The following is a 42894-nucleotide window of genomic DNA, read 5'->3' on the forward strand; positions in this document are numbered from 1 at the left end:
ATCAAGGGGTTTGGCAACAAAGGTTTCAACCCCTATTTCTTTTGCCCTCATGACTGTATCGGTTTCTTTTGTACCTGATAAAATAACCACCGCACAGTGTGGTTGCAATCCCCCCAACAATTCAGCCACATCTAAACCACTCCCATCTGGCAGAACAATATCTATAAAGGCCAGATCAAAATTAGTGGTGTTTATAATTTCCCTTGCACTTGATATGTTGTTTGCATATTTCGTACTGTTCTTAATGCGTGAATTGCTAAACAACTTTTTAATTAAAAGCGTGTCATGCTTGTTATCTTCAACAACTAGAATATTTGCCTTAGTCATAGCCCCAACCTTTCTGCTATTGCATCAAGGTTGATGATGCCGTAATAAGCCGCAACTGCCCCTAGAATCCATGTAATAATCATTTTAAAGGACATACCAACAAGCATATCTACAAACTCATCTATGCGACCCGAAACACACGCAGCAAAGCGAATCGCACGGCTTACTTTTTTTGCTTCGCCTACAGGTATGCCATTTTCTCTTAATACATCTTCCATTTCACGCCTTAAATTATCTGGTGATTGAATGTAAGAGGTTTGTATTTCGCCACCCTTACGTTGTAAAAATCGCACATCACACCCCTATCGCCATTAAGATTGAACCGTATAAAAGAGCCTCGCCATATTGACTGCCAGCCATCCATTTATTGTATTTGCTGTGAATCCAGTATCCAGTCAGATAAGCAGGCACGAATAATGCACCTGCAACCACACCATAAAAGCCGTTAGGCACGTCATAAGCCGCTGCTATAACTGCCGCTGGAAAGGCAATGAACATGCCGCGTAATGTTAGCCATGCGTAGTTTCTAGGGTTGCGGTTTTCTTTTAATGCAAGGTTGAACTTACCACCCCAATAACTCGGTATCACACCGCCCATGGCAGCGGCTAACATAAGCAATGGCACGACTACGTGATCGCGCGGGAATAGTCCGAATTGAATCTGGCTTAATAAGACAAAATAAACAGCTATAGCCCACGGCAAACGGGCATAGTTATTTTCTAATTCCCAACCATTAGGGAATCCCAAATAGTTGCGGATGGTTTCATTCAAAGCACCGCCACGAAAACGGCCCAAGCAAGCACCTATGATAAATGTTATGGGTTCCAAAACGTACCCTCCGTGATATTGGTAGCAGTACCGTCATTGCCGTTTGCTGTGCTGTCACCAACTGTCGTGCCAGTGCCTTCATCAAATTTCCAATGCCCCTCCAGATCGGTTGTTGTTGGGTCTGTGCCGGAAGCACCAAGAGAATTAAGATAAGTTACTTCATCAGCGGTGAGGACATCGCCATAATATCTTACCTCCGCAATCCCGCCGGTGAAGGGTTGGCTACCAGCCCCAAACACCCCTATTTCAAAAGCAGTTGTTGAATCGGGGATGGATGAGAATGTGCCGGAGAATCCATCCCTGACCATAGTTTCTAGTGTTCCATTGATGTATATCTGAATTTTATTAGTGATACCTGATTCACTGTTATCAAACGTAACAACCACATGCGACCATTCCGAGGTGTTTATGGTATTGGTGCTTCTAGCGGAATCATAATTACTGGATGATGTGTCATATACACCCAAGATCAATTTTCCCGCGTTGCTTCCGTCTAGGGTTCTAAATAGAAACTCTCTAGCATTATCTGCTCCACCATTGGCATATTTACTTACTATGGCACTCTTAGTTGTGAAGTTGCTAGGGTTGATCCAAGCAGCTATAGACATAGTGCCACTAGCACCTGCTTGTGATTGTAAGGTGGAATCATCTGGTACGGTTACATAATCATTTGAACCATCAAATTCCCCATAGGTGTCTGTAGGGTCTTCAGCCGATGCTGCACTACCAATAAAGGTTGTAGGAAAAGTAAACATTACCAGCCCTCATTCACGTTATAATCAACCACCTTCTTTGCATCGGTAAGGCGCATGACTTCAGAGCGTTTTTTTCTCAGTGTCTTTTCGGCTTGTAATTGGTCTATATTCGTTAGAGGTGGCGTTTCATTTGCTAATGCCGTAATAAACGCATCTTCTAGCTCATACAGTTTTGCTTTTTTAAGTTCTGCAATGGGAATGTCTTTAGCTTCGTATTGGCGTGTTACTTTATCTTTACCAACAACTTCTGTTTTAAGGTTTATTGTTTGAATCGCTGCATCATATTTTGGCTTCTTTTCTTCAACAGGGCAAAAGCCTTCTTTTAAATGAACACTGGAGGGCATTTTGTCAAAATTGCCTGTGGTCTTACCATCAGCGAGCTTATGCTGCTTTGGTAAGCGACTCATGGTCTTTACGACTGCATTATTTTCTACTTTTGCGTACATGATAATTCCTAACTAAAGTCCAGTTGTGCTGTGCCGTATAAATTGGTTCCGTCTGAAACAAAGGTGATAAGGTCAATGTCATTCGCACCTGTTGAAAGTGTCGGGGCTGTGCCAGAAGGCCATTTAAACACACTGTTCCATGTGATGGTGCGTGAGCCAGTTGCATCTTGAATGACTCTTAGAATATACGTTGCACCGTCTTTAAGATTCGTGGGTGCTGCCATTGTGCGATTACCACCTAACGTCACACTGGTTACTTGATTATCCTCAAGGTTCCAGTTAATCGTTGCAGCATCAGTTAAGGTCGTAGCGTCAAAGTTCTGAGTCTTGGTATATTCATTGGCTTCATCTAGCTTAATGCCACCAGTTGAAACACCATCATTAATCCCAATCAGTGTAAACTTGCCACTAGTAATCGTGCCTGTGCTTGGGATAATCTGCACATCCGTTACTGCTGATGTGGAATCGTTGTTACCCGCACCCGTCACCCTGCGCCAACGGCTCGTGCCATTGACTTTGTAATTACCCTCAATGTTAGACCATGTGCGATTAGATGCAGAGGGGTTGACCACTTCAATCTTGAAGTTATTGCTATTGCTACTGGTGCTGTCGATTAAATCGTTACCAGAAAGCGATATACCATCATTGTTTGATGCGTTACCCTCAATGGGGTTGCCATCACTATCGCGACCATCTTCTGACTGCTGATAGGTGCTAGTAGAAATAAAACCGCTGCCGGTATCATAACGCAATAAGACTTCTTGTGCAGTAGAAGGAACGTAATCCTCAATTTCAATAATGTAGCGTCTGTAAGATCCTACAAGCTCAAAATCAATGCTGGAGCTACTGCTTGCATCCTGCACTTCCAGCACCTTGCCTAAGCCTGCTGCCGATTCCCATTTCATTCCTGTAGCCTCTGAGCTATCAGCAACCAGAACTTGTCCATCACTGCCAACTGCTAAACGTGACGCTGTGTTACTGCCCGTACCGCCAGCGAGATCACCTTTGGCATCCCAAATATCATCCGTAGCTACATCGCCACCACCTAAATCTGCAATGGATTGTGCTGTAACTGTTTTAGTGTTGTCAGAGTCCGATGCATCCTGAATTAATACCTTATCCGTTCCAGCTACCGTTACGGCAGTCAGGGTTGCGCCACTTAAAGCAGCAATAACATTCGTTTCATCAGTCACATCGGCTGCGGTTTCTATACCATCCAGTTTGGTTTCGTCTGCTGTGGTGAAGGAGGCTGTAGTAGCATCCAGCACCGCACTATGTCCTTGAACATCTACACCAATCTCAACACCTAAATTAGCACGTGCTGTTGTTGTGTTTGCTAAATCAGATAAATCATTGGAAGCAAGTAATGCACCTGTCACACCTACTGATGTTGAGAAGCTTCCGTTATCCTGTACAAAACGAGCCTCAGAAGTATCGGTTAAGTCGGTGGCGTTCTTCTTTACCAATATCCAACCTAAGCGCGTACCGTTAGCCAGTGCAGCGTTTTCCACAAACGTTCTGGTTGAAATAGCTGCCTGTGCTTCATCTAATGATGAATATTGATCTTGGCTTTCTTGTACAACGTGATTGCCAGAGTTAAACTTATAAACCACCATGATCTTAAAGCGGTTATTGGTCATGTTGGTGAGCGTACCACCATCATCATACTGTGTTACGTTGATGCTGGTTTGAGCTGTCGCAATCGTTGCATCTTGCTTCAGATAAAAGAATGTGGTCGGGTCTTGTGCAGAAAATGACAGTTCATTGGGATTCGTGTAGCTTCCCGCATTATTTGTCCCTAGCTCAAAGATTGAACCAGCCGCCACTTGGAATGTTAAGCTTGCATTACCACTTAATGCCAAACCCTTCTTAGGGGATGACACATAAGAGAGATAATCTCTAAACGTATTGGTGTATTGACCAGACGGATTAGCAATTTGTTCCTGTGCCGCTAATGTACTGCCACTAAAGGCAAGACGAGTTAGAAATAGCTTCTCTCTAAATTCTTCTCGTGTAGGCTCTGTAGTTTGCTGCTGCAATGCCCCAGCGGCATCAATGTAAACATAAATACTAGGTGATGATGTTGAGATAACAGAAACGCCAGTAGCACCTGCATAGTCAATGTTATAATAAGCACTGCCATCACGTATCTGACCCTTGGTTGCAGCCACATCAAACGTAGTGGCTCCTATGGTGAAGCTTACTGCACCAGTACCGCCCCTTACTTCCGTACCCCTAGCGTGAAATGCTGCTGTGTCACCCGCTGCTGCAACGGCCTGCATATTACCAGCACCACCAAGAACTTTAAAGCCTGTGGTGTCTACGGTTACATATTCTGCTGCCAATGCACCACTGTCAAAATCAGTACCATCACCCACTAGAACATTACCTAGTGTTGGGGTGGTTGTTCCTACATCACTTAAATCTGATAACTGGCTTGCGCCACCGCCAAATTCTGAGAAGTCAGCATATTTAAGGTTATTGGAATCACTGGCATCTTGTAACAATATGCGGTCTGTTGATGCGGGCGTTCCTACATCTGTCAATGTCGCATTATCTAATGCAGCTTTTACATTGGTTTCATCCGTAACATCTGCACTTGTTTCAATTCCACTAAGCTTGGTTTGCTCAGCGTCAGTAAAGGCATTGGTGTCTGCATTGTTCTCATATGCTGTTTTAATTTCGGAGTCTGATTGGTCAGCAGTTGCACCCGCCTCAATGCCATCTAATTTGGTTTCATCGGCTGTAGTAAAGCTTGCCGTGGTATTTGTTAGTACAGCAGCTAATGGCTGGTAGGTGCCAAAGTCACTAATTTGTGATTCTGTAATGGTAAGGGCTGCTTGGTGCGCTGTAACGTCACCTTCCGTAACGGTGTAGTCGGTTATATAGCCCTCATCATTAGTCCATTGGCTATTGCTACCTGATTTATTTGTAAGCGTGTCAGTAGATGAAGCGGTAATGAAGTTTGCAATATCTGCCGGTTGTGTTGCGGAATCAGCAAGATCAAGTGAAGCATTCGTGCTACTATCTAATTTTGTTTCATCAATAGAACCAGCCTTAATCGATGCTGTAATGCTGGGTGTTGCATCATCATAGGTAAAGTCTATTTCGCTCGAATCCGTTAATATTCCACCAACAGCATCCTGTGCTGCTTCATCATTATATCCGCCCGCACCCGTTATTTCATCATCAACATACTTCTTAGTTGCTGGATGGTAATCTGATGTAGGTGTGAATGCGGTAGTATTGGTTTTGCCAGATAAAGACGTGCTATAATCACTAATCTGTGAAGATGTAATCGTAAGCGCTGCTTCGTGCGCGGTGACATCACCCTCCGTAACAGTATAACTTTGTAATGCCGTATCAGCCAATGCGCCTTGCGCGGCTGTTGCAACCGATATATCACCACTGCCAAGAATCGCAGTGCTGTTTATGGTTTTGATATTCGTGCCAGATACAAGCGTTGCCTGTTTTGCATCCAAGGCAGCCTGTAAATCCGTCTGATCTGATAGAGTGCCTGTAATAGAACCCCATGAACCACCACCTGCCGAGCTGATATTGTAAGGACTTGCAGCCGTACCCGAGCCTGTGATTGTTACATTCGTACCCGCTTCAATGCGTCCGTTAATCGTGGTGACAGTTCCAGCATTGCCAGTGATATTTGTCTGGTCGCCTGTATTCGTACCAGATAAATTAGTAGCACTGATTGTGCCTGTAAATGTTGCACCCGATAAAAGGGCATAGGGTGTAAGAGCCGATGAAGTAAGAAAGCTATTAAGCGTGGATTGCAAGGGGATAACATAGCCAGTATCAAGAGATATGCTGAGTGTCCCAGCCGTGGTGATTGGTGAACCAGATGCGACTAAACCAGTCGGCACGTTAAGCGCAACACTGGTAACTGTACCAGTGCCACCAACACTTAACCATTCTGTATCATAATCTGTATTACCTGCTTTCGCTAATACTTGTCCTGTTGCCCCGCCCACTGGCACACCAATGCCATTTGCACCTGTTGCACCCTGCATCCCAACGGTAACAACCTTAGTTATGTTGTCTCCGATGCTGGCTACTTTCGTTTGCTTTATGGCCAATGTGCTCATGTCGTCACCATCTCCATTACGGTTATTTTACCAGAAAGAAGGAAAATAACATCGCCCGATGGCATGGTAACCCTTAGATCATAAACGGCCTTTCCTGCGGTGAGGGCAGCGGTCTGAACCTCAGTAAGAAGAAGGTTTATTTTCCCATCTCCCCCAGTAATAACAATGCTGCTATCTGATGTATTAAGCGTTAAAAATGGCGAAGCGTCAGTTATTTTGTATTTGCAGTCCATCTGGGCTGTAGCCCCTGTGAGATCTATTTTGTCACCACAGTCATCTGACCACAATATCACCTCATCAAAGGTTGCGCCTTTGTAGATTATAAACTTGTCCCACTTTCCAGCCTGTATCGTCATAACATTCCCCTGCTAGGCTTGGACGCTGCCCATGATTCCAGCTTTATATTCGCCCTCTGTTCCGTACCAAGTGGTTGTGCCGCTTGCTTCTGAGTGTTCTAGCCACACATATTTGTGGTAGCCTGCAGCCGGTGTTCCTGAGTAGTTTGCCTCAACGGCCTCGATGCCATCAGCGTTACGGCTATCGGTACCACATACGAGCGCACTGTTTACGGTCGTTGAATCAATACCGATGCCAGAAGTTAGAGCAACAGGTACGCTGCTGTTCTTTGCCAGAGCGTAGAGCGAAATGGAAACCTCGTCTTCTGCTACACCTTGCACGGCCTCGACCTGATTACTTGCCGATGCATTTGCCTGACGGAATGTTGCCGTGGTGTAGTTCCAGTTTCCGGTCGTGCCTTTGAACATATAACGCTTGATTCTATTGTTGTAGTTGTAAAGGAAACGCTTGGTTGAGCTATCTTCTGTGGTCGTGGTTGATGTTGTTCTAAATGTGCCAAGATAGCGTCTGGTTGCATCACCTGATTTAATGAGCACACCGTCCTGATAAGCAAGAGCCGTGGCGCGTGTTGTATCGTTTGTCCACACAAGCATTTCAAGCGTTGCGGTGCCGGAATCATCATAACAAAAGACATCGTAATTCTTGCCGGAAGTAATCGTCCCCAAGGCAAGAGAGAATTGTGCCGAGGTAATCATGTTCCAGTTGGTACCATCATAAAGCGCGATGTTGTTTCCTCGGTATGGCGTGCAATAAATAGTTGTCGCACCGGTTACATCCGAGGTGGTTACTGGCGTGTTGGAAGTGAGGGTTAAGCGAAACTCGTTAGTAAAGCTCTGCGCGGTACCTGATCCGGCAAGATTCTCCAGCGTGCCTAGATATTGCCAGTTTGTATTATCTGCCTGACTTGGTAGAGCGTTGCCGGTGTTGGTATTTGTCTTTGATCCATAGATCTCGTAGGTGCCGGTCTTTTTAACGATGCTGTTTTGATGGTACTCGGTGTCGGTGTTATATTCAGCAATCCCACCCTCTTGGAACAAGTACGCAATCTGACGAGAGAGCACATTATAAAGACCATTCATTTCTTCAAGAACAGGGAGCTGCTTAGTGCCAGCAATTACACTGGCCGCAAGACCTTCTTCGAAGCCAGTGTTCTGTATGTCGTCTGGGTCGGTAGTAAATACCGGTGTGCCATCGGCCGTGCTGCCGAATTCTGCAACACCAGACCCGCCTGCGTTGCTTGCAAATATCTTCGCTAGTTTTCTTGTAATCTTCGCCATTTTAAACCCCTAAGTGATCAAGTTTTCATTACCTAAATATTCTCCTTCTTTGGTGGTAAAATCGGCGGTTGAAGCGTAGCCTGTTACATCGGCAGGCTCTATTTCATTGGTGTTAGAAAAACCAAAATAAGTTTCATCCTCTATAAGGTGATTGATTCTTACACCCATCGGGGTGGGCAACAAATTCTTTGCTAATGCCACCTGTACTATAAGTGATAAGTCGGATGATGTAAAGTATTCTAGGCTCATGTCGTAATTGTCAACGGCATATATGTCGCCTTCAAATATCTCTTCGAGGTCGTCATCGATGCGCTTGTCTGAAAAATTTGAGCTGTTTATCAGTATCTTTAGCTTGATCAAAACACGGTAATTATCATCGGAAAGCTTGAAGCCGGAGCCTATAATGTCGAAGATAGAAAGCAGTTCACCGGCCTTGGAGTTGAAGTCCGAGGTGTTGGCGTAACCGGTAACATCCGTTGGTTCGATCGAATTTGTATCTGAGTAACCGAAATAGAGGCCATCAATATCCTGACTGAAGTAAAAGCGATCAACACCGACATATTTCCCAATAACATCGAGCTGGTCGCCAACAGCGGTGTCTATATCGTAACCGTTGAGTACATCAAAAGCGATTCCATCAGCGATGACTTCATCAACGAGAGATTCGATTGTTGCCTTTGCCTTTGTTTTATCCTGATACTGAACAATCAGAAGGTTTGTGTAGTAGCTAATCAGGCTTTGTACTGTTGCGCTATCTGCCATCCTTAAAGCTCCGTTATGGTGATTCTGGCCGTTGCCACAGCCCATTGCTCGTCTAGCGTATCGACAGCCAGATAATCCACCCATGTAGACCCATCATCCGAAACCTCAACATTCACCGGAACACCGCCACCGCTAGAGGCTACAATCCCAGCAAGTGCCACGGCCGTCACTGCCGAAGTTTCCGCAAAATCACCGATGCCATAAACAAGGTTTTCCTCGATGTAGGTTTTAATGCTCGGCTGATCAAATAACGTGCCGGAAACCGTTGTTTGAATATCGAAGCGGATATGTAGGTTTTTAGCTGCAGGCCGGTCAAACTTTGCCGTAAATATCTGGTTGCTTGCGGTCGTAATATCTACTGTGGTGTCACCCAGCATCCCTGAGCCATAAGATTTGCGGCCGTAGATTTCATTGGCAATATCATCGCTGCTCCCACCGGCCACGATTAGCCAAATGCTGTGGGGTGGTATTCCATTTGCATCCGTGGTGTTGGTGCTGTTTTCGTATAGTACCGCGCTCGTTACGCCATCAAGGGCTAGAATTGCCCCAAGCAGGCCGTTTAAGTACCCAGTGGTGGCGTTGGCTACACTTTGCTGTCTTCTGGTGCGTAGCTGCGCGTCTGTTTCCTGATTTTGGCCAAGCGTGATCTCGGCCGATGCGTTGTTTACTGCCGTCACGCCATTAACGATTGTTTTTGGTGTGGTGATGGTTCCTGTCGGTACCGAAACCTCGCCAATGGTTTTTGCTCTAAAGTTTTTACTTACGGTACCGGCACCCAGCACCGTGCTGTCAATCAATATAAACTCATTGCCGGAATCATCCTGAACGGTATAGCCAGCACCATCGGGGTCGTTAAAATCACCATCAAGACCGGCAAGGCTCACCGTTCGATCCGTGGTGATGCTTATGGGCTGAATTGTATAGGTACCACCAAGTCGGGTGATGTTATTAATGGCCACACGAGAATCAAGGATGCTGCCCTGCGCGTGGTCGGGATCAAAGCTTGTGTTTATGCTCGCTAAAAATTCCAGTGTATCAATTACCGCCTGCGCCATGATTCCAATTATCTGTCCATCGGGGCTGTTCTGATCTACGTTTATTTGATCCCCATAAATCGATTTGAAATCGGCAACCAGATCATTGGTAACCTCGTTCACGTCTTTAATTACTAGGCCGTTTCTGTCTAATGTGTTGGGCATGGTTAAATCCTTTGAGTAATGCTGTCTTGGTATTCTTTGGAGTAAATCGTATTTACTGAATAATTGGCGGTAAAGTTGCGTCCGGTTAATGTGCTATCGAAGCTTACTATTCCGGTTACGCCCTCGCTTTGCAATATGATGCGTCTGAGGTCTGCCTCTAAGATTGCGCGGGTATCTTTGCGACCGAGGCGGTTGATCCAATCAATACCGGCATCCAGATCAAAGAAGCAATCGTTGACCCAGCTTAGGATTCTGGTTTTAATGTTAAGGCCAATGGCGGTGTTGTCAGCAACATAGTTTCCTTTGCCAATACCGAAAGTCCAATCCCCATCGCTGTCTAGGTTTCTAAATATCATCCGACCGGCTCCCCTGTATTGCTTGCTCCTGATTCTACACCATCATGCACATGGTTAACAAGTGATATGCTAGTGTTGTCCGCATCGCCAATCACATCACCGTTGGCAGAAATATCCCCATCGATAGTGCAGGCATTGGCCACGCTGTTCTCGTTTTGAATGTCGATGATTCCTGTGACTTCGAGGAGCGGTGTGTCAAGAAGAACTTTGGTGTCCGCTTTCACTTTCACAATATCGTTACCCGCAACCTCAACATATGTGTTGCCGTCATCGCTTCGTAGCTGCGTGGTGGTGGTCGAAACGCTGGAAAGCGCATTGGGATTGCTGCGGATGCCAACAAAGGCAATGCCATCGTTTATGTCGTGGATCCGGCCGGTCGCAGGCGGGAGGCTGTCACCGGTATTGAGCCAATCATCGATCTGACGGTCGTTAAACAATACCACACATTCATCGCCTGCAGATATTGGAAAGGTCAGCGTAAACCCGCCACCGGAGGGGTAATAAACAGGCACCCGCAAAAGCAATGGGTAATCGGCAAGGGTGCGCGCACCATCCGGCTTTATGCTGGTTACAACCTTGTGGGTAATTTGAACGCTGACTTCTTGCTTGGCTGCATCGTAGCTTTCAATCGTTCCAATCTTGGCAACGTTGATTTCTTTTTTAAGCTGCTTTCGTAGCTCATCGAGCAGCGACATCATATCCGGCTCGGCCGGTGCTCTTAGTGTTGGTATGTTGTACATTAAGCCCCGCTCTCTCTTTCTACGACCGTGAAGCCCTTAAATTTATCAGGAGCCTGAAGCCCGAATCGTGTGATGGTCTGCTCGGATACTGCGGCCGAAATACCACCGCTATGCGTAATTGATATGACCTTGTAAACTCCATCATATTCTTTTTGTATCGTGTTTCGAAGATCGATTTGCTCACCGACACCGACCGCAGGCTCCAATAGCGTTGTGATTTCAAGTATTGCCTCTGCACGCCTTGGGGTTTCAAGCAGACCGCTTGCTGCATCGATTATTTGAACGTTGGTTAAAACCTCGTCATCCTTCAGGACAAAGACAAATCCATTATCAACATAAACCTTTGAGTCGGTGTTTTGTTTTAGCAGCTCCCATGTGTTTCCACTTAGCGCAACCGGCCGTGTGAATATCTGCTCTGCGCTACCAACAGCTCCTGCTTTCATTCCGGTTTCGTTATAGTCCTCAATCAAAGAGTTGATCAAGTCGCGTGCGGTACTGCCCTCGGCCAATGTTCGATAGGTTTGCGTTCCTGCGATACTAAGCATCCCATCCATGGCTTGAATTTGCGTGATGATGTTTGTTCCCTCGCGCGTGGATCCAGCATAAGTCATCCGGCCGTCATATACCTTGTAAAGCGTATCATAGCCCATCTCGATTATGATGTTGTGAAAAGCCCGAACACGCCCCTCGTTATTTAGTATGGGATCACCGTTTGCATCTTCGGCCGGTGCGATGTCGTTCCAATCCTGAAATATACGATTGCGGCTTTCTTCATTCAGATTATAGATTTCCAAAACCAGTGGATTCGTGCTGCTGTTAATGCTGCGCGTCATAGAGAATTTTATGGTGAACGGAAGCTCAACAATAATGGGGTCACCACCATCAAACGGATATATCGTAACTCTGTATTGTCTGCCAAATTTTCTAGTCATCACTCAAACCAATCAACCTCGACTTGTTCAACATCGCTTTCGTCAAGAAGGAATAATGAGCTTCTTGTCGTCTTAAAATCGTCAATGCGGAATGGGTCTATTCCGTCAATGCTTATGCACGAAATACCGAATGGGATCTGGTCACGGTACTGGCGCAACATATTAAGAGAGTTGCACACCGGCACCCCTTTTATGCAAACATCGTTGTAAATCACATCAAGCATCCATCTGCGGATGCGCGGCATGAAACGAAGGCGTGCCTCGATGCGTATTCCGTCAATGCCGGTAAGTATAAATCGTTGGTTAGAGTTCTCGGTGATCCGGTTTATATATCTCATTGCCCATAACTCCATACATCCGTGATCTTGCTTAAATCGGTGACGCTTCCAATATTACCAATGCGTGCAGGCAAGCTTTTGTCCGGAAGCGTTTTACCTTGAATGGATCCGTTCTGTGTTTCGCTCTCGCCCTGCACGGAAGCGTCGCCCTGTTGACTTGCCCCTCTTGGGCTTGATGTAGCCAGCGTGCTTTCGGCAATGCGGATTTGCTTAAAGGTAACAATGAAGTCACTTACCAGATCACTGTTTTCTGCTTGAACGGCTGTGATGCCCTCGATGGCCATATTCGTTAGAAATTCCCATGGGGTTTGAACGCCCATTAAAACGCCTTGCTCCTGAAGGGCGACAAAGTATCGGTAAACATTTTGCTGTTGCGCGGCCTTGCCGGATCCGGACAGAGAGTTTTGAACCAGACCGAATATATCAGAGGCCGATTCCAGCGTCACCGATTCGATTGATCCTGACTGTATAACGTCCTGCACTTGCTGCGCGGCACTTGATAGCGCGGGGAGGTAGCTCGTAACATTCACCAGCTTTTTTGTCAGCGTTTGAGCCACGCCCTCTTCGTTTCCTTCAGGCCTGAATACCACCTCACCGGTGAAGCCTCTTAGTGATATTCTCTTCGGCTTAATTCCGATGTGGTCTTGTACGGCAACATTGGCCTCGGTGTAATGGTCGGTAATGTCGCTTCGTATATCCGCAATGGTTTCGTTTGCAACATCGAAAACATAGCCGCCAATTCCAAAGGCAGACAATGGCGATACAAGATACTTCTGCAAGCCGTCATTTAAATCATTCAGGTTAGTGATCGTCATATTAGTACGCTGCCCCTATATTTGTCTGTTGGGTTGCGCGAACCACCTCGTCAGCAACGGCTTTTGCATCACCGCGTGCGTGGATATTCTGGATGATTTGTTGTGGTGCGCGATGCTCTGCGGCCGGACGCTCATATTTATTTGTAAATACTGCGTAAGCCTCGTCCGCGTTTACGGTCTTTTTAAGTAGTGATCCAGCACTTCGCTCTTGTCCCTTGGTCAGCTCGTAATTAACAAAGCGCAGCTGCTCTTCAAAGGATGAATTTCTTATGTCTTTTCCTGACCATTTAGCAAAGTTTCTTTGCCGGTCGGGGTGCCATTGTGCGATTCCATAAGCAAGCCCACCATCGCCAACGGCCTGATGATCTAAGTGTGAGTAGCTTTCTATGGCCAGACGCTTAACCATGCCTGCGGCCTGTGCATCCGTCCACCCCATGCTTTTGAAAAACCGTCTTGCGTAATCTTGCCGCTGATGCGGCTTAACATTCTTTGGCATCTTGCCGGTCACGTTATCGGTCTTTGGCATATCAGACCCGCTATCGCCCCCCAGACCGTAAGGATTCCATTCGCCAATGCGGTCAGTCATTGCGCCTACAGATGAAAGAAAGCCCTTAAGACCGCCCCCGCGCTCTACTTCATCGTTCCATTCCTTCAGGAACTTTGCGAATATACCAGCCGGTGTTGATAGAAGATTGCCCTTCAGAGCCGTGAACTTGTTATCGATCACATTTAGCTCACGCGCATATGCCTCTAAATTCTGCAAAGCCTCCGGAGAGAACATTCCGTTTTTTGATGCGTCATTGATCTCTTTGTTGGTAGCAAGCAGCATATTAAGTGCCTGATCGGTACCCATGATCTCTTTTACGGCATCAACGGCAAAAACACGGCCATATTGAGCCTCTACGCGGTCAAAGTTCTTGCGTAGCTTGGCCATGACCTTTTCTGCCGAATTATCGCCTGCATCAATGCCAAAGAAAGCACCCTTGCCAGCACCATTATATGGCAACATTCCAGCATAGCGTGCCGTGTTCTCGTAAATGGATAAGGCGTTCTCAATGCTAAGATTGGGGTTTAATGTGTTCGCTACTGATGCAAACTTCTGTGCTCGATCCGTGGCCACCCCAAGGCGGGTCGATATGTTGTTGATGTTTACAGCAGCCTTTGCAGAGGCATCCGTCATGCGTTTGAGAAACCCAACGCCTCCGACCACTGCGGTGAACTTTAGGGCTGTACGCAGGCCATCACGAAGCTCCGAGTTGAACTCCTTAAGATTTCGATTATCTGACTTTACGCCAAGCCTTACAAAAAAATCACCTACATTCATTTTTCTATTCCTCTACAGACCTCTTGTTTAAAGTAAAATATTCCTCCTTGTAATCGGCCTCAAATTCCTCGTATTCCAGTATGGATTTAACCTCGTCTACTGGTGCCCTCATTATAGCATCTGGCGACCCTCCGTAATAACCTAACCTTGCTAACTTGATGGCGACAAAAAGCGCATCGTCATCAATATCTATTTTTGGGTGTCGTCTTGAGCCTGCTCCACCGCTTGCTGTTCGCCTAACACGGAAAACAGGCCTTCTGCTAAAGGGAGGTAATTAACCTTGATGCATTCAAAAACGATTTCGTAGTAATCAGCGCGGACGGCAACGTCATCAAACATGGCTTCGTTGATTCCCTCTTTATCGCGTGTGCAACGCGCCAAGCAAGGCCACAAAGCGGCCTCTAACTCTGGGCTGCTATCTACTTCAAACACGAGATCAAGCGTAGAAAGCAGGTTTGCGCTAAAGCTGAGTCCGGCAAGCTTATTGCTGCGAGAGAGAACGCTGTGGATAGCGGCCTTTAATCGCTTTGCATCAGCCCAAGGGGCAGGGTTAATAACAACCTCTGCCCCAGACTTTGTGGTTATCTTTTTGCTACTCATTACTGATGGCTCCGAATCACGTTAGCAAACACCATGGTATAGATAGCAACGGCCTGCTCGGTGTCGCCCGATACATTTTCCTTGCTATCAACTCTCCGAGTGAATGTTCCACCCTGCATGGTGTAGACATCACGGATAACGTTGCCTTGACCGTCACCCAGACGCTTTACGAACTCACCGGTCGCAAGTGATGTTGCAACAAAATCCTTCTGCATTTCAACCAGCTTGCTATTCATGAACTGATCGTCAGATGATCCGCGAATCAATCGAATAGTTAGCGTGGCGTTGTTGCCCATTTCGTTTTTAGCGTAGATAGAGTTTTTGTTCTTGCCGGTTTTCACCGCAACCAAATCATTGTTGAACGACAGGGATGAAACATCATCATCGGCCAAATCAACAATCACTCGATCATAGAGCGTTAGCGTGTCTTCTGCTGTCAATGTACTTACTGGCATATCATATCTCCTTATGTTTTTTTAATTAGTCATTCACCAATGCAATCACATCACTAGAGTGAATTGCGCCAGCGCGTTTAATTGCGATTTGAACAAGCGGTGCTTTACGAGCCTCGCGCTCAACAGCGGACTGCTCTGTGATTGGCAGGCTGTAAATGTAATACCCACGATCAAGAATGTTTTGTTTGAAAATCTCGGGATCACCAAACGTTTCTGAAGATGTCCAAGAGCCTGCAGCAATCGACAGGTTACGAACAAAGCGTTCACACACTTGCGCGTATGCGTTCTTCAATCCATTCATGCCAGCTTCGGTTTGCGGTACCTTAGTGTTGGTCTGGCGCAGGAAGTTAAAGCCTGCGGTTTCCAAAGCAAATTTGATCGCAAGGTTAGCATAAATATTGTCAAAGAAATCATTGCCACCGGTAGAGTAAATTGATGGCACGCCTTGGTAGCTAACATAAAGATCGATTCCGGCCGTTTCTGCTGCAGCGTAAAGCGTCTGCGAGATGTTTGCGTCCGGAGTAATTGTAGTTAGCTGCTTCAGATTCAATGTTTGCGATGTGTTGGAACCGCTAAAGTTCACACTAAATGCACGCCCAGCATATGCTGCCTTGAACAGGTTAGCCTCCTCCAAACCATCCGTGTAGAGTAAGGAGCGTGTCTTAGTGTTTCCAGATTGCTGTAGCGTTGTGGCAATCCCCGCAATATCGGTGGTGCTCGCAAAGTGATGTAGGAAAATGCGATCCTGTGACTGGATGCCATCAGAAACGGCCTCAACCACATCATCTTCCATGTTCAGGTTAGTGATAACACCGGCAAAAGAAACCGTGCCACCCATGCGTGCGATAGCCTCTAGGATTGTTTCACCGCTTGCGTCTGCGCCACTCGTTGCCGTTGCTGCAGATGCGTTCAGGCGTGCGGCCGTAGAAAGGTCGGTACCGGATCCACTTGGTAGCTGGGCAATCGTCACATCAGCATCGTCACCAACTTTTTTGCTGGTAATTTTGATCGTTGTGGCTGTTGCTGTTACGGTACCATTTACAAGCTTTGCCTGAATAACTGCCGCGATGTCTTCGAGGTCATCTGAGTTCGTGAAATCAAGGGCTGTAAGATCATAGTTAACGCCATCGATTGTTACGCGAATATCACCATCGCTGATCGCCTTTAGTGCCGTAACGTTGGCAGAAATATCAGCCGTGGTTACATCACCGCTGGTTGCGCTAACTGAGGCCACTAGGGGAATGATTACCAATCGGCCGGTACCGGTGCGGATATTAGGCGTTTGCGCGAATATGGCGTTTGCCATGGCCGCTGTGTCGCTGTTGGTTCCGTATTGCTCGGCAACCTGTGAAGGTGAAATATACACTCCAAAAGCTTCTGCATTGCTTGGCGTATCGGTAGTAAATAGCGCGAGGCTGTTTACATTACGCTCGGACAATCCAGAGGGTGTGTTGGTGATAGTAACGTTAATGATGTTTGAGATTGGTAATACGCTTGTCATGCTAGACCTCCTAAGTCAGTGTTTTCATCAATAGTAAATTCAATAAGGCCGTCTGCCTCATCAATTGTTTCCTTGTCATCCACGCGAGTGTCAAAGTCGTTATAGAAATCTCCGGAAGCAAGCTCGATCTCTTTTCTATACCACACATGGGCTGTTACTGTCACCGAAAAACGATTTATCCGGCTACCGCCCTCCGCTTCACTCGCGTTTAAAAAGGCGGTTGGCATTTTGAATATCTTGAAGTTTCCGGCTTCCATTTTCTGCACCGCATAAGTGGAGTTAAGCGCGGTCAGTATTTCGTAGCGTCTTGTAATCGCATCAGTGTTTCTGGAGATAATATCTATTTGAATTTGTTCCTGAGCAATCACGGTTTGGATTTCTTTTAGTCCGGTATCGTCATCGGTTGGCGTGCTGTATTTGTTCACCGAGAACGGCTTGCTGGAGATCATCCCCACAATTACAAACAGGCCATCACCCTGTGGTATCTTTTTATTTTGATCGCGGATCCAGACACGCTGGCTGTCGAGATCCATTTGATTGCCGAGTATATCAACAATGGTTTGCTCTGCTAAGGTTTCCATCATTCCTCCTCATAATCTGCAACGAGGTGGTATTCGATGTAATTGTTCAGGCTGTAATCTTTCAACGCCATGACCTTGTATATTTTTTCATTGTAGCAAATGCGGTCGTTGGTGGTTAGGTTCAGGCTACCGGAGAGGCAATGAATTTGCAGCCATTCCCAAGAACGCTGACCTTCCGGCTTCAGGCGCAACTCTTCTTTCGAAAGGGGCTGTATGGTTCCCTTAAACGTAACGCTCTCCATATCATCGGTGACAAATCCTTCGTCTATCGTCTGGGTCACTACCTGAAGTGTCAGGCTTTTAAACCATCCGGCAAATGCGGCTTTCATTTTTGGCATTCCGGATATGTTGTTTAATGTCTTGGCCATCATTCGACCTCGCTAGATATTGATCTGCGGAGCTGGCCGGTGTCGATCAGTGGTGCGCTCGATCCTTTGGCCTTTACTGTGGAAGATTGCAACGCTGGCCACTGACCGAATCCCGATGTTTCAAATGCTCTTTGCACAAGTGTTTCTGCAAACAAACCAAGGCGTGCGAGCAGGGTCTTTGTATCACCCTCTGCGATTAGCTCTTTGCTCTTTTCTGATTTAAGGAACGTTCCAAATTCATCTTGCCCATGGAGAAATGCGGCGCGCAAAAAGCTGCGCGGTGGTATGTTTCTGCTGTAAGAGCCTAATTCGTGGATGGCCGCCAGCTCACTATTTTTGATGCCGCCATCGCCACGCTGTGCATCCGATCCAAGCACACCGATCTTAACGCTTCCCCCTTCAGCAACCGAAGAGATCAGCTTGTTAAGCTTCGTCATATCGTATTCAACGTTTTCGTTTTTGAATGTATCCGTCATGGGTTAGTCGCCCCGCAGACACTTCCCACATTTCCAGCCAGAGCCGGTAAAATAAGGCTCAAATACTTCATGCCATAGCCGGTGTTAGTGAAGAACGAAAGCTGGGGGTCATCTAGGTACCGTTGAGGGATAGAGTAACTTTCCGACACGCTGCCAACGCTTCTTGAAGAAACAGGGTTGTTACCTGTACTCTCCACGCCCTGCAGGCCGGTGTTAATATCATGCACCAAATAATGTGCGGTAAGGTATTGATAAGCGATTGTTATGCCATCATCGCTAGAAAAAAGGGCTTGGTTCAGCATCATCTTTGCCTCCCCAAACGCCTTAGTTATATCTTCATCGAATATGTAGGTATCTGAATTGCTACAAAAGTTTGCATCATCTGGGGCATATGGGAAGTCCCTGCGAAAATAGGTTTTGAAATCGGAAACCGTTATCGTATCTAAATCCACAGGAACCCCCCTTTTCCAACCGCCAAGAAGGAAACTTTGTTATTCGTTATTGCCCTCGGCTGCAGCTTCAGCGATCTCGATAAGATCAGCCTTTACTGCGTCCGATGGGTACTCAATGCCAGCAGCATCAAGGTGTTCTTTAAGCTCGGCCACCTTCATGTCTTTGATGCTGACAGTTTCTTCGCCACCTGATTCCTCGCCTGAGAAATCCTTGATGACATCGTTTACGTCAACCACTTCATTTGGATAAAGCTTGCGTAAATACTTAGCCGCATCTTCCGTGAAGTTTGCAGTCGAACCAGCATCAAAGTTGTTGCCTTTGTACTCGATGGTGCGCTTGCCTTTGTTGTGTAATTTAACAGCCATTTTGCTATCCTTTCAATTATTATGTGAAGTCAAAATAGATCACTTCGCGAGGACGATATGCCTTCACGCCAGTGAACTGACCATAACCCACATTCTCAAAGTTGAAACCGTTAATTGTGTTTTGCAACGTTGCTGTGTAATCAACAGGAATATCCATGCGGATAGTGTCCTCGTCATAGTTAAGCAGCGTGTAACGGTTTTTATTCAAGCCAGTGATGTCTGCATTGTTCGCCTGATCCGCGTAAGCAACCGGTAGAATCTTAAAGTTAGGATTCATCGTTACCATTTGGAAAGCGCGAGTTAGATACTCAAGCTTAGTAACGTTCGGGTATGTAGCAGAAACAGGGGCAGCCAAGCCAACATAATCCGTTTCCGGAATAATGAAGTGCGTTGGATATGCCGTGTTAACCGCGTTGGTGCGGTATGCACTCACAACGTTCTGAACAAAAGTGTCAAATTCAGCAGCAGTCATCGATTTGATGTACTTTGTGATAACACTTGTGTTTGCAGTCACATCGCTCTGCGTTAGCAGGCCATTGGTTTCTGCATAGCCTTCCATGCCAAGAAACGCGATCTTTTGAATACCAAGATCCCAGTTCTTTTTACGGCTTTTTTCTTTGCTTGTCACAATGTCCCAGTTACCTGAGCGTGAAGCAATCTGAAGATCCATGAACGTCCAGTTAATTTGCTTTGCCCAGTTTAGGATTGGCACTTTAATAGAATTGATCGCGCTGTCTACTTCAGCAAGACGACTCTTCGCGTTACCGGTGTTAACCACACCAGTTCCAAAGTCGCCACCGATAGCGTAATCACGGTAAGTGAGAATCTCACTAGCCCACGCACCTTCACCAACGCGCACTGGCATATAATCAGCAAATGGGATCGTGAAGAACTTTTGCTCTACAACGCGCTTACTGATTGTTGTTAGCGTAGTGATGTCAACTTCGTAGCCGAGCGTGTTGCGTAGCTCGTTATTGTATTGAGCCTGCAGCACGTTTGCACGAGAACGCTCTTGTGCGTTCAGTACCACTGGCTCACCCTTGTCATTTAAAATTTGTGTCTTTTCCATGGTTAAAATATCCTTTCAGGTGTTAGTCAGATTATACCGAAGCAACAAGTTTCGGAGTGATTAGAATAACGCGGATAAGGTCACCGTCAGCGGCCGCCTTATCATATGCATAACCACAAATTGGGTTAGTGCCTGCGCTGGTGATTACCTTGTCGGCCGATACGTCATACTCAACGTTGGCACCGCGTGCGATAGCTGCGCCAGCCTCTAGGTAGATGGCAGTTCCCTGCATCGCTACTTCACAACGCTTTTCTGCTGCGTAGCTCACGTCCTTAACGTTGCGAGTAATGAAACCGAACGCGAATTGCGTGTCAGCCGTCATTGCTGTTACATCAGGGATTCCGTTATCGTTATCTACGATTTGCACACCTTGACCAGTGGTAAGGGCTGCAGATTCACCTTCCTTAACGCGAGCCGAAACTACGCTGCCGTGGAAGCTTAAATCAACCGAGCCTTTTTCTGGTGCTTGCTCAAAACTATTAATATTTGGCATTTTTTATCTCCTTAAAATTGTTTGTTACTAGGGGTTACTTCTTCAACGCTGCCGAGCCGTATGCTGACTGACCGCGTGCCGTTTGGTTCATGCCAAGATCAATGCTATTTACTTTAACTTTCTTGTTCTTGCCTGCATTTTTAAGCTCATTAAAATGATCCGACTTTGAGTTCTTTTTCTCATCGCCTTCATCTTCATTTTCTTTGTCATCATCTTCATTAGATTTTTCGTCATCATCAGAATCCGACTCATTGGCTTTTTCGTCTTTTTTGTCTTCTTCATCGTCTTCATTCTCCTTGTCGTCCTCGGAGGTGTTTTTCTTTGAAGATAGCTTGGTGTAACCCTTCACAAGATCGTTGATGCTCATTTCGTCATCGCCAACCTTAACCATGGTGTCCATGTTCACTTTTTCTTTTTCTTCTTCTTTGGCGTTGGCCACGGCTTTTACCATGTCAGAAACTTTTACTTCCTGAACGGTACCGTCATCATTTTTGATTTCGATCATTGTGTTCTCGTCAACTGAGTCCACTTCTTCCTTGGTGTTTTTAAATACTTTAAACATCGTTTTACCTTTCGTTGGTTTGGATAGAGAGTTTTTAATTTCTGCTAGTTTTAGCCTCTTAGTTTCCTGATAAGATTTGAAGTCATCGGGAGAGAAGATGGCCGCCTCCTCGTAACGCGGGTTAGGCACAAGAGCCAGATGCGTAAACTCACCGGTTAGAATCTTTTTGTCGTATGGGCAGTTGTGATAGGTACCGCCACCAGAAAATTGATCGTATGTATAAGCGTTGGAAACCGACCAGCCGTTGGCCACGGCCTCTAGCGCAATATCATCCGTCAGAATCATCTTAACCCAAAACCAGCCATCGGCTTCATTGTAGAAGCTCTCCACCACATAACCGTGTGATTGCTCTTTGAGGTTTTTTAAATCAACGTCTTGGTGGTGAACATAGACCGGCTTGCCAACAAAGCTCTTAACCATGTCTTTGATGCAATCGGCATCGATCAGGATTGTTTCGTCTTCATAGCCAGCGATTCCGCTTTCCATGTGGCGTGCATAATACATCTGTGGGTATTGCGATGCGTTTTGTTTTTCCGGTTTGTTCACTATGTCCCCTAGAAACAAAAAAAGCCGCCAAATCACCCTTCTGGGCAACTTAGCGGCTCGGTTTTTCCGACACCGTAAGGTGTATTAATCAAATTAACTTAAGGTGCATATTATCAGTTATTATCACCTTCGTCAACAGGGGGCAATTCTGTGCGCTCAATCTTGGACTGCTTGATGCTTCCTTTTTCCATCTTAATCGTGATGGTACCGTAGAGTTCACCGGCCATTTCATTCATGAGAAGTGAGGAAATCCAAGCGAGTTGTTGGTGGGGTGTGAGCATATACTAATCCAATACAGGGATGGCGATGCACCGGCAACCAAAGTCTTCCGATGGGTGGTTTCTTTTGCCGGTTCGTCTATCAGTTACAGGGGGGCTATCCCATGAGAATATCTTGCCATTTAGTTCCTTGTGGTCACCGCGCACGCGCTCGTCCCCCGATGTGCTCCAACGGTAGCGGGTCACGCCAATATCTTTAAAACGCTCTTTTTGAAACTTCGAGGTGAGCAGCGCGGTTTCCTGCCGTGCCAGAAACTTGGCTTTTCGCTTGCTGACTCCGTACTCCTTTTGAATTTTCTTTGCCACGCCCTCGGCTCGGTATCCGGCCATGGTGTTGTCGGTTATGGTCTTACGCATTTCCAATATCTGGTCTTCGGCAAAGTTGCGGACATACAGCTCCAAGTTTTCAGCCCATTCTTTGGTGATGGTGTCAACGGCCTGAGCCGTGAGCATGGGGGCAACGGTAATCTTCTCGCTCATTTTGAGAAAGTCGTTGTTCATCTTATCAACCGAGTGGCCATAGCCCTCCTTGATTCCGGCCTTGGTAATGGCAGAGTCAACATCCAAGCTGTCGAGCGTGCTGACCAACCGGCCGAGCGTTTTCTCTGACTTAGCCGATGCAAAGGCAATGGCGGATTGAACCTCTGACGGCATGGAATCAAACACCCAAGATTTACCAGCGCGTTTGTAAACGCCCCCTAGCTTTTTCATTTCTTTTGTGGTGGCCGCGTTGAAGCTTCCACTTAGGCCAAGGCCGTTAAATGTGATGCGGCCGCTTTTGATCGCTGCGATTAATGGGCTGTCACCAACATCGTTTTTTATTTCCACGCCTGATTCTTTAAACACTTCGTAGAGGGGCTTGAAAACTCCCTCCCATAAAGCACGCTCGATGCGCCTTTCAATATCGATCCAGTATTTTTCCTTCAGGGGGATTGGCGGTAAGTATCTCATGTGGCGGATCCTCGCGTTATGATTGCGACCCTTCGTCAACGGAATAGTCCTCACCGGCATCGATCGGATCACCGGCAGGGACACCCTCGTCAATCTCAACAGGCAACAAAGAGCCAACGTTTATTGATTCCTTGGCTTCGCTGTCGAGAATAAGGCCGGAGGTATAAGAGGCCACCACGCGGTTGAACTGGTGGTTCTTAACCTCCTCTTCCTCTTTGGCAGAAAGCATACGCAATGGCGCGAACTCGATGGCCATATCATCGGCCATGGTACCAAACATTTTCTGGCAACATAGCTGCAGAATATCCACCACGTTATATTTGCACTTAGCGCGGACTTCGCTCTCCACCATGCTGTTATAGTTTTCGATGTCGTCTTCACCCGAATTAAAGCCGGAGGCAGAAAGACCGAATAGCTTGGTAAGCGGCATCTTAAGGTCGGCCGCAATACCCTGCCGGATCTGCACAAGCACCTCTGACAATCCGGTAAAGGCCACCTGCTTTTGTTGGTAATCGTCTTCTGAATCCATGGTTAGGGCGTGGTTATGGCCTTTTAGCATATTAGCAAGCTGGATTCGCTCGGACAATTTGTTGGTACCATTGGCCGTAGCAAGCGAGCTGTTGAAGCTTTTGATTTTATACACATCGACCTTGGCTTCATCGAGAAGATCAAACACCACGTCTTGGTTTTTCATGTACTGATTGAGCGAGCGAACAAGGCGTTCAATTTCTGACATTCCCCAGCCGCGCAAGCGAGGACGGATGAAAGATGGTGCCTCCTTGCCCTCTACGCGATAAACTCGGCTGTTGTGCACCTTTTTGCCGTGGAAGTCATAGAACTCCGGCTCATGCTGAACACCGCCCTCTGATGCGTTTAGCTGGTCATCTTCAAGGCCAGCATATTGATCGTAAAGCTCCCACATATCCACAGCCCTAAATCCGAGGGGGGAGTTTTCATTAATGGAACTTGGGTTAAATGGCGTGGCCGGATCTTCATCGGTCAGAACAACGACTGCCGCGCCACCAAATAGTCTTGCCCACTTGTGCGCCTGCATGATTGTCCGGATAACGTTGTTGCGCTCTAAATAATTCATCAGGCGTTCGATGTCGTCACCGTCAAACTGCTCGGTTTTGATCTCAAAGCCAGCACGGAACGCATCGTCTACCGGCTGATCAATAAGAGTTTGAACAATGCCGTGCTCCACATACATCTGGCTTAGTAGCTGCCGGAAGTTGCTAATTAGGTACCATCGGTTATTTAGAAAAAGCGTGTCGGTTTGTGAAACTTGCTTGCCGCCCGAAGCTGGAAAGCCCATCCCATTATCACCGTATATGCTCTGCACTAGGCTGCTGAGGCTGTTTATTACTTTCAAATCATCGGGGTTTATCACAGAGGGGTCGTGCGAGTTTTCGGCCGTTTTTATGTCGCTCATGCTGGTGTTCCTTCAGGTGAGGTTTCGGTTAATTTAACACTTGCGGACAATTCTGTCTAGTGAGTTGGATTTTTGCCCCAACCCACAATTACAAAACATCGAAAATAGAAATGAAGCGGCATGGGTTAAAGCACATCACAAATGCATCGGCCATGTTAGGTGAAATAGCCCCGCTTGGTTTTTTATCCACAATGGTCTTGCGCTCTCCGTTGTCCTTGAACACGGCCTGCGATAATTCCATCTGCAGCTGGTGAAGTTTCGGCATCGTGCTATCAAGCGAGATTAGTTCATCGTGATCATATTTCTCTCCGAACTCAACGGCTCGGTATGTTTTGTAAAAACGCCTGCGCGTGCGATCCCAGCTTTGCGCCTTCAGATTTCCATATTGGTCTTTGTTGAGCGGTGTCTGGTCATCGAGCGGAATAACCCTGTCCTCCGGATCCAGCGGACTGGCACCGGCATTCCATGGGTGAACGGTAAGCGCGGGAGGAAAGCTGTCGGATTCTTTCAGGTTATTGATTCCGGTCTTGAAGCCAACACCCACACCGATTGAGTCATAATACAGCTCATTGATCCCCATCTCTTGGCAGGCTTTCACGGCTATCTTGGAGGCTTCACCGGCATCGCCACCCCAGTGTTCAGCATAATTACACACCACCCCATGACGACCCACCAATGCGTTTTTATCGCCCCCGCCATCGGCAACATCCTGTCCGGCTATCTTTGCACCGGTCGGCTCGAAGCCCAGCTTTTTATGCGCGTCTATCGCTGCGCGTACCCATGCGGCCGGTATGATAATGCGCTCAACGGATCCGCTATAATCCCGATCAACCTCTTGCGCGAACATATGCGCCAAGCCCTCGTCAATGGCTCGCGCCTTTCGCTTATCGTACCATTCCTGAGTCTTTGCGGGGTGATCCTTCCAATCAAGAACAAACACCCTCGTCTTGCCGCTTGGTATATCGTGGTCTGGCTCCCATATTTCACCGGCCATTCGCCTCCGGTAGAAAACGTTAGCGGTACCGCGCACACTGGAAATATCTATTTGCACATCGGTGTTGTCACCAAGCGCGGCCTCGATTAGCTCCGGCCTTTCATAATGCGCTGATTCATCTTTAAAGAAAATACTTGTCCGACCGCCACGGCCGATATTGTCACCGGCCTCACCGGTAATGGTCGAGTCATTTTCCGGATTGGTTATCTTCATGTAGGTGGCGTGCGCGGTCATGTTAAATCCTACAGGAATCATGAAGTCAGGCAGATATTCTATGATTTTACGCACCTTGGGGAATATGGCTTTCATGTCGCCCTTTTTATCCACATACTCCTCTTTTCGCGACCCCCAGCCGATAGCACTTCCCTCGTGGTATTTCCACATCCAAGCCGAGAACGCACAGCACAGCCATGATGCACCAACATCACGGGATTTTTCATTCAGGCCATTTTCCTTATTAATCCAGCAATCATAAAGCCATTGGATAAATTCGCGCTGCTTGGGGAACAGAATAAAAGGCATGATCTTTGGTGTTGGCGGCACCACGCGGGGGTCATAGGTAATGCAGAAGTCATTGATCCACTCGACCGGATTGTTTTTATAGAACTGGTTGACCTTGGCCAGAAGCTTAGGGTCACGTCTTAGATTGCTGTTTATTGTTGTTCGCCTGCGGAACTCGGCCGCATAATCTGGTGGCCAAGCGAACTCTGCGGTCACTGAGGATTCATTGATTTGATCCATGCCTCTTGCGCCTCTTCATCACTAACGTCTGCTACTGCAAGCGGTATGCCCTCATCGTTACCGTGGTGAATCACCGTGGTTTCTGACCATTTGGCAACGCGGCTTAGATAATACTCGATGGCTTTTTGGTTCATGTTATCCACATTCTTCATAAGCTTTCCGGCAACCATGGCAACGCCCTTTGCTCTTCCACGGTCGTATGCTTCGATCATATCGGGGCGATCAACCTGATAGGACATATAAGCGGATAGGCTCATATCAAGGCAGGCAGCAATTTGTGGCTTAGTTAGTCCGCGTGAGGCGTAAACCTCGATCTTGCCCAGATCAATATTACCGGCCTTGCTTGGCTTCCCCACTCCTCGCTTCTTTTTCGCGGTAGTCTTTGTTTTCTTTTTCGTACCTTTTGTAACTTTTTTTCCTGACATATTCGCTATCCTCCGATTTACCCTCTAACGCTGCGATGAAGAACTCCTCAAACGCTATGCGGTGAAAGTTAGGCGGCTCGCCCTTTTTTTGTTCCAGTATGTTTTCCATTTTCTAACGTTGCCTTTTTGCCGGTGAAGTCCTCCCAGCGTTTTACAATAACATCGCAATATTTAGGGTCGAGTTCCATGACCCGAGCCTTGCGTCCGTTCTTTTCTGCCGCAATGATGGTCGTTCCGGATCCGCCAAATAGATCAAGCACAATGCCGCCCTTTTTCGTATTGTTTAGCATTTGGTATTCGAAGAGAGCCACCGGCTTCATGGTGGGGTGTTCCTCGTTACGTGACGGCCGGTCGAACTCTAGCAAGGTCGTTTGTTTTCTATCGCTAGCCCATAAATGCGCGGCACCGGCTTTCCATCCGTACAGGCAAGGCTCATGCTTCCAGTGGTAGTCCTGTCGCCCCATAACCATGGTTTGCTTTACCCAGATCAAGCACTGGCGAACTTGCCACTCGATATCCGCACAGGCACCACGGAAGTTATACCCCTCCGAGTCCGCGTGCCAGATGTAGAAAACACCACCCTTTTTCATGAATTTATCAGCGCAGTTAAATGCCTGCTTTAAAAACTCCCTGAAGTTATCGTTGCTCATGGAGTCGTTCTCAATCGTCATGGCCTCTTTGGTTTTTCCTTCATAGGCCACGTTATATGGTGGATCGGTTAAAAGCATATCCGCTCGATCATTACCCATCAGTGCCTCGGCAAAAAGAACACCGGTGCTATCACCACACATAAGCCGGTGATCTCCAAGCAACCAAATGTCGCCTGTTTTTGTCTTTGGCTTTTTAGGCGGTTCCGGCACATCATCTTCATCGGTTAATCCATCCTCCGGCTCGTCATCAAGATAGCCTTTCAGTTCATCGTCATCGAATCCAACAACGCCAAGATCGAAATCATCGGCCTGCAGCTGCTTTAATTCCTCGGCCAATAGCTGCTCATCCCAACCGGCATTTGAGGCGATCTTATTATCGGCAATCACCAGTGCGCGTTTTTGCGCCTCTGATAGCCCCTTTAGCACAATACAGGGCAAAGCCCCCATGCCAATCTTTCTTGCGGCCTCCAGCCTGCCGTGTCCGGCTATGATTTGATTCTTTGGGTCGATCAGTAATGGGTTGGTGAAACCGAAGTGCTTAATGCTGGCAATTATCTGCTCAATCTGCAGCGGGCTATGCGTCCGGCTATTGCGTGCGTATGGCTTCAGGTTTTCTAGTTTCACGCTCTTAAGCGTGGGTAATGTTTCTGTTTTCTCACTTCTTGACATAACTACATCCTAAGCCATTGGCCGCGTTTTGTCTACTTTCCAATTAGAAAGCGTCCAATTATTGCTTTTATATTGCGCCATTTTTACGCTTCCACTCTCTTATTTTCCCAGTTGGAATAGGCACGTCAATCACTCCGGCCGAGCATAGTTGCCGTTGGTTTTGGAAAAATAAAGCGACCTCTTCGGGCGTTGGTGTTCCGACACATCCAAAGATATTAATTGATGACCAGCCGATGCCATTGCCACCACCCTCGATCATTTGAGCCTGAACAAAGGCGACTGCATCGATGTAGGTTAAAAGGCTTTTTTCATATTTACCCCTCAAAGCTTCGGGGTAAATGGCTGATGTGTTTTTGAAATGCTGGATGTAAGAATCAACCATGCGCCTGATATTCTCCTCACGCTCCTGCCATTTTTGCTGGACAGTAATATACCCCTCACCGGTTTTGGCATATCCGTCTTTGGAGTAACGCTGTTTACGTGCCGACTGGCAAGCAGACATGGCTTCGCTTAATTTTGGAAAATATGTTTTATTTTGTCTTAGTATTTTTACGGCTTCTTTAAGCTCGTTGTTTGAGAACTCTGCAAGGTCTTCGACCCATGCCTCAATTTGGAAATCATTTAAGTTTTTGCTGTAGAGCTTTTCAACTGGATCAATAATATTTTCTTTGATTCGTTGGAAGTGTTTTAAGCTGTCGGCTTTTTCGTCACGGATAAAATCTGCTTGGTTCATGACGCTTCTCCGTTTTCACGTTTCGCATCTTCGAGCATTTTTTGGTGGATCCTAGCAAACCTGTTTTCCCTCTCGCTTTCCGTTTCGACACCTGAAACTTTAGCAGAAGCTTCCGGCTCTGGCAACGGTTTTTCTCGATCGACTTTTGCTTGCATCACCGGCCGGTCAAAATACGACCACGATCCGATATCCTTGCCCTCCGATTTTTCAATCACCGGAATGATGTCGAGTTCGGCATCGCAACCTGCAGCAATCCATTTTTTAATCGATGAGGTATTTGTCGGTTCGAGCCTTGGGTGAATTTTGGTTCCTGCATCGAACACTTTTCTGAAGCTTGAATCATTAATATTAACGTGCGCGCCCGCGCTAACTCCACCATTACTTATATGTTCTGTTCTGTTCTGTTCAGCTTTCTGTTGGGTTTCCGCTTTTTTACCCACTGGGTTATTATCTTTATCTTTCGGTTTCTTAGGCCGTCCGCCTTTTTTTCCGTTTTTGCTCGATTTTGTGATTCTGGAGCTGTGTTTTTCGAGGGTGTTTTCGCAAAAAGTGTGAATTAGATAACCCAGTGGGTTTTCGCTAGGTTTAAAGAATTTTACCACATCATCGCGTATCTCAATCCACTCCTCAACACCCACTCCTACGATCCTAGAAATTGCCAAATCGTTATCCAATATGGGGGCTTTTGTTTCAATATAATGGTCTATTAATCTGCGATATGCACCGTCCTGTTTGAGCGTTAAATGCTGCGTATCGCCCCTATAAATGGCTGGGTACCACTCGTAATAAAAGTGTCCTGTTTTGTCTTTTGGCATGATTCATCCCTTTCTAAAAATCGTTGTCATCCCTAAAAAGTGACGGGGGATATCTATTCGGGATGAATAAATAGCGGTATGCCTACCGTCCCCCGCCTTGCCGATCCAATGGAGTAAAACCGGCAATTTCTTTGTTTCTTTAATCATTTATCTTTGCCCCTAGGCAAATAAAACTTGTCCTGAACCAATACGCCAATCCAATAATTACCGCAAGCGAAAGGTCGAACAATTGCTGCTTTTGTGGTTTCATTTTCTCTTAACCCCCATGTAATTTAGCTTCGAATAAATATCGGCCGGTTTGCGCTTAAAATGATTTGCGATGTCTATAACCGAATCACCTCTTTGATACATTTGCTTCATGAGTTCGGTATCGGCAGCGGTGTATCTCGATCGCTTTTTTCGCTCTTCCATATGGTCAGGTTCATCACCCAGACGCTTCTTTTTTATTGGAATAATAACTTCTGGCTCGATCTGGGTGGTTTTAATATTTTCCGATTTTTCAGTGACCATGGCTTCTGCCCTCCCTATTTTTTCACCGGCTCTTGACTTCACACCGTCTACGATGCAATCGAGCGCGTGCAAGACAATCGTGGGTGCATTTTGTCCTAAAATAAAGCCCCTAACGAGGCCGACATGGTAATCCTTAGCTTCCATTGTTTTCTCCAGTAAATAAAAATGGTTTAAATGTCATTATGGTGCCGGAACGACTCGAGTAATCCTTTGACGCGGTGAGCCGGACAATTTGGCTATCGTCTTCAAACAATATGCTGTTGCAGGCATCCAGCACGAGCTTCGCGCAATTATCAACGTCTGGCTTTTTTGTGTGTGGCATTATACCGGTCAGTGCTTGATCGGCCTTTTTTTTCGAATAGCTTTTTGGTACCGGAAAATAAAACTTAAGGTCAACAGCTAGGGGGCAGCTATAAATTTTAATGCCATTCTCCAACATGAAGATACGCATCTCTTTGCGGATTCTTTTTTTCTCTGCAGCTGATTTCTCCGGATCATATGTTTGAACAAATGCGTTCTTGCCCCGACCTCTTATTGAGAAGCGTGGGCGACCCTGCGGAACAGGATCACCCACTAAAATAAAGCGACCTTCATTGGTTGCCATATTATTTACCGACCGCTTCTTTGGCCTCGTCCGTAGCACCGGACGCTTGCTTGAATAATGGAAGGTCTGAGCAGATTTCCACATATTCTTTGGTTGCACGCTCTACCTCTGTGGCAGATTGGCGTTGCTCCATGCTGGAGCGCAGAGTCTTTACCGCCTTGCGAATCGAAGTCTTTAAAAAGCCAGATTTCTTTGCTTCGTTAAGTAGATCCTTCTGGCGGCCTCCAATATTCTCGCGGTCAATTTCCATCTGAGTGAAACGCTCAACATATTTGCGTAGCTCCTCGTCAGAGTTGTGACCCTTCATGGATTGTTGTTTTACTAGTTCATGGCTTTTGCTCATGGTTATTACCTTTCAATAAAATGCCGCTAATTTGAGTTGGCCAGCAGCGGTACCAATGACGATTTATATACTAAGGCTTGGCAAAAACAAAGAATGCAAAGAACAGGAAAATCCCGCCCCATAGCTTTTCCTTTGAGAGAAAGCACATAACAGCCAATAGCATCCAAAACTGAATCCAGATCATAGCTCTACCCTTTCATGTTGGAGTGATTGATAATACCAAGTGTGAAGGAAACCAAGCGGTGCTGAACGCATCATCCAAAGCCAGATCATACGACCAGACCGGCCGTTGCAATCCATAAATGGGTGGATGGCTTCATATTCCTTGTGGGCTTGATAGGCGTTTATTGTTTTATCCGGATCCGTGCCGCAATAATTGATACGCGCCAGAAGGTTCTCGAGTTTATTGCGAAGCAACGCTCCACCGATGGGCGGTATGTAATCACCAACGCGCACGTCCATTCCCCATTGATCGCGCAGCTTTGCGTCCGGCTGGTGAACCGAAATAAAACGCTCGATGTCCGGTATTGTAATAAATTGCAAATCCATGAATCTGCGGTGCTCCATTATTTGCTCGTCAGTAGCAGCATCCTTAATACCTTCGATCCGGTTGCTCTCATCGATGAATCTCAATATTTTTAATGCCTCATTCGAAGCAGCCAATGCCTCGGATAGCGTTTTGAGGTTCTTGTTATCTGACATAATCACCCCGCTGCTCCGGTGTGCATAGCTGCAGCTGCTCTGCCCAGTCCCAATAAGTGACCTTGCCGTTTGAAAGCTCGTAAATGTCCATGACATCGCGCAAAGACGGCTCTGCTTTGCCGTTTTTTAGCTGGCTTAGGCGATGTTGCGTAATCCCCAGCTGCTCGGACACCCATTTTTGCGTGCGGCCTGTTTCCTTTAACCATTCGTTTATTTTCATATGTCGCTCCTTTTCTTTTGACCTTGGATTATACCCACACTAATTTTAATAAAGCAACATCTTTATTTGTAATTATCTTCATTTATCTGGTTGACTAGGCAAACAATAATCTATAGTATTGTTCATGCCAGCGAATAAACCCCTAAAGAAAGGAACCAATAAAATGGCACAGAAACTACACACATACAAAGATACTCGCAAAAAAAACGGATGGATTAGCGGAGTTGTAAACGGCTTAGAATACGAGGCTAAGGTTTATGACGAGGTTAGCGAATATGGAATAAATAGCTGCCGAGTTAGCAAGCTTCGTGTCGTAGACAAAAGCACCCCAATATACAATTACGACAGGGGCTTGGATTTCAACAACGCCAACGAGTACCAAATGGCGGACATTAACCTTTTACTGGCATGGCTTAATAACCTTGAACCAGTATTTGAAACCGAGGAGGCTTAATCATGAAAATATTAGAGCAAATAGCAAAAGAGCATCTTTTCGTAGAAACCCTTGAAACACAAAACTCTGATTCACTAGATTTTCACGACCTTTCGGTTGAGTCTATAAAGGCGGCACTAGAGGCTGCATATAAAGCAGGCAAAGCGGGGGCAAAATAATGACTAACAAGATCGATGAGATACACAAAACCCAACGCGCTGTATTTGATGCCTTTGGCCAGCGTGTCGAGGTAGAAACCCGCGAGCGCGGATGGAACAGCAAAGACATGGGGGAGGCCAGAGATAACTACGAAGCGGCCGTTAACCTGTATCGCTCGAAATATGGCATGGAGCCGGAATATGGTGAGCGAGAAGAGCTTTTTACTTTTCCACTAAAACAAGCAACAACAACGCGGGTGATGATCATCTGCGGATCCAAGGAGGGATAAAACCATGAGTATAGAATTTTCAAGAGAAACAAAGCAATACGAATACACCGATTCAAAGCTAAGAACTTTCATAAGCATGGCCATCGGCCTAGTGTTCGTGATGTGCCTTTTGTTTGGCACCATGCAGATCGTAAAGCACATAGGCATGAAGGTTGGCGCAAAGGGTTATGTTGAGGATGCGCGGCCGGTATGGCTGCAGGAGCTAGACCAATGAATCACACACCCGCACCATGGGTTCAGGCAGACAGCCAACCCCTTCTTGTTTTTCGGGACAGTATGGGTGTTATTGACACCAACAGCCCAGTAGCTCGATGCGTAAATGAGGTCGATGCTCGATTGATTTCGCTCGCGCCAGAAATGCTTTGCCTTCTACGCGATGTTCACTCGCTAATAGACGATGATCAGATGAGGCAGCGCGTGGGTGAAATGATAATTAATGCAACAACATAGGAGTAATAAAATGCAAGATTCAACCGCCAAAGAAAACAGCCCGATTGGTCATAATCGGCCACCTACAGATGCGGAGCTATTAAAAGACAAGCTGGCCAGCGATAATGCTGCAGCTATAAAGCGCGCAGACGAACTGATCGAGGAGGCCTCCAATCTTCCGGACAAGGTGGAAACTGACGAACAAGCCAAGGCCGCGACCGATACAATCAAAAGCCTCATGGCCGCCAGAAAAAGTATCGAAACCATAAGAGTGAACGAAAAAGAGCCTTACTTGACGCTCGGCCGCGTGGTCGATGGATTCTTTAAGGAAAGCACAAACCGGCTCGATCAGGCTAAAGAAAATGCAAAAGCCCCGCTGGATTCATACATAAAGATTCAGGCAGAAAAGGAACGCCAGCGTAGAATCGAAGAGGCCGCCAAGCAGCGCAGGGAGGCAGAGGAGGCCGCCAAGATTGCTGCCGCTTTAGAAAAAACCAATCAGCAGGAAGAGTCGAGCCGGATGCGCGACCAAGCCACAATAGCAGAAATGGGGGCAGAACGCCTTGACCGGTTTTCACAGGCTAGTCCGGCCGACTTATCGAAAACACGCACCGGATCGGGGGCTTTGGCAAGCCTGCGGACGGTATGGGTGGGCGAGGTGATCGACCAGAAGGAGTTGGACTTAGGCTTGCTGCGGCACCATCTTTCACCGGATGCGCTGCAAAAGGCTGTAAACTCTTTCGTTAAAGCCGGAGGGCGAGAGCTTAAGGGCGCGAAGATATATGAAAAATCAGAAACTATCGTTAGATGATTGTTGATTGACTTATGCAGAATACTTCATATTATTCGGGGCATAGGAGGGTTGCACCCCTTCCTTTGCCCCTAACCAAAGCAAGGATAATTTGCATGGCTTCCAAAAGCGTTACATCATTATCAAAACACCGTCAAATAAACATACAGGCGGCTGCGATTAGAATTAAAAAACGCCCCTGCGAAATTAGAAAATCCCGATTTAGGGGGATGTCTGATAACTGCGTGATTTTACTATCCGTTAATGAAGACGGTTACGGGCGGGTGCGTGTTGCCGACAAGATGATGAAGGCTCATCGGGTAGTTTTTGAAAACCATAATGGCAAAATAGATATGTCTCTCGACATAGACCATTTGTGCCGTGAAAGGGGATGCATACAGCCACATCACATGGAGCAGGTCAGTCGTGGCGTAAACACCCTGCGCGGTGAAAGTTTTGCAGCTAAAAACGCCAGAAAAACCCATTGCATAAACGGCCATCCGTTTGATGATGATAATACACTGGCTACCTATAGCTATAAGAATGGCAAGCGTTTTGGCAAAGCCAGAAAATGTAAAAAATGTGCAACATTATCCACCAAAAAATACCTAGAAAGGAAAAGGAAAAATGACAGATAAACCACCAAACCCACCCGCATTTCCCAATCCGCTTGCCGCATCACCAGCAGGAGATATGCAGCCGCCCTATGATATGGGCATGACGCTTCGTGATTATTTTGCCGCACATTCCGGCATTACGTTTGACGATGCGGTAAAGGCCTTTGACCCCGATGTCCCCGAAACATTTGATGATGTAACAAAGCGTCTTGTTAAAATGCAGCGACATTATGCCGACCTTATGCTTGCTGCGAGGGATGAAGATGACAGATGATGCAAAAAAACTTTTGGCTTTTCTTGAAGCAAACGGTGCTGCCATTTTGGAGACAACCAATCCTTACGAGCAAGCTCGATTCAAGACAGTTAATGGCGTTTGCGTTATTTATAAAAACTCGAAGGGTGCTTGGTCATTCAGCAACGATCATGCGCGGGATGCTTTTTTCGCATTCAGGGACGGAAAAAAGTGGAGCGGAACAAAACGCCATCAGCGGGTTATGCGTAAGAAAATAGAGGATTCGCTTATTGAACGCGATGGGAAGATATGCTGCTATTGTGGCGGTGATTTTTCAGAAGCGCACCCGCCCACTCTTGAACACTTTTTATCTATATCACACGGAGGAAACAATCACTTTTCAAACCTTGCTTTATGCCACGAAGAATGCAATCTAAAAGCAGGGGATTTACCGGTTATCGAGAAAATGAACCTAAAACTAAAACCGCCAACAAAAAAGGAATAATCATGGCACAGAAACAAAATAACGAACACTGGCACGCAATGAGGCGGCAGGGAATCGGGGGCAGCGATGCCGCACCGGTTGTTGGTCTATCTAAATGGTCGACTCCGCTTGACATATACTTGGATAAAAAGGGCGAGCGCGAGCCTGTTGACGAAACATGGGAAATGAGCCGAGGCAAGGCACTTGAGCCTCTACTGCGCCAACACTATGCGGATACGACCGGCCGAGAGGTCTTTGTTCCCAACGAGCCTTTGAAGTGCGAAAAATACCCCTTCATGATTTACAACCCAGACGGCCTTTCTAATGACAATCGCCTGCAGGAATTTAAGACCGCTGCTTACGGTAGCGGCTGGGGTGTTGAGGGAAGTGACGATATCCCGACCGAGTACATCATCCAAGTGCAGCACGGTCTGATTGTTACCGGCCTCGAAATTGCCGATGTGACCGTATCGATCGCTGGCAACGAGCCTAAATACTTCATCATCAAAGAAGACAAAGAACTTCAGGAAATGATCATTGAGCGTGAGCATGATTTTTGGCAGAAGGTATTGGACAGCACGCCACCAGATCCAACCACAAACCAAGACGTGGCCAAAATATACAAGTCGGTCAATGGCGAGGCTATAGTGGCCGATGCCGGTGCGCTGGCGTTGCTCCATGAGCTGAAGGGGATAAAGAACCAGATCAAAGCCTTGGAGCTGGAAAAGGAAAGCTACGAGGTGCAGATCAAAAACTACATGAAGGAAAATGAGGTGCTTGTTGCTGAAGATGGCGTGACCAAGCTTGCGACATGGAAGCGGCAAAAGGGATCCACGAGGATCGACTCAAAGCTATTAAAGGCGCAAAGCCCCGATATTTATGATCTTTACAGCAAAACAGGTGATCCGGTTCGAAGATTCTTGTTGAAATAACCATATTTATAGTGAACATGAACAAGCCAACTTAAACCCAAAATAGAAAGGAAACTAAAATGGCAAATGAAATTCAAAACACAAAATCGGGAGAGGTGACTAAATCACAAAAAGCCGCTCCAACGGTAATGGCATCGCTTGAAGCCATGAAGGGGCAATTTGATTTGGTGTTACCCAAGCACATCACTCCGGAGCGCATGGTGCGAATTGCGCTTAACGCCATTCAAAACACTCCCAAGCTTGCCGAGTGCGATCAAAAAAGCTTCTTGGGGGCGATTATGCGAAGTGCTCAATTAGGATTAGAGCCGGACGGTGTGCTGGGGCAAGCGTATCTGATCCCCTTTTGGAATAACAGAAAAAAGCAAAACGAAGCCCAGTTTATTGTTGGATATAAGGGGCTGATCGATCTAGCCAGAAGAAGTGGCGAGGTGAGCAATATCATTGCCAAGGAGGTTTATGAAAATGACGAGTTCACGGTTGATTGGGCTGGTGAAATTCCATTCAGCCACAAGCCTTTAATGTCCGGAGATCGAGGCGAGGTTACACACTTCTGGGCTTTGGCTCGCTTCAAAGACGGTGGCTTCCATTGGGATTATATGACAAGGGCAGAGGTTGAAAAAGTGCGTGATAGCGGTAACGGAAAAAATAAAGTGTGGACTGACCACTTCCTAGAAATGGGTAAGAAAACCGTAATCAGACGCATTGCAAAATACCTTCCAATGAGCGTGCAAAAAGCAACGATTAGCGAGGACATAACCGATGCCGGAAAGTCCGTAAGCTTTGATGCCATGGGCGAGGTGATGGTTGATGGGGAGTACAGCCAAGTTGTTGAAAACGACACAGCCGCAACCGGTAACGAGGGAGTTAAGCAAAAACTCGCCAAGGCAAATGATGCCGGTGCGGATCCCGACACAGGAGAAATAAAGCAAGACACTCCTGCAGAGAAAACCGAGCCGGATAACGTACCGCCAGCACTTAGAGGAATGGAAGAGGAGAAGCCGCAAGCCGATTCGGCAGAGCTTACCGATATGATCCCAATACCGCCCCATAAAGGCGACTCCTCCAAGCAGGATATAGTGGCATGGGCAAACCTATTTGCCGAGCGATGCCGAGGAATGAAAAAGGTGTTTAATCTTTCCGCTTTGTACTCAAACAACGTAAGGGTGCTGAATCAAATAGAAACCAGCCACCCAGAGGAATATCGACTTTGCGAGGATGCCTATGCTGATGCGGCCGAGCGCATTAACAGCCACAGTCAGGAGGCTCCTTAAATAGCAGATTCCCCCAAATAGGGGGATAGGGACACCGGCTCTGGGTTTCGTTGGCACGTTTACCTTTCTTTGTCGGTGTCCCGCCTTATAGCAACCGCCAACTAAAAGGAATATACCATGCCAAATTACAATGATTACACCCCCGAAGCATTGCCGCTAAATATAGCGCGGCAAAATTCAGACCAGCTTAGTGCCGAGTTCATGGAATGGCTGCCTGATAATCTACACATATACTTGGCCTTTGAGAAGGAGGCCACGGCCATATTCAATAGCGGCCGGTCGCATTATAGCGCGAGAACCATTGTTGAGTTCCTTCGACACCACACCGCGATAGCTGAAAAGCCGCAATGTGATTGGAAGATAAATGATCACAGCGTGCCGTATCTGGCTCGCTTATTCGATATGTGCAACCCGTCAATGGCGGGTCTTTTTAATTACCGGATACTGACAAAAAAGAAGGCTAGCGAGTTATGAGTCTTTTGAAAATTTCTGGAGAATCTAAGGACGGCAAGATGGTCTTGGGTGGATTTTTTGCGTTGCGATCAACACATGGCATTCCCTTAGAAGAGATGCTCATGTTCGCTAGAGATAATGACATACTTATTGACTGGGAGGATTTTATACAATCAGCCATTAGCGAAGGAATGAGCCCCAGAGGAGTTGCTTCGACTATTGATGCCGCATCAACAGAAATCTTCGGAATCCACCATGCAAGAGAAATTAAGCGAAGGGCGAGGCACATAATTATCGATGTTTTAGAAAAAAGAAAGGCAATGAAGCATGGCCAATAAAACACAAAAGGCTTTTGAGCAATGGCTCTTGCCAAGCGCACCCACTGACTTAGATAAAAGCGCATTATGGACAAGAAACGGTGAATACGATAACGCCAACACAAGAAGCTTACATCACGCTTTCAAAGCAGGCATAGCACATGCTCATAAAGAGCTGATGAGTGATGCGATGGTGGAGCGTGTGGCAATGGCAATCTACACTCACCCAAATCTAAGAAGTCTGAGTAAGTATAAGGGCAACTACGCTGCCAAAGCAGCCATAAAAGCAATCATAGAGGAGATTAGCGATGATAAGTGATTACGAAAAACACACCTTCATGAACTATTGGAGCAGGGGGCTGTGGGATCTACGGCCGGAGATGAACTGCAAGCCGCTTGACATAACAAAATATGCGGAACGGATTTTTGATTGTGCTTTCAACCAAAAAAATGTGGCAATTTCTCTCGATGATTTAATAGACGAGATGAAGCCGCTATTTAATGGGCGGCCAAAGTTTATCCGGTTAAACCGTAGAAGTCCTAAAGACTCGCTGGATGGGGGGTATGTTAAAACCCCAGAGCAGGCAATTGATGTCCTTACATCATCAATTCGGAGCATGGATGACATATCGTATTTGCTTAACTACCAAGAGCAAATAGTTCTTTATTCATTCGATTACTGGAACATTGCCTGCGACAAAGAAATCCGGTGTTTTGTAAAAAACAACAAGCTAATCGGAATTAGCCAATACGAGCCATCGCGGTACAAAACATGGCCTGAAGAGGACGTGGAAGCACTTACCCATAGCCTTTCAGAGCTTTCAATAAAGATAATGGAAAACACGCCTCTTGAGAGTTTTATATTTGATGTTTTTGTTTTTGAAGGAAATCCTTATTTTTTAGAGATCAATCCATGGGGGCTTTCAGATCCGTGTTATTTCATTACATACGAAGCTGTCGAAGCCGGAGGCTTTGCTTACCAGAAAACAGTCATCGAACCTTTAGCAAAAGATAGAGCAGAAAAATGACTGAATGGTGCAATGAATATACTGTTATCCCCTGCCTTCACCTAGATACAGGAAAAGAGGTTTATCAGATAGTGAAACTCGATGGCCATAGCTTTCCTGAAGCTGGGGTATATTCAGATCGAGATAGAGCGCAAAAATTAGCAGATGAACTTAATGGAGAAAAGGGAAGAGAAAATGACCAATGAAAAGATGTTACCGAGCGGGAATAATACGCAAGAAAACAGCGAAAACAAGCGGAATACTACCGAGCGGGAATGCTTTGTCCATGCTACAAAAAAAATGAACGGAGAGACCATACCCCACGGATGCCCAGCTGACTGTGAGGGCAGAGGGCTTTTTTTTGATGAATCATCTTTAATTGAATCAATCAAAGATACTCACTGGAATAATAAACATGATTATCGTGATTTACGAGAGTTTATGCTGTGCTACCTCTTACGAGCCCAACCCAAAGCCCCATCCGTATCGGAGGAGGAGTTGGTAGATGATATAGGCGGTTATTTGCGTTTCATTGATGCGTTAGGATGCCCCCATGATTGCTGTGAGAAAAGCCCGTGTAGATACTGTGCTTTAGCAGATAAACAGGCAAAGGAGCTGGTGAAGTATCTATCCGAGCGTGGCGTTATTAAGGTGGGGGAGTAGGCTATGGCAGCTTATTACAATGAGTTTAACCCGCAATCCGCACATATATTACGTCAACTTATCAAAGACGGGTTAGTGGCGAGCGGCGATGTAGACGAAAGACCAATACAGGAGGTAACATTAGATGACTTACGAGGATACAAACAACACCACTTCTTTGCAGGGATCGGAGGGTGGTCTACCGCACTCAGACTTGCGGGTTGGCCGGATGACAAACCCGTATGGACAGGAAGCTGTCCATGCCAACCTTTCAGTTCTGCCGGACGACAAAAAGGTAAAGCAGATGAGCGCCACCTATGGCCGGTCTGGTTCAGCCTCATTAGCCAGTATCGCCCTACAACAATCTTTGGAGAGCAAGTTGCGACAGCGATTACCTACGGGTGGCTTGACGATGTTTATGAAGGGTTGGAAGCGGAAGGTTACGCCATCGGGTCGGCTGTATTGCCAGCTTGCAGTGTTGGTTCGCCTCACAAAAGAGATAGATTATGGTTTGTGGGGAACGCCGAACTGCCTAGACCACATGAAAGCCAGAAGTTTAGAGGCGTTAGAACGGGCGAAAAAGGTGGCAGGATGCAGCAATCTAAAAGATCAAATACATCCAGCAATGTGGCCGACACCAACGGTGAGGTATTACAAGGACACAGGAGATTTGAGCAAAGGCATGATTCGCAAGGACGAGAAGTTGCGCAACGATACCCTTGGCAGAGTGGCGTATGGATCGGCTGCCCAGACGGGAAAAAAAGGGTCATTGAACCCAGCATTCCCTTGTTGGCTCATGGGGTACAGCACAGAAATCCTATCATCCATGCGCTTGGCAATGCAATCGTACCGCAAGTAGCTGCGGAATTTATAAGAGCAGCCAAACAACCAACAGAGGAGTGAATGATATGGTGAATGTTTTTGCAGGTTTTGAGATACACACAGCAAGTGAGATTGATATTGCCGACGCTATGGAACACGGTGAATCAGTATTCGCAGAGGATAGCGGTGTTTCTTTCCAAGCATTCAAACATAAGGGTAATATTTATATTGTCGGAATGATGGAGGAAAAACCATGACCAATAAGCAACAAACGATTGAGCTTTTGCCATGCCCCTTTTGTGGAGAAGCACCAATTTTGGCTAGCGGGTACAATATTGAGGGTGCTTACATAAGCTGTACCAATCAAGAGTGCTGTTGTATGCCACAATCAGACGCAACAGCTACCTCTAATTCTGATGGTTCACTTAACATTGATGAGGCTATCGGTGAGGTAATAGAAGCATGGAATACCCGCGCAACAGATAAACACCTCCCCGCATTGGTGGAGGCTTTGGAGGAGATATCACGATGGGCTGACAGGAACTATACGCAGAGGCTTGGTGATATAGCCAAAAAAACCCTAGCAGCCCTGCCACCAGAATTGAGGAACAACTAACAAAAACCCGCAATAATGTTAGCTGTGTGAATCTAAGTAACGCCTACCAATCCAATTTGGAACCTTAAGCATATTCCCATCTTTAGCAGCCCTACGCATACGCATACAAAAGGGGCAGTGTTCGTAATTCTTCTGCACTTCTGCTCTATATCTTATACATAACCTGCATAGCATTTTATCTATGATTTGCTGTTTATGGGATTTCATCAGCAAGTAGGCTTCATAGCACCGCCAGCTAATCCACCTTTAATGCAATAGCCATCTTGATACATATTATCCCACGCAATCACACTTGATGAATTCTGGCTCGTGCAGCTTCCGCATAACAGGATAAACAGAAAGCAAATCGCTAATAGTCGAATCAGATAAATTAGCCTTTTCCAGTTCACAGAGTGAGCTACACGCGAAATAGTGTGGCTCAGGGCAAACATCACTTATCGGTAACGAATTGCCGCATCCACTCAAAACGCTTAGACTTGTCAGCATTATAAGGTGTTTGCTTGTCAATCTTTTCATGCCGCTTCCTCACTTTCACTTCGTGTTCTAATTGCTTTACCTTCACCTCGGCTACGCAATCACGCTTGCCGTTATAAGTACCGATCAAATAGGCCGTAGGTATTGCTGCAATCAGCAGCCCTATGACAATGTATTTGATGTTGCTTATAATCCAGAAAGGCATAGCGCCACCTCGTCTTGCCTGCGTTTGTAAACACCCCAGCAACCACTTCTACGTGGCCTGCAATCTTTACCACCAGCTTTGAACCATAAAAGCATAGCTTCACAGCCGCCCTTAATATCGCCCGCATTTGTCCTTTTTAGCGTGGTAGAGCGTGAATAGCCCCCTACCCCTATATTGTACGCAAAGGATGTGTGCGCGGCTAATACATGGGCGGTGACAGGTACTTTAATTAAAGCCTGTACGTTACTCATAAACTCGCCAATGCGACTTTTGCTCATGGCATCACATTCCGCTTTGGTTTTAACCATGCCCTCGGTCACGCCATGTGTTTCACCGTGGCAGATTGTCCAGACACCCACCACATCTTTATAGGCCTCTAGGCTTTCACCTTCGCGCAATATGATAAATGGCAGAGCAATAAGCAGTGCTGCGCCCGCAACGCCACCGGTTGCAACGCGTTTCTTTTTGCACCACCTCATGAGGCCACCTTATCTACACCGATAAACCAGTGCAGGTTTTCAAAAGGCTTAATGGTTTCTTGTAACAGAGGAAAATCAAGGGGTTTGGCAACAAAGGTTTCAACCCCTATTTCTTTTGCCCTCATGACTGTATCGGTTTCTTTTGTACCTG

The 42894-nt window shown here is 46.5% G+C and carries 62 protein-coding genes; 20 read left to right on the forward strand and 42 right to left on the reverse strand.

Features of this window, described 5'->3' with window-relative positions:
• From Q0688_RS07435 to Q0688_RS07630, 40 genes are all read right to left on the reverse strand, one after another.
• Positions 1–327, reverse strand: a 327-nt coding sequence (locus tag Q0688_RS07435; RefSeq protein WP_299074711.1) for a response regulator, incomplete at its 3' end; no start/stop codon positions are given.
• Positions 324–620 carry a hypothetical protein gene (locus Q0688_RS07440; protein ID WP_299074713.1) on the reverse strand — a complete coding sequence of 99 codons (297 nt, stop codon included), beginning with the start codon at positions 618–620 and terminating at the stop codon, positions 324–326. The genes Q0688_RS07435 and Q0688_RS07440, both read right to left, overlap by 4 nt.
• A gap of 1 nt (position 621) precedes the next feature.
• A complete protein-coding gene (locus Q0688_RS07445) occupies positions 622–1155 on the reverse strand; it encodes a hypothetical protein (protein WP_299074715.1) in 534 nt (177 codons plus the stop codon).
• Positions 1143–1910 (reverse strand): LamG domain-containing protein, encoded by a 768-nt coding sequence (locus Q0688_RS07450; RefSeq protein WP_299074717.1) that lies wholly within the window; start codon positions 1908–1910, stop codon positions 1143–1145. Before Q0688_RS07450 ends, Q0688_RS07445 begins: the two co-directional genes overlap by 13 nt.
• Positions 1910–2356, reverse strand: coding sequence for a hypothetical protein (locus Q0688_RS07455; protein WP_299074719.1), 447 nt, complete (start codon positions 2354–2356; stop codon positions 1910–1912). Before Q0688_RS07455 ends, Q0688_RS07450 begins: the two co-directional genes overlap by 1 nt.
• 8 nt (positions 2357–2364) lie before the next feature.
• The gene (locus tag Q0688_RS07460) at positions 2365–6456 is read right to left on the reverse strand and encodes a hypothetical protein (protein ID WP_299074721.1); all 4092 of its coding nucleotides are present in this window, start codon (positions 6454–6456) and stop codon (positions 2365–2367) included.
• Positions 6453–6812: a hypothetical protein gene (locus tag Q0688_RS07465; RefSeq protein ID WP_299074724.1), complete on the reverse strand. Its 360-nt coding sequence runs from the start codon at positions 6810–6812 to the stop codon at positions 6453–6455. Before Q0688_RS07465 ends, Q0688_RS07460 begins: the two co-directional genes overlap by 4 nt.
• A 12-nt stretch (positions 6813–6824) precedes the next feature.
• Complete coding sequence (locus Q0688_RS07470) at positions 6825–8090, reverse strand: hypothetical protein (protein WP_299074725.1); 1266 nt, start codon at positions 8088–8090, stop codon at positions 6825–6827.
• A 9-nt stretch (positions 8091–8099) separates the two neighbouring features.
• Positions 8100–8852 (reverse strand): DUF2612 domain-containing protein, encoded by a 753-nt coding sequence (locus Q0688_RS07475; protein WP_299074726.1) that lies wholly within the window; start codon positions 8850–8852, stop codon positions 8100–8102.
• Between the two features lie 2 nt (positions 8853–8854).
• Positions 8855–10051, reverse strand: coding sequence for a baseplate J/gp47 family protein (locus Q0688_RS07480; protein WP_299074727.1), 1197 nt, complete (start codon positions 10049–10051; stop codon positions 8855–8857).
• 2 nt (positions 10052–10053) lie between these two features.
• Positions 10054–10407, reverse strand: coding sequence for a hypothetical protein (locus Q0688_RS07485; RefSeq protein ID WP_299074728.1), 354 nt, complete (start codon positions 10405–10407; stop codon positions 10054–10056).
• A complete protein-coding gene (locus tag Q0688_RS07490; protein ID WP_299074729.1) occupies positions 10404–11147 on the reverse strand; it encodes a Gp138 family membrane-puncturing spike protein in 744 nt (247 codons plus the stop codon). Before Q0688_RS07490 ends, Q0688_RS07485 begins: the two co-directional genes overlap by 4 nt.
• Positions 11147–12079, reverse strand: coding sequence for a hypothetical protein (locus Q0688_RS07495; RefSeq protein WP_299074730.1), 933 nt, complete (start codon positions 12077–12079; stop codon positions 11147–11149). Before Q0688_RS07495 ends, Q0688_RS07490 begins: the two co-directional genes overlap by 1 nt.
• On the reverse strand, positions 12079–12417 hold the full coding sequence (locus tag Q0688_RS07500) for a hypothetical protein (RefSeq protein ID WP_299074731.1): 339 nt from the start codon (positions 12415–12417) through the stop codon (positions 12079–12081). Before Q0688_RS07500 ends, Q0688_RS07495 begins: the two co-directional genes overlap by 1 nt.
• Positions 12414–13232 carry a phage baseplate protein gene (locus tag Q0688_RS07505; protein ID WP_299074732.1) on the reverse strand — a complete coding sequence of 273 codons (819 nt, stop codon included), beginning with the start codon at positions 13230–13232 and terminating at the stop codon, positions 12414–12416. The genes Q0688_RS07500 and Q0688_RS07505 overlap by 4 nt, the downstream gene beginning before the upstream one ends.
• A 1-nt stretch (position 13233) precedes the next feature.
• Positions 13234–14556, reverse strand: coding sequence for a phage tail tip lysozyme (locus Q0688_RS07510; RefSeq protein ID WP_299074733.1), 1323 nt, complete (start codon positions 14554–14556; stop codon positions 13234–13236).
• A gap of 189 nt (positions 14557–14745) precedes the next feature.
• Positions 14746–15156: a hypothetical protein gene (locus Q0688_RS07515; protein WP_299074734.1), complete on the reverse strand. Its 411-nt coding sequence runs from the start codon at positions 15154–15156 to the stop codon at positions 14746–14748.
• Positions 15156–15611, reverse strand: coding sequence for a hypothetical protein (locus tag Q0688_RS07520; protein ID WP_299074735.1), 456 nt, complete (start codon positions 15609–15611; stop codon positions 15156–15158). The genes Q0688_RS07515 and Q0688_RS07520 overlap by 1 nt, the downstream gene beginning before the upstream one ends.
• Before the next feature lie 25 nt (positions 15612–15636).
• Positions 15637–17112: a DUF3383 family protein gene (locus Q0688_RS07525; RefSeq protein WP_299074736.1), complete on the reverse strand. Its 1476-nt coding sequence runs from the start codon at positions 17110–17112 to the stop codon at positions 15637–15639.
• Positions 17109–17693 carry a hypothetical protein gene (locus Q0688_RS07530; protein ID WP_299074737.1) on the reverse strand — a complete coding sequence of 195 codons (585 nt, stop codon included), beginning with the start codon at positions 17691–17693 and terminating at the stop codon, positions 17109–17111. Before Q0688_RS07530 ends, Q0688_RS07525 begins: the two co-directional genes overlap by 4 nt.
• Positions 17693–18061 (reverse strand): hypothetical protein, encoded by a 369-nt coding sequence (locus tag Q0688_RS07535; RefSeq protein ID WP_299074738.1) that lies wholly within the window; start codon positions 18059–18061, stop codon positions 17693–17695. The genes Q0688_RS07530 and Q0688_RS07535 overlap by 1 nt, the downstream gene beginning before the upstream one ends.
• Complete coding sequence (locus Q0688_RS07540) at positions 18061–18537, reverse strand: hypothetical protein (RefSeq protein ID WP_299074739.1); 477 nt, start codon at positions 18535–18537, stop codon at positions 18061–18063. Before Q0688_RS07540 ends, Q0688_RS07535 begins: the two co-directional genes overlap by 1 nt.
• A complete protein-coding gene (locus Q0688_RS07545) occupies positions 18534–18989 on the reverse strand; it encodes a DUF4054 domain-containing protein (RefSeq protein WP_299074740.1) in 456 nt (151 codons plus the stop codon). The genes Q0688_RS07540 and Q0688_RS07545 overlap by 4 nt, the downstream gene beginning before the upstream one ends.
• 39 nt (positions 18990–19028) lie before the next feature.
• Positions 19029–19355, reverse strand: coding sequence for a HeH/LEM domain-containing protein (locus Q0688_RS07550; RefSeq protein ID WP_299074741.1), 327 nt, complete (start codon positions 19353–19355; stop codon positions 19029–19031).
• A gap of 19 nt (positions 19356–19374) precedes the next feature.
• Positions 19375–20424, reverse strand: a complete 1050-nt coding sequence (locus Q0688_RS07555; protein WP_299074742.1) for a major capsid family protein — start codon at positions 20422–20424, stop codon at positions 19375–19377.
• A 31-nt stretch (positions 20425–20455) separates the two neighbouring features.
• Positions 20456–20917, reverse strand: coding sequence for a DUF2190 family protein (locus Q0688_RS07560; protein WP_299074743.1), 462 nt, complete (start codon positions 20915–20917; stop codon positions 20456–20458).
• Between the two features lie 34 nt (positions 20918–20951).
• A complete protein-coding gene (locus Q0688_RS07565) occupies positions 20952–22025 on the reverse strand; it encodes a DUF2213 domain-containing protein (RefSeq protein WP_299074744.1) in 1074 nt (357 codons plus the stop codon).
• Positions 22026–22138: 113 nt separating this feature from the next.
• Positions 22139–22306 carry a hypothetical protein gene (locus tag Q0688_RS07570; protein ID WP_299074745.1) on the reverse strand — a complete coding sequence of 56 codons (168 nt, stop codon included), beginning with the start codon at positions 22304–22306 and terminating at the stop codon, positions 22139–22141.
• Between the two features lie 3 nt (positions 22307–22309).
• Positions 22310–23254, reverse strand: coding sequence for a minor capsid protein (locus Q0688_RS07575; RefSeq protein ID WP_299074746.1), 945 nt, complete (start codon positions 23252–23254; stop codon positions 22310–22312).
• Positions 23255–23270: 16 nt separating this feature from the next.
• Positions 23271–24686 carry a DUF1073 domain-containing protein gene (locus Q0688_RS07580; protein WP_299074747.1) on the reverse strand — a complete coding sequence of 472 codons (1416 nt, stop codon included), beginning with the start codon at positions 24684–24686 and terminating at the stop codon, positions 23271–23273.
• An 88-nt stretch (positions 24687–24774) separates the two neighbouring features.
• Positions 24775–26421 carry a terminase large subunit gene (locus Q0688_RS07585; protein WP_299074748.1) on the reverse strand — a complete coding sequence of 549 codons (1647 nt, stop codon included), beginning with the start codon at positions 26419–26421 and terminating at the stop codon, positions 24775–24777.
• Complete coding sequence (locus tag Q0688_RS07590; RefSeq protein WP_299074749.1) at positions 26394–26846, reverse strand: hypothetical protein; 453 nt, start codon at positions 26844–26846, stop codon at positions 26394–26396. Before Q0688_RS07590 ends, Q0688_RS07585 begins: the two co-directional genes overlap by 28 nt.
• A 68-nt stretch (positions 26847–26914) precedes the next feature.
• Positions 26915–28165, reverse strand: a complete 1251-nt coding sequence (locus Q0688_RS07595; RefSeq protein ID WP_299074750.1) for a site-specific DNA-methyltransferase — start codon at positions 28163–28165, stop codon at positions 26915–26917.
• A gap of 67 nt (positions 28166–28232) precedes the next feature.
• A complete protein-coding gene (locus Q0688_RS07600; protein ID WP_299074751.1) occupies positions 28233–28898 on the reverse strand; it encodes a hypothetical protein in 666 nt (221 codons plus the stop codon).
• The gene (locus Q0688_RS07605) at positions 28895–29713 is read right to left on the reverse strand and encodes a YdaU family protein (protein ID WP_299074752.1); all 819 of its coding nucleotides are present in this window, start codon (positions 29711–29713) and stop codon (positions 28895–28897) included. The genes Q0688_RS07600 and Q0688_RS07605 overlap by 4 nt, the downstream gene beginning before the upstream one ends.
• Before the next feature lie 246 nt (positions 29714–29959).
• Positions 29960–30367, reverse strand: a complete 408-nt coding sequence (locus Q0688_RS07610) for a hypothetical protein (protein WP_299074753.1) — start codon at positions 30365–30367, stop codon at positions 29960–29962.
• Positions 30357–30827, reverse strand: coding sequence for a RusA family crossover junction endodeoxyribonuclease (locus Q0688_RS07615; protein WP_299074754.1), 471 nt, complete (start codon positions 30825–30827; stop codon positions 30357–30359). The genes Q0688_RS07610 and Q0688_RS07615 overlap by 11 nt, the downstream gene beginning before the upstream one ends.
• 1 nt (position 30828) lies before the next feature.
• Positions 30829–31170: a GapR family DNA-binding domain-containing protein gene (locus Q0688_RS07620; protein ID WP_299074755.1), complete on the reverse strand. Its 342-nt coding sequence runs from the start codon at positions 31168–31170 to the stop codon at positions 30829–30831.
• A 180-nt stretch (positions 31171–31350) separates the two neighbouring features.
• Complete coding sequence (locus Q0688_RS07625; RefSeq protein WP_299074756.1) at positions 31351–31872, reverse strand: Fic family protein; 522 nt, start codon at positions 31870–31872, stop codon at positions 31351–31353.
• The gene (locus tag Q0688_RS07630) at positions 31862–32092 is read right to left on the reverse strand and encodes a helix-turn-helix transcriptional regulator (RefSeq protein ID WP_299074757.1); all 231 of its coding nucleotides are present in this window, start codon (positions 32090–32092) and stop codon (positions 31862–31864) included. Before Q0688_RS07630 ends, Q0688_RS07625 begins: the two co-directional genes overlap by 11 nt.
• A 163-nt stretch (positions 32093–32255) precedes the next feature.
• On the opposite strand from Q0688_RS07630, the gene Q0688_RS07635 reads away from it, so the two are divergent.
• The 20 genes from Q0688_RS07635 to Q0688_RS07730 all read left to right on the forward strand — a co-directional run bounded on the left by Q0688_RS07635 (position 32256) and on the right by Q0688_RS07730 (position 41585).
• The gene (locus Q0688_RS07635; protein ID WP_299074758.1) at positions 32256–32546 is read left to right on the forward strand and encodes a hypothetical protein; all 291 of its coding nucleotides are present in this window, start codon (positions 32256–32258) and stop codon (positions 32544–32546) included.
• Positions 32547–32548: 2 nt separating this feature from the next.
• Entirely contained in the window at positions 32549–32704 is a 156-nt protein-coding gene (locus Q0688_RS07640; protein ID WP_299074759.1) for a hypothetical protein, read from the forward strand.
• Positions 32704–32973: a hypothetical protein gene (locus tag Q0688_RS07645; RefSeq protein WP_299074760.1), complete on the forward strand. Its 270-nt coding sequence runs from the start codon at positions 32704–32706 to the stop codon at positions 32971–32973. Before Q0688_RS07640 ends, Q0688_RS07645 begins: the two co-directional genes overlap by 1 nt.
• Before the next feature lie 4 nt (positions 32974–32977).
• Entirely contained in the window at positions 32978–33187 is a 210-nt protein-coding gene (locus Q0688_RS07650) for a hypothetical protein (protein WP_299074761.1), read from the forward strand.
• Positions 33184–33423, forward strand: coding sequence for a hypothetical protein (locus Q0688_RS07655; protein WP_299074762.1), 240 nt, complete (start codon positions 33184–33186; stop codon positions 33421–33423). The genes Q0688_RS07650 and Q0688_RS07655 overlap by 4 nt, the downstream gene beginning before the upstream one ends.
• Positions 33424–33433: 10 nt before the next feature.
• Complete coding sequence (locus Q0688_RS07660) at positions 33434–34213, forward strand: hypothetical protein (RefSeq protein WP_299074763.1); 780 nt, start codon at positions 33434–33436, stop codon at positions 34211–34213.
• A 95-nt stretch (positions 34214–34308) separates the two neighbouring features.
• A complete protein-coding gene (locus Q0688_RS07665; protein ID WP_299074764.1) occupies positions 34309–34830 on the forward strand; it encodes an HNH endonuclease in 522 nt (173 codons plus the stop codon).
• A complete protein-coding gene (locus tag Q0688_RS07670; RefSeq protein ID WP_299074765.1) occupies positions 34820–35083 on the forward strand; it encodes a hypothetical protein in 264 nt (87 codons plus the stop codon). The genes Q0688_RS07665 and Q0688_RS07670 overlap by 11 nt, the downstream gene beginning before the upstream one ends.
• The gene (locus Q0688_RS07675) at positions 35073–35546 is read left to right on the forward strand and encodes an HNH endonuclease (RefSeq protein ID WP_299074766.1); all 474 of its coding nucleotides are present in this window, start codon (positions 35073–35075) and stop codon (positions 35544–35546) included. The genes Q0688_RS07670 and Q0688_RS07675 overlap by 11 nt, the downstream gene beginning before the upstream one ends.
• 2 nt (positions 35547–35548) lie before the next feature.
• A complete protein-coding gene (locus Q0688_RS07680) occupies positions 35549–36457 on the forward strand; it encodes a lambda-exonuclease family protein (protein ID WP_299074767.1) in 909 nt (302 codons plus the stop codon).
• 59 nt (positions 36458–36516) lie between these two features.
• Positions 36517–37728, forward strand: coding sequence for a recombinase RecT (locus tag Q0688_RS07685; protein ID WP_299074768.1), 1212 nt, complete (start codon positions 36517–36519; stop codon positions 37726–37728).
• 117 nt (positions 37729–37845) lie between these two features.
• Entirely contained in the window at positions 37846–38202 is a 357-nt protein-coding gene (locus Q0688_RS07690) for a hypothetical protein (protein ID WP_299074769.1), read from the forward strand.
• Positions 38199–38519: a hypothetical protein gene (locus Q0688_RS07695; protein ID WP_299074770.1), complete on the forward strand. Its 321-nt coding sequence runs from the start codon at positions 38199–38201 to the stop codon at positions 38517–38519. The genes Q0688_RS07690 and Q0688_RS07695 overlap by 4 nt, the downstream gene beginning before the upstream one ends.
• Complete coding sequence (locus Q0688_RS07700) at positions 38509–38817, forward strand: hypothetical protein (protein WP_299074771.1); 309 nt, start codon at positions 38509–38511, stop codon at positions 38815–38817. Before Q0688_RS07695 ends, Q0688_RS07700 begins: the two co-directional genes overlap by 11 nt.
• Positions 38807–39526, forward strand: a complete 720-nt coding sequence (locus Q0688_RS07705) for a hypothetical protein (protein ID WP_299074772.1) — start codon at positions 38807–38809, stop codon at positions 39524–39526. The genes Q0688_RS07700 and Q0688_RS07705 overlap by 11 nt, the downstream gene beginning before the upstream one ends.
• Complete coding sequence (locus Q0688_RS07710; protein ID WP_299074773.1) at positions 39523–39711, forward strand: hypothetical protein; 189 nt, start codon at positions 39523–39525, stop codon at positions 39709–39711. The genes Q0688_RS07705 and Q0688_RS07710 overlap by 4 nt, the downstream gene beginning before the upstream one ends.
• On the forward strand, positions 39701–40168 hold the full coding sequence (locus Q0688_RS07715; protein WP_299074774.1) for a hypothetical protein: 468 nt from the start codon (positions 39701–39703) through the stop codon (positions 40166–40168). The genes Q0688_RS07710 and Q0688_RS07715 overlap by 11 nt, the downstream gene beginning before the upstream one ends.
• 3 nt (positions 40169–40171) lie before the next feature.
• Positions 40172–41050 carry a DNA cytosine methyltransferase gene (locus Q0688_RS07720; RefSeq protein WP_299074775.1) on the forward strand — a complete coding sequence of 293 codons (879 nt, stop codon included), beginning with the start codon at positions 40172–40174 and terminating at the stop codon, positions 41048–41050.
• Between the two features lie 5 nt (positions 41051–41055).
• Positions 41056–41226, forward strand: a complete 171-nt coding sequence (locus Q0688_RS07725; protein WP_299074776.1) for a hypothetical protein — start codon at positions 41056–41058, stop codon at positions 41224–41226.
• A complete protein-coding gene (locus Q0688_RS07730; protein ID WP_299074777.1) occupies positions 41223–41585 on the forward strand; it encodes a Lar family restriction alleviation protein in 363 nt (120 codons plus the stop codon). The genes Q0688_RS07725 and Q0688_RS07730 overlap by 4 nt, the downstream gene beginning before the upstream one ends.
• 430 nt (positions 41586–42015) lie before the next feature.
• Here the strand turns inward: Q0688_RS07730 and Q0688_RS07735 are convergent, their stop codons facing one another.
• Both Q0688_RS07735 and Q0688_RS07740 read right to left on the reverse strand, forming a co-directional pair.
• A complete protein-coding gene (locus Q0688_RS07735) occupies positions 42016–42264 on the reverse strand; it encodes a hypothetical protein (protein WP_299074778.1) in 249 nt (82 codons plus the stop codon).
• Complete coding sequence (locus Q0688_RS07740) at positions 42246–42743, reverse strand: lysozyme (RefSeq protein WP_299074779.1); 498 nt, start codon at positions 42741–42743, stop codon at positions 42246–42248. The genes Q0688_RS07735 and Q0688_RS07740 overlap by 19 nt, the downstream gene beginning before the upstream one ends.
• Positions 42744–42894 lie beyond the last annotated feature (151 nt).

The organism is uncultured Paraglaciecola sp., assembly GCF_937123705.1.
Lineage (GTDB): Bacteria > Pseudomonadota > Gammaproteobacteria > Enterobacterales > Alteromonadaceae > Paraglaciecola.

Excerpts from the sequence above, each read along its gene's own strand:
- Q0688_RS07450 (WP_299074717.1), bottom strand. The coding sequence starts at position 1,910 with ATGTTTACTTTTCCTACAACCTTTATTGGTAGTGCAGCATCGGCTGAA.
- Q0688_RS07455 (WP_299074719.1), bottom strand. The coding sequence starts at position 2,356 with ATGTACGCAAAAGTAGAAAATAATGCAGTCGTAAAGACCATGAGTCGC.
- Q0688_RS07460 (WP_299074721.1), bottom strand. The coding sequence starts at position 6,456 with ATGAGCACATTGGCCATAAAGCAAACGAAAGTAGCCAGCATCGGAGAC.
- Q0688_RS07465 (WP_299074724.1), bottom strand. The coding sequence starts at position 6,812 with ATGACGATACAGGCTGGAAAGTGGGACAAGTTTATAATCTACAAAGGC.
- Q0688_RS07470 (WP_299074725.1), bottom strand. The coding sequence starts at position 8,090 with ATGGCGAAGATTACAAGAAAACTAGCGAAGATATTTGCAAGCAACGCA.
- Q0688_RS07475 (WP_299074726.1), bottom strand. The coding sequence starts at position 8,852 with ATGGCAGATAGCGCAACAGTACAAAGCCTGATTAGCTACTACACAAAC.
- Q0688_RS07480 (WP_299074727.1), bottom strand. The coding sequence starts at position 10,051 with ATGCCCAACACATTAGACAGAAACGGCCTAGTAATTAAAGACGTGAAC.
- Q0688_RS07485 (WP_299074728.1), bottom strand. The coding sequence starts at position 10,407 with ATGATATTTAGAAACCTAGACAGCGATGGGGATTGGACTTTCGGTATT.
- Q0688_RS07490 (WP_299074729.1), bottom strand. The coding sequence starts at position 11,147 with ATGTACAACATACCAACACTAAGAGCACCGGCCGAGCCGGATATGATG.
- Q0688_RS07495 (WP_299074730.1), bottom strand. The coding sequence starts at position 12,079 with ATGACTAGAAAATTTGGCAGACAATACAGAGTTACGATATATCCGTTT.
- Q0688_RS07500 (WP_299074731.1), bottom strand. The coding sequence starts at position 12,417 with ATGAGATATATAAACCGGATCACCGAGAACTCTAACCAACGATTTATA.
- Q0688_RS07505 (WP_299074732.1), bottom strand. The coding sequence starts at position 13,232 with ATGACGATCACTAACCTGAATGATTTAAATGACGGCTTGCAGAAGTAT.
- Q0688_RS07510 (WP_299074733.1), bottom strand. The coding sequence starts at position 14,556 with ATGAATGTAGGTGATTTTTTTGTAAGGCTTGGCGTAAAGTCAGATAAT.
- Q0688_RS07515 (WP_299074734.1), bottom strand. The coding sequence starts at position 15,156 with ATGAGTAGCAAAAAGATAACCACAAAGTCTGGGGCAGAGGTTGTTATT.
- Q0688_RS07520 (WP_299074735.1), bottom strand. The coding sequence starts at position 15,611 with ATGCCAGTAAGTACATTGACAGCAGAAGACACGCTAACGCTCTATGAT.
- Q0688_RS07525 (WP_299074736.1), bottom strand. The coding sequence starts at position 17,112 with ATGACAAGCGTATTACCAATCTCAAACATCATTAACGTTACTATCACC.
- Q0688_RS07530 (WP_299074737.1), bottom strand. The coding sequence starts at position 17,693 with ATGGAAACCTTAGCAGAGCAAACCATTGTTGATATACTCGGCAATCAA.
- Q0688_RS07535 (WP_299074738.1), bottom strand. The coding sequence starts at position 18,061 with ATGGCCAAGACATTAAACAACATATCCGGAATGCCAAAAATGAAAGCC.
- Q0688_RS07540 (WP_299074739.1), bottom strand. The coding sequence starts at position 18,537 with ATGACGGATACATTCAAAAACGAAAACGTTGAATACGATATGACGAAG.
- Q0688_RS07550 (WP_299074741.1), bottom strand. The coding sequence starts at position 19,355 with ATGGCTGTTAAATTACACAACAAAGGCAAGCGCACCATCGAGTACAAA.
- Q0688_RS07555 (WP_299074742.1), bottom strand. The coding sequence starts at position 20,424 with ATGGAAAAGACACAAATTTTAAATGACAAGGGTGAGCCAGTGGTACTG.
- Q0688_RS07560 (WP_299074743.1), bottom strand. The coding sequence starts at position 20,917 with ATGCCAAATATTAATAGTTTTGAGCAAGCACCAGAAAAAGGCTCGGTT.
- Q0688_RS07570 (WP_299074745.1), bottom strand. The coding sequence starts at position 22,306 with ATGCTCACACCCCACCAACAACTCGCTTGGATTTCCTCACTTCTCATG.
- Q0688_RS07575 (WP_299074746.1), bottom strand. The coding sequence starts at position 23,254 with ATGAGATACTTACCGCCAATCCCCCTGAAGGAAAAATACTGGATCGAT.
- Q0688_RS07580 (WP_299074747.1), bottom strand. The coding sequence starts at position 24,686 with ATGAGCGACATAAAAACGGCCGAAAACTCGCACGACCCCTCTGTGATA.
- Q0688_RS07585 (WP_299074748.1), bottom strand. The coding sequence starts at position 26,421 with ATGGATCAAATCAATGAATCCTCAGTGACCGCAGAGTTCGCTTGGCCA.
- Q0688_RS07590 (WP_299074749.1), bottom strand. The coding sequence starts at position 26,846 with ATGTCAGGAAAAAAAGTTACAAAAGGTACGAAAAAGAAAACAAAGACT.
- Q0688_RS07595 (WP_299074750.1), bottom strand. The coding sequence starts at position 28,165 with ATGTCAAGAAGTGAGAAAACAGAAACATTACCCACGCTTAAGAGCGTG.
- Q0688_RS07600 (WP_299074751.1), bottom strand. The coding sequence starts at position 28,898 with ATGAACCAAGCAGATTTTATCCGTGACGAAAAAGCCGACAGCTTAAAA.
- Q0688_RS07605 (WP_299074752.1), bottom strand. The coding sequence starts at position 29,713 with ATGCCAAAAGACAAAACAGGACACTTTTATTACGAGTGGTACCCAGCC.
- Q0688_RS07610 (WP_299074753.1), bottom strand. The coding sequence starts at position 30,367 with ATGGAAGCTAAGGATTACCATGTCGGCCTCGTTAGGGGCTTTATTTTA.
- Q0688_RS07615 (WP_299074754.1), bottom strand. The coding sequence starts at position 30,827 with ATGGCAACCAATGAAGGTCGCTTTATTTTAGTGGGTGATCCTGTTCCG.
- Q0688_RS07620 (WP_299074755.1), bottom strand. The coding sequence starts at position 31,170 with ATGAGCAAAAGCCATGAACTAGTAAAACAACAATCCATGAAGGGTCAC.
- Q0688_RS07625 (WP_299074756.1), bottom strand. The coding sequence starts at position 31,872 with ATGTCAGATAACAAGAACCTCAAAACGCTATCCGAGGCATTGGCTGCT.
- Q0688_RS07630 (WP_299074757.1), bottom strand. The coding sequence starts at position 32,092 with ATGAAAATAAACGAATGGTTAAAGGAAACAGGCCGCACGCAAAAATGG.
- Q0688_RS07635 (WP_299074758.1), top strand. The coding sequence starts at position 32,256 with ATGGCACAGAAACTACACACATACAAAGATACTCGCAAAAAAAACGGA.
- Q0688_RS07640 (WP_299074759.1), top strand. The coding sequence starts at position 32,549 with ATGAAAATATTAGAGCAAATAGCAAAAGAGCATCTTTTCGTAGAAACC.
- Q0688_RS07645 (WP_299074760.1), top strand. The coding sequence starts at position 32,704 with ATGACTAACAAGATCGATGAGATACACAAAACCCAACGCGCTGTATTT.
- Q0688_RS07650 (WP_299074761.1), top strand. The coding sequence starts at position 32,978 with ATGAGTATAGAATTTTCAAGAGAAACAAAGCAATACGAATACACCGAT.
- Q0688_RS07655 (WP_299074762.1), top strand. The coding sequence starts at position 33,184 with ATGAATCACACACCCGCACCATGGGTTCAGGCAGACAGCCAACCCCTT.
- Q0688_RS07660 (WP_299074763.1), top strand. The coding sequence starts at position 33,434 with ATGCAAGATTCAACCGCCAAAGAAAACAGCCCGATTGGTCATAATCGG.
- Q0688_RS07665 (WP_299074764.1), top strand. The coding sequence starts at position 34,309 with ATGGCTTCCAAAAGCGTTACATCATTATCAAAACACCGTCAAATAAAC.
- Q0688_RS07670 (WP_299074765.1), top strand. The coding sequence starts at position 34,820 with ATGACAGATAAACCACCAAACCCACCCGCATTTCCCAATCCGCTTGCC.
- Q0688_RS07675 (WP_299074766.1), top strand. The coding sequence starts at position 35,073 with ATGACAGATGATGCAAAAAAACTTTTGGCTTTTCTTGAAGCAAACGGT.
- Q0688_RS07680 (WP_299074767.1), top strand. The coding sequence starts at position 35,549 with ATGGCACAGAAACAAAATAACGAACACTGGCACGCAATGAGGCGGCAG.
- Q0688_RS07685 (WP_299074768.1), top strand. The coding sequence starts at position 36,517 with ATGGCAAATGAAATTCAAAACACAAAATCGGGAGAGGTGACTAAATCA.
- Q0688_RS07690 (WP_299074769.1), top strand. The coding sequence starts at position 37,846 with ATGCCAAATTACAATGATTACACCCCCGAAGCATTGCCGCTAAATATA.
- Q0688_RS07695 (WP_299074770.1), top strand. The coding sequence starts at position 38,199 with ATGAGTCTTTTGAAAATTTCTGGAGAATCTAAGGACGGCAAGATGGTC.
- Q0688_RS07700 (WP_299074771.1), top strand. The coding sequence starts at position 38,509 with ATGGCCAATAAAACACAAAAGGCTTTTGAGCAATGGCTCTTGCCAAGC.
- Q0688_RS07705 (WP_299074772.1), top strand. The coding sequence starts at position 38,807 with ATGATAAGTGATTACGAAAAACACACCTTCATGAACTATTGGAGCAGG.
- Q0688_RS07710 (WP_299074773.1), top strand. The coding sequence starts at position 39,523 with ATGACTGAATGGTGCAATGAATATACTGTTATCCCCTGCCTTCACCTA.
- Q0688_RS07715 (WP_299074774.1), top strand. The coding sequence starts at position 39,701 with ATGACCAATGAAAAGATGTTACCGAGCGGGAATAATACGCAAGAAAAC.
- Q0688_RS07720 (WP_299074775.1), top strand. The coding sequence starts at position 40,172 with ATGGCAGCTTATTACAATGAGTTTAACCCGCAATCCGCACATATATTA.
- Q0688_RS07725 (WP_299074776.1), top strand. The coding sequence starts at position 41,056 with ATGGTGAATGTTTTTGCAGGTTTTGAGATACACACAGCAAGTGAGATT.
- Q0688_RS07730 (WP_299074777.1), top strand. The coding sequence starts at position 41,223 with ATGACCAATAAGCAACAAACGATTGAGCTTTTGCCATGCCCCTTTTGT.
- Q0688_RS07735 (WP_299074778.1), bottom strand. The coding sequence starts at position 42,264 with ATGCCTTTCTGGATTATAAGCAACATCAAATACATTGTCATAGGGCTG.
- Q0688_RS07740 (WP_299074779.1), bottom strand. The coding sequence starts at position 42,743 with ATGAGGTGGTGCAAAAAGAAACGCGTTGCAACCGGTGGCGTTGCGGGC.